Consider the following 57,671-nt stretch of genomic DNA (forward strand, 5'->3'; position numbering starts at 1 on the left):
CACCGTGTGGAGCGGTAGTTCAGTTGGTTAGAATACCGGCCTGTCACGCCGGGGGTCGCGGGTTCGAGTCCCGTCCGCTCCGCCACTTATACTAAGCCCGAGTCGAAAGACTCGGGCTTTTTTACGTCTATATTTTTGTTGTGGTTTGCCCTTCGCGCGAATGAGTCCCGGATGGTGCGCAAGCTCGCACTAGGCGTCCCCGCCGTCTATGGGTTCGAGATTGGTTTCTCTTGAGTATGCGCCTGAGTTCCGCCAGCGTGCCGGCCAAGCGCTCCGCTACTTGTTAAAAAGCCCAGCCTAAAGGCTGGGCTTTTTAACGTCTGAAGGTCGAATGGAACTGAGATGGACGCATTCCTCGTGGTGCTAGCGAGGTATGAGGCTTTTTGCTATTTGTGGTTTTGGTAAAGTGGCTCTCATGACTGGAATAAGACTCTATGACTTCTGGAGAATGGACGGGGGCAATAAGGGAAGAGATAAAGAAAACCCAGCTGTTGGCTGGGTTTGAAGCGTATTATGACGATTGCATGTTAGAGGCTATGAGAGTTGCGCTTTAACGGCTTTACTGTCGTTGCAGACGATGATGCCTGCCAGCCTCATCTCTGTACAGGCTTGGGCAACGGTTTCAGGCGCAATACCGCGACAGGCCGCAAGGTTGACGAGCACCTTAAATTGACCAGTAGCTTGAAGCTGCAAGGCTGTTGTCTTCACACAATAGTCAGTAGCTAAGCCTCCAACCAAGATGGTATCGACCTTTTTGGTTTCCAGCCACTCAATAAGACCTGTACTCAGTTTTTCCTCAAGATCATGATAACAGGCGCCATAAGGATGAAGATCCGGCTCGATCCCTTTCCAAACCACATGATCATATTCAGTGACCGGAGGAAGACCCGGTATAGTCTCAAAACCAGTTGTCCCGGGAACTGCATGGCTGACCCAAGTTAGATCGGCATTGGGGTGATCTAAGGGTGAAAGCATCTTGTCATGCGTTTCTACCACCCACACTGCATTACTTGGGTGCGCGTCCTTGGTCAGAACGCGTAAATCAGCGAAACCTGCCTGGTGGTTTAGCTCCTGACCTATAGTGTCACCTTCAGCAACGGGCAATTCGTTCGGGCACAGAGGAGTGAACGTTTTTTGTGGATCAACATCAATAGCTGCAATCGTCATGAAGGTCTCTTCTACAGGATCTGATTAAGGATGTGATCAGCCTTAACTCGTCGAATACGCTTGATCAGCTTGCGCACAGGAGCTGGGTAAGCATCCACCTTGTCGATAAACTTATAACTGCCAACAAGCTGGGTGTGCTTTAGAATACGGTCGAGCTCACGCTGCTTCTGGTCTGCTAATAGCTGTTGTTTATCATGGACCAGAATGGCATTTTCCAAGTCCAGCTTCCAAGCCCTAGGATTTAGGTTGTTGCCCGTGATCAGCATATAGCTGCGGTCGACCCAGATCCCTTTAAGGTGGAAGCTATTGTCATTGTGTTTCCACAGATGGATAGCAAGCTGGCGTCTTGCGATTGCGGCCTCATTTTGCTTGGCAAAGTGGCGCAGATTAACTTCATAGAGGTAAGGAAGCCCAGCGATGGTTTTGAACGGCTCGCTAGGCGGGATATAGAAATCATTCGCCGTTTTGTCGCCAACGATGATGGTCACTTTCACACCGCGACGCAGTGCCCTTTTCACTTCTCTACTAATACTGCGTGGAAAGTTGAAATAAGGGGTACAAATGGTCAGTTCTTGTTGCGCGCTCGCAATCAGGGTGCAGATATGCTGGTTAAGCCGGTTCTTCCGTTTACCTAGCCCAACAAGTGGGGTAAGGCCGACTTCGTTATCAGATATCTGCTCTGGGGTGAATTGGTAACTGGCTTTTTGTAGTTGATGGCGCAGTTCTTTTATTGCCCCTTTTAGGTTGCGGGTTTCTGGACGCTTGACCTGGCTGAGGCAATTAACAGCATCGCTGTTCACTAGCGTGTCTACAATGAAATTTGCCATGCTATCGGCAAGCTGGCTATTTTTGATTACGTGGTAGCGGTCGTAGCGGTACCGTTGGTGTTGAGCCAGATACACATCGTTCAGGCTAGCACCGCTATAGATGATCTTGTCATCGACGACAAAGCCTTTGAGATGGAGTACACCAAAAACTTCGCGGTTTCGGACCGGTACACCGAGAATTTCAATCTGGTGTTCGTATTTCTCTGAAAATTCGCGGTACAGGGCTGCATTGCCATCTGATTTATCAGCTCCTATTAGCCCACGCTGAGCTCGGTGCCAGTCAACCAGTACCTTTATATCCAGTTCAGGATTGGCCTGCTTGGCTTCGTAAAGCGCAGTGAGGATCCCACGTCCGCCATCGTCATCTTGGAGGTAGAGCGCGACTAGATAAATACGCGCGTTGGCATTGGAGATTTCTTGGTGGAGACGTTCACGGAACGATCCTGCATCGAGAAGGGTCTCTAAATCATCTGGCTTGTGTGCAATACACGGCAGTTGCTCAATGCGTTGCTTGTTAGCAATAGCTGAATCCATTATCGCCTCGTTTACGCGACCTTAATAAGGATGAATCGGTTAGTTAAGGGCGCAATTATATCAGAAAAACATCATAGTCAACGTATTGCTAAGTTGGCTTATATCACGCTTAGCTCAATTCAAGCTTACTCCTTTGAGCATAGATCATAGGAGTGAGTGTTTTACCGCTTTGCCTGTAGCGGTTTATCCTTGATTGGAGTGGTTCGGGCAATTCATTATCCTTGATGATGACAAACCCAGAACCTTGGTAAAATGTTTCCAAGTGGCTGAAGGCAAAACAGTAACATTGGGTTGTTGTCAGTTGGTCGTTACAGGCTTCAAGCAGGGCAATGCCATGGCCTTGAGAGCGATGATCTGGGTGAACAAGCATACCGGTGAGCAGCTGGTATTCGTCAAATTGCTTGAATCTGACACAGGCCTGTATGCCTTTGCTATCCTCGCCTATCCAGATAACTTCATCTTTTTTTGCCTTCCCTGCGGGGTAATAAGACTTATAGAAGCGGTTAATTAACGGGAATCGAAGAGGCTCAAGAAGGTGGAATCTAAGCTTGATCATAGTGAAAACACTGCCAAGAGTGGATGAATCAGTTAAAATACAGGCCCTAGTATAAAGGTATGGATCAGAAGTCGCATGAAAGTTTTGCAAGATAGGTCGCTAGCACCATTTCATACATTTGGTCTGGATGTGAAGGCCAAAGACATTGTCGTTGCCGAGACAACACAAGACCTGGTGTCTATCTGGCAAGATGAACAGTATCGGGACCTGCCTAAGTTGATCCTGGGCCAAGGGAGCAATATTCTATTTTGTGGTGATTTCTCCGGTGTCGTTATTCTCAACCGTATCGCTGGTGTTGATGTTGAAGAAACAGCTCAGGCTTTTATGCTCCATGTTGGGGCTGGTGAAGACTGGCATCGACTGGTGACCCAAACCGTTGAGCAGGGTATGCCTGGATTGGAAAACTTAGCTTTGATACCTGGCTGCGCTGGGTCATCACCAATCCAGAATATTGGCGCTTACGGTGTTGAACTTAAAGATATCTGCGCCTATGTCGACATCGTTGAGTTAGAAACTGGAAAGCAAAGTCGCTTGACTGCCACAGAATGTCAGTTTGGTTATCGAGATTCTATTTTTAAGCATGGTTTAAAAGATAGCCATGCCATTACCGCTGTAGGCCTAAGCTTGCCAAAAGCATGGAAGCCAGTGGTTTCTTATGGCCCGTTAGCACAGTTTAATCCCGAGACCGTGACAGCGAGAGAGATTCTTTTAGCTGTGTGTGATATTCGACAAGCTAAGCTGCCGGATCCGAAGGTGCTTGGCAATGCTGGAAGCTTTTTCAAAAACCCCCTGGTTGACCCGAGTGTTGTTAAGCATCTACTTGCACAACATCCTGCAATGCCGCATTATCCTCAGCCTGATAACTTGGAAAAGCTAGCTGCCGGATGGCTTATTGATCAATGCCAGCTCAAAGGCCATCAAATAGGTGGAGCTCGGGTACATGATGAACAAGCGTTAGTATTGGTCAATTACCACCATGCAGACGTTCAGGATGTTATACAGCTAGCTCAATATGTTGTGGACTGCGTGAAAGCGAAATTTGGTATCCAGCTAGAGCATGAAGTTCGCTTTATGGCGGCGGCAAAGGAGACGACATTGGCAGAGGTACACCGATGAAAGAGCATTCCACACGTCTTGCTCTCATTGCTCAGCTGGCAGATGGACAGTTCCATTCTGGCGAAGCTTTGGGGGAGACTTTGGGAATTTCCCGCGCTGCGGTGAGTAAGCATATAAAAGTATTAAGGACGTGGGGAATTGATATTTTCCGCCTGCAGGGTAAGGGCTACAGCTTAGCTGAAAAACTGGAACTCCTTGATTGCGATAAGATCTTGGCTCAGGTAAAGTGCCCGAGCTTACAGCTTATTCCAGTGATTGACTCTACCAACCAATACTTGCTTGATCGTGTTGGTGCCATGCCAAAAGGTGCATGTTGCCTCGCCGAATATCAGCAAGCGGGGCGGGGCCGACGGGGCCGTCAATGGTTATCCCCATTTGGCAGCAACCTATACCTTTCAATGTACTGGCGCCTTGATGCCGGTATCGCTGCAGCAATGGGGCTGAGCTTGGTCGTCGGTGTTGCTATTGCTGAAGCGCTTGAGTCCCTTGGAGCAGATGGGATCAGGGTTAAATGGCCCAATGATCTTTATTACCAAGACCGCAAGTTGGCTGGCATTCTTGTGGAAATGTCAGGACAGACTGGCGAAGCGGCACATTTAGTGATTGGTATGGGTATAAACATTGCAATGCCGGAGTCAGAAGGCGAGGCGATTGAACAATCTTGGACCAACCTTACCGAGGCTTGCGACACTCTGCCTGACCGCAATACACTTGCCGCAACGTTGATCAATCGCCTTTATGATGCTTTGAGTGATTATGAAGAAAGCGGGATGGATGGTTTTGCAACGCGCTGGAATAGACTGGATAACTTTTTGGATCGCCCTGTGAAGTTATTGATGGGTAACCGTGTAGTGGAAGGGATTGCTCGCGGGATCAATAGCCAGGGAGCGTTATTACTGGAAACCGAGGAGGGTGTCACACCTTATCTCGGTGGTGAAATCAGCCTTAGAGGTTGCTGATGCAAATTTTGATTGAAGCGGGTAACAGCTATGTAAAAGTTGCCCAACTATATGAAGATGGCCATTTTACGCTATTGGGTCGCTACCCAAGCCGTAAACTGGAGATGGTCTTGGAGCCCTTGCTGGAGAATGGAGTCACCAGAATTGTGTTCGCTAGTGTTGGCCCGGTAGAAGTTGATAATTCGATTCAACGTATCTCGCAGTTGGCCAATATCCCGGTGATGCAGGTGAAGACACTAAAGAAAGACTTTGGTGTCAAGAACGCTTACAGCGAATACCAATACTTGGGGGTAGATCGCTGGTTGACTCTGGTAGCGATTCGCCAGGAATTCAAAGCGCCGACCGTTATTGTTGATATCGGCACCGCGCTCACCTTTGATGTCATGTCCGAAGAAGGGAAGCACCTTGGCGGCTGGATAGCGCCAGGTTACCAGCTGATGATGAAGTCGGTGCTCGAGAATACCACCAAGGTCTTCTCCGACAGGGAGCATAGCGATACCCTGACCTTTGCCGATAATACGGCTGATGGGCTGAAAAACGGATGCCGTGCCGCCTTGGTCGGACTGATTGAATATGGTCTTGCACAAGCCAAAGAGCGCTTAAAAACTGAACCTAAAGTGATCCTATGTGGCGGAGGTGTTCGACATTTGCCTCAGTTGTGGGGGAAGGACTACTATCACCGTTCAGATTTGGTATTGGAAGGTCTTGCTTTGTATGCGAAATGTCGCTAGCGGCTAAATTTTGTCCGGTAAGGTTCAAAATCTAAAAAAATCGCTAAAAAGGTATTGCAAGGCTAGAAAGAGTTCTCTAGAATGCGCAGCACTTACGCCGACTTAGCTCAGTAGGTAGAGCAACTGACTTGTAATCAGTAGGTCACCAGTTCGATTCCGGTAGTCGGCACCACTTTCTCCTAGATGAGTGAAAGTGCTTGAAAAATTTGGAGGGGTTCCCGAGTGGCCAAAGGGATCAGACTGTAAATCTGACGGCTCTGCCTTCGATGGTTCGAATCCATCTCCCTCCACCAGTTTCAATAGAAAGAATAGCTTATCGAGTGACGATTTTTGCGGGCATCGTATAATGGCTATTACCTCAGCCTTCCAAGCTGATGATGCGGGTTCGATTCCCGCTGCCCGCTCCACATTTCTTGTGTGCTGATATAGCTCAGTTGGTAGAGCGCACCCTTGGTAAGGGTGAGGTCGGCGGTTCGACTCCGCCTATTAGCACCACTCTCTCCTTAAGTCAGTTCAATTCTTTTGATATATACTCTACAAACCCATGATTGGTTGTGTGGTCGTAATGCCACCAAATACCGTGCCTAGAGGGACTATCCATGTCTAAAGAAAAATTTGAACGCGTCAAACCGCACGTTAACGTTGGTACTATCGGCCACGTTGACCACGGTAAAACTACTCTAACTGCTGCTATCTGTACTACGCTTGCAAAAGTGTACGGTGGTCAAGCTAAAGACTTCGCATCTATCGATAACGCTCCAGAAGAGCGCGAGCGTGGTATCACAATCTCTACTTCTCACGTAGAGTACGATACTCCATCTCGTCACTACGCACACGTAGACTGCCCAGGACACGCCGATTACGTTAAAAACATGATCACTGGTGCTGCTCAGATGGACGGTGGTATCCTAGTTGTTGCTGCAACTGATGGCCCTATGCCTCAGACTCGTGAGCACATCCTACTAGGCCGTCAGGTTGGTATCCCTTACATCATCGTGTTCATGAACAAGTGTGACATGGTTGATGACGAAGAGCTTCTAGAGCTAGTTGAGATGGAAGTTCGTGAACTTCTTTCTGAGTACGAATTCCCAGGTGATGACTGCCCAGTAATCATGGGTTCTGCTCTTGGCGCTCTAAACGGCGAGAAAGAGTGGGAAGACAAGATTGTTGAACTAGCTGAAGCTCTAGATAACTACATCCCAGAGCCAGAGCGTGCAATCGATCTACCATTCATCCTTCCTATCGAAGATGTATTCTCAATCCAGGGCCGTGGTACTGTTGTAACTGGTCGTGTTGAGCAAGGTATCATCACTGTAGGTGACGAAGTAGAAATCATCGGCATCAAAGAAACTACCACTACTACGTGTACTGGTGTTGAGATGTTCCGTAAGCTTCTTGACGAAGGCCGTGCTGGTGAGAACGTTGGTGTTCTTCTACGTGGTACTAAGCGTGACGAAGTTGAGCGTGGTCAGGTTCTTGCTAAGCCAGGTTCAATCACTCCACACACTACTTTCACTTCAGAAATCTATGTTCTTTCTAAAGATGAAGGCGGTCGTCACACTCCTTTCTTCAAAGGTTACCGTCCACAGTTCTACTTCCGTACAACTGACGTAACAGGTACTATCGAACTACCTGAAGGCGTAGAAATGGTAATGCCTGGTGATAACATCTCTATGACTGTTACTCTAATCGCACCTATCGCGATGGACGAAGGTCTACGTTTTGCTATCCGTGAAGGTGGCCGTACAGTTGGTGCTGGTGTTGTTGCAACTATCGTTGAATAATATTTGACGAAACGGTACTAAAAAGGGCATCATTTGATGCCCTTTTTCTGCACTGTTGCTTGGTTTTGCATATTTTTTGCTCAAGCATGCAGGAAAAAATTTTACTATGATGAAGTTTTTGTTTGTAATTAAGGCTTTAGAGCTTTCCTTCATTACGGCCTCGCTTATGCGGGGTTATTTTCGTCTATATTGAGACTAGTTACAGGTTGGTTGTATGAAAGCGAATGCCGAAAACCAAAGCAGCTCTGGTGGTATGGATGGCCTTAAATGGGTCGCTGTATTTGCCTTGCTAGCTGCCGCTGTGGTTGGTAATTACCTGTACAGTGATGTTTCTGTAGTGCTACGTGCTGCTGCTGTTGTTGTCCTTGTGGCCGCAGCTGGTGGTATTGCCGCACTTACAGCAAAAGGTAAAACCGCGATCTCGTTTGCCCGCGAATCGCGCATGGAAGTCCGCAAGGTAGTATGGCCTACTCGTCAGGAAGCTACGCAGACAACCTTTATCGTTTTAGCTGTCACTGTCATTATGGCGTTAGCCTTGTGGGGCATCGACGGCATCATGGTCCGTCTAGTCCGCCTAGTTACCGGTGTGTGAGGTAAGAGTTCATGAGCGAAGCTCCAAAAAAACGATGGTATGTAGTACAGGCCTTCTCTGGTTTTGAAGGTCGTGTAGCACAGTCACTACGTGAGCATATCAAAATGCACGGCATGGAAGAGCACTTCGAAGAAGTACTTGTCCCAACTGAAGAAGTTGTGGAAGTCCGTGCGGGTCAGCGCCGTAAGAGCGAACGAAAGTTCTTCCCTGGCTATGTGCTTGTACAGATGGTGATGAACGATGAGACATGGCATCTGGTACGTAGTATCCCTCGTGTAATGGGGTTCATCGGCGGTACATCTGACCGTCCGGCTCCGATCTCTGATAAAGAGGCAGATGCTATTCTTAACCGTCTTGAGAAAGCGAGTGAATCGCCTGTTCACAAGACTGTCTTTGAGCCGGGTGAAGTTGTCCGTGTTACGGATGGCCCGTTCGCAGACTTTAACGGCGTTGTAGAAGAAGTTGACTACGACAAGAGCCGCGTGAAGGTATCTGTATCCATCTTCGGCCGTGCGACTCCTGTAGAACTGGAGTTTGGTCAGGTGGAAAAAAGCTGATCATTAAGTAATCAGTTTTAGTTGTCAGGGGCGTGAAATTGGACTATAATTTCGCGCCCTTTCGTTAGACGGGGAGTCTGTTTGTCGAAAATAGACGTTCGAACCCAAATTAAGGTAAATAGCAATGGCTAAAAAAGTAGAAGCTTACATCAAGCTGCAAGTTGCAGCTGGTGCAGCAAACCCAAGTCCACCGGTTGGTCCAGCTCTTGGTCAACATGGTGTAAACATCATGGAATTCTGTAAAGCGTTTAACGCTAAGACTGACTCAATTGAGAAAGGTCTACCGACTCCAGTTGTTATCACAGTATACAACGACCGTTCGTTCACGTTCATCACTAAGACTCCACCTGCTGCTGTTCTTCTTAAGAAAGCTGCTGGCGTTAAGTCTGGTTCTGGCCGCCCGAACACTGAGAAAGTTGGTACTGTAACTGACGCTCAGATCCAAGAGATCGCAGAAACTAAAGCTGCGGACATGACTGGTGCTGACATCGAAGCTATGAAGCGTTCGATTGCTGGTACTGCTCGTTCAATGGGTCTAGTGGTAGAGGGTTAAGACAATGGCAAAACTAACTAAGCGTATGCGCGTAATCCGCGAAAAAGTTGACGTTGCACGTGAGTACGACATCAACGAAGCTGTTGCTCTTCTTAAAGAACTAGCTACTGCTAAATTTACTGAAAGCGTTGACGTTGCTGTTAACCTTGGCATCGATGCACGTAAATCTGACCAGAACGTTCGTGGCGCAACTGTGCTTCCACACGGTACTGGCCGTGAAATCCGCGTTGCGGTATTCACTCAGGGTGCAAACGCTGAAGCTGCTAAAGAAGCTGGTGCTGACCTAGTTGGTATGGAAGAACTTGCTGCTCAGGTTAAGAAAGGCGAGATGAACTTTGACGTAGTTATCGCATCTCCAGATGCAATGCGCGTTGTAGGTCAGCTTGGTACTATTCTTGGTCCACGCGGTCTAATGCCAAACCCTAAGGTTGGTACTGTAACTCCTAACGTTGCTCAAGCGGTTAAGAACGCTAAAGCAGGTCAGGTTCGTTACCGTAACGACAAGAACGGCATCATCCACACTACTATCGGTAAAGTGGACTTCGATGCTGCACAACTAAAAGAGAACCTAGAGTCTCTTCTAGTTGCCCTGAAGAAAGCGAAGCCTTCTTCTGCTAAAGGTACTTTCATTAAGAAAGTAAGCATCTCCACCACTATGGGTGCAGGTGTAGCGCTAGACCAGAATACTCTGGAAACTAACGCACAGTAATTTGCAGTAATGCTGAATTAGTGTATAATTCAGCGTTCACAAATTCATGGCTGAGGTCGATTGCTTTGCAATTGACCTTCGTCAAAGACCGTAGGCGTTTCGCTCTTCAGGGCAAACTTAATATTACCTACGTAGACGGTGCCAGAACATGATTGATGTAAATCTATCTTGGATCTGCGCCGTAAGACTCTCCTGTCATAGTGGCAGTGAGTGGTGTAATGACTGGGGTAACCCAGCAAAATCCAGGAGCTATATCCAATGGCATTAAATCTTCAAGACAAAAAAGCAATTGTTGCTGAAGTCAACGAAGCTGCCAATGGTGCCCTGTCTGCAGTTGTTGCTGACTCACGTGGCGTTGCAGTTGATGCGATGACTTCTCTACGTAAACAAGCTCGTGAAAACGGCGTTTACCTGAAAGTTGTTCGTAACACACTAGCACGTCGTGCAGTTGAAGGTACTGATTTCGAATGTCTAAAAGACGTTTTCGTTGGTCCTTCACTGATCGGTTTCTCTAATGAGCACCCAGGTGCTGCAGCGCGTCTTTTCAAAGACTTCGCTAAAGAGAATAAAGATTTCGAGATCAAAGCAGCCGCATTCGAAGGCGCTGTTGCTGACGCAGAAATTCTTGCGACACTACCAACTTACGACGAAGCGATTGCACGCCTAATGATGTGCATGAAAGAAGCTTCAGCTGGCAAGCTGGTACGTACTATCGCAGCTGTACGCGATCAGAAAGAAGAAGCCGCGGCGTAATCGCCTTTGCTTTATCTGAACGCTATATTAAACTAATTGTTGATTTCAAAGAGAATTGTTATGTCTATCACTAACGAGCAAATCCTAGACGCAGTTGCAGAAATGTCTGTAATGCAAGTTGTTGAGCTAATCGAAGCTATGGAAGAAAAATTCGGCGTTACAGCTGCAGCAGCAGTAGTAGCGGGCGGCGCAGCTGCAGAAGCAGCTGAAGAGCAAACTGAATTTGACGTAATCCTAACTGCTGCTGGCGCACAGAAAGTACAGGTTATCAAAGCTGTACGTGGCGCAACTGGCCTAGGTCTTAAAGAAGCTAAAGCTCTAGTTGACGGCGCTCCTTCTGCACTTAAAGAAGGCGTTGACAAAGCAGAAGCTGACGCTCTTAAAGCTCAGCTAGAAGAAGCTGGTGCTTCTGTTGAAATTAAGTAATAATTACTTAGCTTCATAGCCTTAATTGGCTAATGGCTGGTGGCTACAATGCCACCGGCCTTTTTGCGCTGTAGGGTAGTGGTGTTTTCACATTGTTTTGCAATCACTATTCATGCAAAAAGCAGTTCTGTTATCCAGATCTGTTCCAACAATAAACAGTGTCATTAGTCACTGCTCCTCGTTTTGAGCAGTTTGGATCACTTATCAGCGATCTGAGGAACCTATGGTTTACTCTTATACCGAGAAAAAGCGTATCCGTAAGGATTTTGGTAAGCGTCCACAAGTTTTGGATGTTCCATACTTGCTGTCGATCCAGCTTGAGTCTTTTAAAAAGTTCATCGAGCAGGATCCAGAAGGGCATTACGGTCTAGAAGCTGCCTTTCGTTCTGTTTTTCCAATTCAGAGCTATAACGGCAATTCCGAGCTGCAATACGTTAGCTATCGTCTCGGTGAGCCGGTCTTCGATGTTAAAGAATGTCAGATTCGTGGCGTAACATACTCTGCACCACTCCGTGTGAAGCTTCGTCTTGTCATGTACGATAAAGACGCGCCAGCTGGCACAGTCAAAGACATTAAAGAACAAGAAGTTTACATGGGCGAAATTCCGCTCATGACAGATAACGGTACTTTCGTTATTAACGGTACCGAGAGGGTTATCGTATCCCAGCTACACCGTAGCCCGGGTGTTTTCTTCGACAGCGATAAGGGTAAGACCCACTCCTCAGGTAAAGTGCTTTATAACGCACGCGTAATCCCATACCGTGGTTCATGGTTGGATTTCGAATTTGATCCTAAGGATAACGTATTCGTACGTATCGACCGTCGTCGTAAGCTACCAGCTTCAATCATCCTGCGCGCACTAGGCTACACGACCGAGCAGATCCTTGACATGTTCTTCGAGAAAGTAAACTTCGAAGTTCAGGGCAAGTCTCTGGTTATGGAATTGGTGCCTGAGCGTCTGCGTGGTGAAACCGCCAGCTTTGATATCGAAGCAAATGGCAAGGTTTACGTTGAACAAGGCCGTCGCATTACAGCTCGCCATATCCGCCAGCTGGGTAAAGACGGTGTTGACCACATCGAAGTACCTGTTGAATACATCGTGGGTAAAATCGCGTCACGTGATTACGTGAACGAGGAAACCGGCGAATTGATTGCTGCAGCTAACCAGGAACTTAGCCTGGAAACGCTAGCACTGCTATCTCAATCTGGCTACAAGTCTCTAGAAGTTCTATTTACGAACGATCTGGACTTCGGTCCGTACATGTCTGACACCATCCGTGTTGACAGCACGACCGACCGCCTAAGCGCACTGGTAGAAATCTACCGCATGATGCGCCCTGGTGAGCCGCCAACGCGTGAAGCCGCAGAACAGCTATTCGAAAGCTTGTTCTTCAGCGAAGAGCGTTACGATCTATCTGCTGTTGGTCGTATGAAGTTCAACAGCTCGCTAGTTCGTGAAGAAACTACAGGTCCGGGTACCCTAGATCACGCTGACATCATCGATGTAATGCGTCGTCTAATCGATATCCGTAACGGTAAAGGTGAAGTGGATGATATCGACCACCTTGGCAACCGCCGTATCCGTTCTGTAGGTGAGATGGCTGAAAACCAATTCCGTGTTGGTTTAGTACGTGTTGAACGTGCAGTTAAAGAGCGCCTAAGCCTTGGTGACCTTGATGCAGTAATGCCTCAAGACCTTATCAATGCCAAGCCTATTTCTGCGGCAGTTAAAGAGTTCTTCGGCTCTTCTCAGCTGTCTCAGTTTATGGATCAGAACAACCCGCTGTCAGAAGTTACTCACAAACGTCGTATCTCGGCGCTTGGCCCAGGTGGTCTGACTCGTGAGCGTGCTGGCTTTGAGGTTCGAGATGTTCACGCGACCCACTACGGTCGTCTATGTCCGATCGAAACGCCGGAAGGTCCAAACATCGGTCTGATCAACTCACTGTCTGCTTTTGCGCAGTGTAACCCTTACGGTTTCCTGGAGACTCCATACCGTAAAGTTATCGACGGCAAGGTAACCGAAGAAATCGACTACCTATCTGCCATCGAAGAAGGTCATTACGTTATCGCTCAGGCGAATGCCGCGCTTAATGAAGACGGCTCATTCGCTGACGAACTGATCACAGCTCGCCAGAAAGGTGAATCAGGTCTGCACCCACGTGACCATGTTCAGTACATGGACGTTGCAACCAACCAGGTTGTATCGGTGGCGGCATCTCTGATCCCGTTCCTAGAGCACGATGATGCTAACCGTGCCCTTATGGGTGCGAACATGCAGCGTCAGGCTGTTCCTACTCTACGTGCTGATAAGCCGCTAGTAGGTACAGGTATCGAACGTAACGTAGCCGTTGACTCCGGTGTTACAGCCGTTGCCAAACGTGGCGGTATGGTTCAGTCAGTAGATGCTTCTCGTATCGTTATCAAAGTTAACGAAGACGAGTTGGTACCAGGCGAAGCCGGTATCGATATCTACAACCTGACCAAATACACCCGTTCTAACCAGAACACATGTATCAACCAGCGTCCAACTGTGATGCCGGGTGAGCCTGTTGCTCGTGGTGACGTACTTGCCGATGGTCCATCTACCGACCTTGGTGAACTAGCCCTTGGCCAGAACATGCGTATCGCGTTCATGCCTTGGAACGGTTATAACTTCGAGGATTCCATCCTTGTATCTGAGCGTGTTGTACAGGAAGATCGCCTGACAACTATCCACATCCAAGAGCTATCTTGTGTGGCGCGTGATACCAAGCTAGGTGCGGAAGAAATTACTGCCGATATCCCGAATGTGGGTGAAGCAGCGCTATCTAAGCTGGATGAGTCAGGTATCGTTTACATCGGTGCTGAAGTTAAGGGTGGCGACATCCTAGTTGGTAAGGTGACACCTAAGGGTGAAACTCAGCTGACTCCTGAAGAGAAGCTACTACGTGCTATCTTCGGCGAGAAAGCGTCTGACGTGAAAGACTCTTCTCTACGCGTACCTAACTCTGTGTCTGGTACTATCATCGACGTTCAGGTATTTACCCGTGACGGCGTTGAGAAAGACAAGCGTGCGCTAGAAATCGAAGAGATGCAGCTGAAAGAAGCGAAGAAAGACATCACTGAAGAATTCCAGATCCTTGAGGGTGGTCTTCTTGCACGTGTTCGTACTCTTCTTCTTGCAGCCGGTTACAGCGAAGACAAACTGTCTACAATGGACCGCGAGAAGCTGTTTGGTCAGACTCTTGATGATGAATCACAGCAGAACCAACTTGAGCAGCTTGCCGAGCAGTACGACGAGCTGAAATCAGAGTTCGATAAGAAATTTGAAACCAAGCGCCGTAAGATCACACAGGGTGATGACCTAGCGCCGGGTGTCCTTAAGATTGTTAAGGTATACCTAGCTGTTAAGCGTCGTATCCAGCCTGGTGATAAGATGGCGGGTCGTCACGGTAACAAGGGTGTAATCTCTAAGATTTGTCCTGTGGAAGACATGCCGTACGATGAAAAAGGTCAGACAGTTGATATCGTACTGAACCCGTTGGGTGTACCGTCTCGTATGAACATCGGTCAGATCCTGGAGACTCACTTGGGTCTTGCAGCGAAAGGTATCGGTGACAAGCTAAACGAGATGCTTAAGCAGCAGCAGGAACTACACCAGTTCCGTAACTTCCTGCAGAAAGTGTACGATCTGGGCGACACGCGCCAGAATGTAGACATTGCCGCTCTAAGCGACGACGAAGTACATACTCTGATCAAGAACCTGCGTAATGGTCTACCTATCGCGACACCTGTCTTTGACGGTGCGCCAGAAAGTTCTATCAAAGAGCTTCTGAAGCTGGGTGATCTGCCAGAGTCTGGTCAGCTGACTCTGTTTGATGGCCGTACTGGTGATAAGTTTGAGCGTCCTGTAACTGTTGGTTACATGTACATGCTGAAACTGAACCACTTGGTTGATGACAAGATGCATGCCCGTTCTACCGGTTCTTACAGCCTAGTTACTCAGCAGCCGCTGGGTGGTAAAGCGCAGTTCGGTGGTCAGCGTTTCGGTGAGATGGAAGTGTGGGCGCTAGAAGCATATGGCGCAGCATACACCCTACAGGAAATGCTAACTGTTAAGTCGGATGACGTTAACGGCCGTACGAAGATGTATAAGAACATCGTCGATGGCGACCATCGTATGGAACCTGGTATGCCGGAATCGTTCAACGTATTGTTGAAAGAAATCCGCTCGTTGGGTATCAACATCGAGCTGGAAGACGAATAAGCGCGGCATTGCCAACCTTATTAGTTACTCCGGTATAAATATGAAGGCGCCAGCAGACTGGCGCCTTTATGGGTCAACTCCTCACAGGAGCCGAATGTGAAAGACTTACTTAAGTTTCTGAAAGCACAACACAAGACTGAAGAATTTGACGCGATCAAAATCGGTCTTGCTTCACCAGACATGATCCGTTCATGGTCTTTCGGTGAAGTGAAAAAACCAGAAACCATCAACTACCGTACTTTTAAGCCTGAGCGTGACGGTCTTTTCTGTGCACGTATCTTTGGCCCGGTAAAAGACTACGAGTGTCTTTGTGGCAAGTACAAGCGCCTGAAGCACCGTGGTGTTATCTGTGAAAAATGTGGCGTAGAAGTAACTCAGACTAAAGTGCGTCGTGAGCGCATGGGTCACATTGAGCTAGCTTCTCCAGTTGCCCACATCTGGTTCCTTAAGTCACTGCCATCTCGTATCGGTCTGTTAATGGACATGCCGCTACGTGATATCGAGCGTGTACTTTACTTTGAATCTTACGTGGTAATCGAACCTGGTATGACCAACCTTGAGCGTAGCCAGCTGCTGTCTGAAGAACAGTACCTGGATGCACTTGAAGAGTGGGGCGATGAGTTCGACGCGAAGATGGGTGCTGAAGCCGTTCAGGCACTTCTGGCCAATATGGACCTGAATGCTGAAATCGAGCTGATGCGCGAAGAGCTAGAAGAAACTAACTCTGAAACCAAGCGTAAGAAGCTAACCAAGCGTCTTAAGCTGGTAGAAGCATTCCTACAGTCAGGTAACAACCCAGAGTGGATGATCCTGTCTGTACTGCCAGTACTACCGCCGGATCTTCGTCCGCTGGTACCGCTAGATGGTGGCCGTTTCGCAACGTCGGATCTGAACGATCTGTACCGTCGCGTAATCAACCGTAACAACCGTCTTAAGCGTCTACTGGACCTAGCAGCTCCTGACATTATCGTACGTAATGAAAAACGTATGCTTCAGGAGTCTGTTGATGCATTGCTAGATAACGGTCGCCGTGGCCGCGCTATCACTGGTTCGAACAAGCGTCCTCTGAAATCTTTGGCTGATATGATCAAAGGTAAGCAGGGTCGTTTCCGTCAGAACCTACTTGGTAAGCGTGTTGACTACTCTGGTCGTTCTGTTATCACCGTAGGTCCATACCTACGCCTGCACCAGTGTGGTCTTCCTAAGAAGATGGCACTTGAGCTATTCAAGCCATTTATCTACGGCAAGCTAGAGACTCGTGGTCTTGCGACAACGATCAAAGCGGCTAAGAAGATGGTAGAGCGCGAAGAAGCTGTTGTTTGGGATATCCTAGACGAAGTGATCCGCGAACACCCAGTAATGCTTAACCGTGCACCAACACTGCACCGTCTAGGTATTCAGGCATTTGAACCAGTACTAATCGAAGGTAAAGCGATTCAGCTTCACCCACTAGTGTGTGCGGCATATAACGCCGACTTCGATGGTGACCAGATGGCGGTACACGTACCTCTAACACTGGAAGCACAGCTTGAAGCACGTGCACTGATGATGTCGACGAACAACATCCTATCACCAGCATCTGGTGATCCAATCATCGTACCTTCTCAGGACGTTGTATTGGGTCTTTACTACATGACTCGTGAGAAGATTAACGCTAAAGGCGAAGGCATGTACCTTGCTGGTCCTGCTGAAGCTGAAAAAGCATACCGTACAGGTAATGCTGAGCTGCACGCTCGCGTTAAAGTTCGTATTACTGAGCACAAAGCCGATGAGCAAGGTAACCTTGTTCCTGTAACTGAGCTGGTTGATACGACTGTTGGTCGTGCAATGCTATGGACTATCGTACCGAAAGGTCTGCCATACAGCCTAGTTAACACTGAAGCTTTGGGTAAGAAGCAGATCTCTAAACTGCTTAACACGTGTTACCGTGAACTGGGCATGAAAGACACTGTTGTCTTCGCTGACCAGATCATGTACACAGGTTTTGCTTATGCAGCACTATCTGGTGTGTCTGTTGGTATCGACGATATGGTTGTACCAGAAGCGAAATACACCAAGATCGCTGAAGCTGAAGCAGAAGTTGCTGAAATTCAAGAACAGTTCCAGTCAGGTCTTGTTACTGCTGGCGAACGTTACAACAAAGTTATCGATATCTGGGCAACGGCGAACGAGCAAGTTGCTAAAGCGATGATGGATAACCTGTCTTTCGATACTGTTATTAACCGTGACGGTGAAGAAGAGCAGCAGAAATCGTTCAACAGCGTATACATGATGGCCGACTCAGGTGCTCGTGGTTCCGCCGCACAGATTCGTCAGTTGGCGGGTATGCGTGGTCTGATGGCTAAGCCGGATGGCTCAATCATCGAAACACCGATCACCGCGAACTTCCGTGAAGGTCTGAACGTACTCCAGTACTTCATCTCTACTCACGGTGCTCGTAAGGGTCTTGCCGATACCGCACTTAAGACAGCGAACTCCGGTTACCTAACGCGTCGTCTAGTAGACGTTGCGCAGGATGTTGTTATCACAGCAGATGACTGTGGTACGCATGCAGGTATCACTATGATGCCTCTAGTCGAAGGTGGTGATGTTAAAGAGCAGCTGGGTGATCGTGTTCTTGGTCGTGTTGTTGCAGAAGACGTTATCAAGCCGGGTACTGAAGAAGTTCTTGCTCCGCGTAACACCCTTCTTGATGAGAAGTGGTGTGACATCCTGGAAGAGAACTCTGTTGATCAGGTAAAAGTTCGTTCTGTTGTAACCTGTGAGAATGACTTCGGTTGCTGTAAGTTCTGTTACGGTCGTGACCTAGCACGTGGCCACTTGGTGAACACGGGTGAAGCAGTCGGTGTTGTTGCCGCTCAGTCAATCGGTGAGCCGGGTACACAGCTTACGATGCGTACGTTCCACATCGGTGGTGCCGCATCTGCAGCCGCAGCTGAAAACAGCATCCAGGTTAAGAACAACGGTTCGATGAAACTGCATAATGCCAAGTTTGTTACTAACAACGAAGGCAAGCTAGTTATCACTTCTCGTGCCTCAGAAATGAGCGTTATCGATGAGTTTGGTCGTACCAAAGAGAACTACAAACTGCCATACGGTTCGCACCTAACTAAAGGTGATGCTGCGGAAGTTAAAGCTGGCGAAGTTATCGCTAACTGGGACCCGCACACAATGCCAATCATCACTGAAGTGGCAGGTCGTATCCAGTTTGTTGACTTGATTGATGGCGTAACAGTTTCTCGTCAGACTGATGAGCTAACGGGTCTGTCTATGATCACTGTACTTGACGCTGCAGAGCGTACCGGTGCAGGTAAAGACATGCGTCCAACGGTTAAGCTAGTTGATGAAAACGGCCACGATGTAATGATCGCCGGTACTGAAGTACCAGCTCAATACTTCCTGCCGGGTAAAGCCATCATCCAGCTAGAAGACGGCGCAATGGTTGGTATCGGTGATACGCTAGCACGTATCCCGCAGGCATCTGGCGGTACGAAAGATATCACCGGTGGTCTACCACGAGTTGCTGACCTTTTCGAAGCACGTAAGCCGAAAGAGCCTGCAATTCTTGCTGAAATCACGGGTCTGGTTTCGTTCGGTAAAGAAACTAAAGGCAAACGTCGCCTAATCATCACACCTGCTGAAGGCAACGCATACGAAGAAATGGTACCTAAGTGGCGCCAGTTGAACGTATTCGAAGGTGAGAAGGTTGAGAAAGGTGATGTTATCGCCGATGGTCCAGAGGCTCCGCACGATATTCTACGTCTACGTGGTGTACACGCAGTTGCAGAATACATCGTTAACGAGGTTCAGGAAGTTTACCGTCTACAGGGCGTTAAGATTAACGATAAGCACATCGAGACAATCATTCGTCAGATGCTGCGTAAAGTTACTATCGTGTCTTCAGGTGACTCTGAGTTCCTACCTGGTGAGCAGGTTGAATTCTCTCGTGTAACGATTACTAACCGTAAGCTTGAAGCTGAAGGCAAGTTGGCAGCAACGTTTGAGCGTGACCTACTGGGTATCACCAAGGCATCGTTGGCAACTGAGTCGTTCATCTCAGCGGCATCGTTCCAGGAAACGACTCGCGTACTAACAGAAGCTGCGGTTTCTGGTAAGCGTGATGAACTACGTGGCCTGAAAGAGAACGTAATCGTTGGTCGTCTGATCCCTGCTGGTACCGGTTTCGCGTACCACCAGAACCGTCAGCGTCAGCGTGATGCAGAGCTAGAGCCAGTTGCACCTCAGGTAGATGCAGAGCAGGCATCGCAAGATCTTGCAGCACTACTGAATGCCGGCCTAAGCGACGACTAATCGTTAGCTAACGCATTGATTAAAAGGGTACCTTCGGGTGCCCTTTTTTATTGCTTTTTTTCAGGCTCAATACCTAACAATGGCGGACGACCCATCGCGTCGTAGGCATGATGATAAGCGGGGAGAACAGGGGGAGGACCGTATCGTCTTTGCAGGATGTGAGAATAAGGCGTATAAAAGTATAACCAGCCTAATAAAAGCATCAGGCTGGTGGCAGGTGAGGACTGGTGTGACGTCGCTAGGCCCCTGGTGGGCAGGCTAAGCTGTCACTGATCAATTCGATCAACTTATCTTCAAGGGCAAAGCGGATTTCTATCAGCTCGCCAGTGGTCGAAAGATCGGTATCGAAATCAGGCAGCTCGTCACCTTCATCCATATCGGTATATTTATCGCTGAAGTTCAGCAATGGATCCGTAGTCTGGGTGATTTGTGCGTAAAGCAGAGAAATTTCTTCTGTGGGTGAATACCCCGTCGCATTCCAACGCTCCATGACCATATCATAGATTTTGAAATGACCTTCGGAGATATAGTCGACCAGTTGCTGGCTGAAAAGTTGGAGTTGGGAAGCGGTAGGGAGCTGGCGGTTGTTACTCTCGAACGGGGGAAGTCCGGCTAGTTTACAGTAATCAATTAGCAGCTGTTGCCGAGACATCAGCCAGTGGTCGATGACGTCACTGGTGCCACCCCATTGTTTTTGTACGTGCTCGAATTTACTCAACATGACCATGCCCTCATGATCTACAGTACCGAGACAGGGTACTGGAAACAATACCTGTTAATCTCTTAAAAAAGAGAACCTTGAATTACGGATCCGTTTCCGTATTAACTTTAGATTGCCAGTAAAAACGATACCCTGCAAGGATGGATGTGACGTTGATGTTAAAAAAACGAGAAAAAGGCTATTGGTGCATAGTCAAAAACCGCCAGCTCTACCTTGAAGATCAACAACTTCCCTTCAAGGAGCCGGCTGAGGTCGGGTTTGATCTCGAACGCGTGGTGGAAGTGGGCCGATACCAAGGTGTTCCTGTCTATTGGCTGGAAGCGCCTGAGCAGACAGATGAATCAGAATTTGAAAGTTTGCGGGCCCTGTTGGCTATCGGGGAGGAGCTATTTAACCTGGCCAGCCGTGCTATACAATTATCGTATATGCTGCATTCTCAGCGTTTTTGTCCTCAGTGCGGTACAGAGTGTCAATTTATTAAGGCAGAGCTTGCGATGGTCTGTCAGGGCTGTCACAGCCACCATTACCCGAGGTTATCGCCTTGTGTCATTGTTGCTGTGCGTAAACAAGATAAGATCTTGCTGGCGCAGCACCCGCGCCATAAAACCGGGATGTATACGGTGATCGCAGGCTTTGTCGAGGCCGGTGAGACGCTGGAGCAGTGTGTCGCAAGAGAAGTGCTGGAAGAAACAGGAATTGATGTGACCAACATCCGCTACTTTGGCAGCCAGCCATGGGCGTTCCCGTCTAACCTGATGATGGGGTTCTTGGCTGATCACCATAGCGGGGAGCTCAAGCCTGACTACGCCGAGCTGAGCGATGCGGTCTGGGCATCTGCCGACGATTTGCCGGAATTAGCGCCACCGGGCACGATTGCCAGAGCGTTGATTGACCAAACGTTGGTATTGATGGCGGGGAGCCACTCCGAATAGCATAAAAAAACCCTCCGTGAGGAGGGGTAAGGTGCAGTTATTTTGCCTCTATGAGCAAAGTCATTGTTATTATTGCTAGCGCGCAGGTTTTGTACCACGAGAGCCTACAGCGTCGCAAATCTGGTGACCAAATTGTTACTATAAACTTGATCCGGTTAACAAATGGCCTCTTTTGTTGACCGCCGGGAGTGATACAATACCCGCATATTAAATCCTTGGAGTCCCAAATGAGCGAACTAAAGAATGACCGCTACCTTCGCGCTTTATTGAAGCAGCCAGTCGATTGCACCCCAGTATGGATGATGCGTCAGGCTGGACGCTACCTACCGGAATATCGTGCAACTCGAAGCGTAGCCGGTGACTTCATGTCGCTATGTAAAAATGCTGAGCTTGCCAGTGAGGTGACACTACAGCCTCTGCGCCGTTTCCCATTGGATGCGGCGATTTTGTTCTCAGATATCCTGACTATCCCTGATGCGATGGGATTGGGACTGTACTTTGAAGCGGGCGAAGGGCCGAAATTCGAACGCCCAATTACCTGTAAAGCTGATGTCGACAAGATCGGCCTGCCGGATCCGGAAGGTGAACTGCAGTATGTTATGAATGCTGTGCGCCAGATCCGCAAAGATCTGCAAGGTGAAGTGCCGCTGATCGGTTTTTCGGGCAGCCCATGGACATTGGCTACCTACATGGTTGAAGGTGGTAGCTCAAAAGCGTTCACCAAAATCAAAAAGATGATGTACGCCGAGCCGCAAACACTGCACCTGTTGCTAGATAAGCTGGCAGACAGCGTGATTGAGTACCTGAACGCGCAAATCAAGGCGGGTGCCCAGTCGGTTATGGTATTCGACACATGGGGTGGTGTATTGACACCGCGTGACTACAACGAGTTCTCGCTGCGCTACATGCACAAGATTGTCGATGGCCTGATCCGTGAAAACGAAGGCCGTCGTGTACCGGTTACCTTGTTCACCAAAAACGGTGGTATGTGGCTTGAGCAAATCGCAGCAACGGGCTGCGATGCCGTTGGCCTAGACTGGACCATCAACATTGCCGATGCCAAGAAGCGTATTGGCGATAAAGTGGCACTGCAGGGCAACATGGATCCATCCATGCTATACGCCCAACCAGAGCGCATCCGTCAGGAAGTGGCGACCATCCTGGAAGGCTTCGGCGATGGCGGTACCGGCCACGTGTTCAACCTTGGCCACGGGATCCACCTGGATGTGCCGCCAGAAAACGCGGGTGTGTTTGTTGAAGCGGTGCATGAGCTATCAAAGCCGTACCATAAGTAATGCAGGTACGAGATCCTAGGTAACTTGTTCCTAGGAAGTGCAATAAGAGCCCATACAGCTTGCTGTGTGGGCTTTTTTACATCCTGTATTTCATAGCTCATAGCTCATAGCTCATAGCTCATAGCTCTTCCAAGAGCTCGCCTCTAGGTACTCGGATCTCGCTTTGCGAGATGCTGGTGGACGTAGTCGCGGATATACGGTACCACCTCTTCTTCAAACCATGGGTTCTTCTTCAGCCACAGGGTGTTCCTCGCTGAGGGGTGCGGCATCGGGATGAATTCAGGTGCCCAGTTACGCCACGCTTTTACCGTTTCAGTGAGCGTCTTTGGTTTGTCTTTTAAGTAGCGTTGCTGGGCATACTGACCGACCAGCAGGGTCATCCCGATATTGGGCAGCAATGGCCACACCTGCGGGTGCCATTGCGGTGCGCATTCTGGGCGGGGCGGCAGATCACCGGATTTTCCGCGGCCGGGGTAGCACAGCCCCATCGGCATGATGGCGATGCGCTCTGGGTTGTAAAAGGTATCACGATCAAGTTCTAACCAACGCCGGAGGCGATCACCACTCGGATCGTTCCACGGGATCCCGGTTTCATGCACCTTGGTACCCGGCGCTTGGCCGATAATCATCAAGCGGGCACTGCTGGCAGCCTGAATCACAGGTCGTGGCCCAAGAGGGAGATGATCCTGGCAGATCTTGCACTGGCTGATCTGATCGAGCAGGTTGCCAAGATGTTGCTGGTCGGCTTTTGGGCTCATATTGTCTCCCAGACTTCCTTAATTGAATTAATAGCCACGTTGAAAGTTGATGGCATAGCGCAGTGGTTGGCGTTTGAGCCAGCGCTGGACATTATCGCGAAAGATAGCCATGACCTGATGGGGAAAACTTTCAGCGGCAATATGCGGGGTGACGGTGATCTTCGGGTGCGGCCAGAATGGATGGCCATTCGGCAGTGGTTCTTGTTTGAATACATCAAGGAAGGCGTGTTCGATAGCCCCCGACTCAAGTGCATGGAGTAAACCGGTCTCGCAAATCGCATTACCGCGCCCGACATTAAAAAGTAGGGCATGACGGCAAGAGCTCAAGCTGCTGGCATTAAGCAAATCATCGGTGGCGGAGGTGGCTGGCAAGGTCGAGACCAGCACGTCAGCCTGTGCCAGTGCCTCGTGTAGCTTGGCTAAGGGGACGATAGCAGAGAAGGCCGGCTCTTGTGCCTGGCCGGAGCGATTAACCCCGATGATATTGAGTCCCAGCGCTTTCGCTGATCGGGCGAGGTGACTGCCGATACTGCCAGTGCCCAGTATTACCATCGTTTGGCTGGCAATGGTGTGATAGGGGTAGGGCTGCCAGTGGTTGGTGTGCTGCTGGGTTTGGTACGTTGTGAAATGGCGCTGGTGGGCGATAGTCAGTCCAAGTACGTACTCACTGATCAGCTGGCCGAAGCAATCACGAATATTGGTGAGGGTGTAATCTTGGCGCAAATGCGGCGGTGTCAGGGCATCGATACCGGCAAAAGTGGATTGGATCCACTCAAGGGCCGGAAACTGCTCTAGCCGTGGGGCCACCTTGGGAGGATCGGCTAGCAAGATCGTTGCCTCATCCGGTTGTTGGGTAAGCGTTATACCCGGCAGCGGCTGGTCGGCCAGCATGGCTTCATAGGCTTGCTGTTGGCGGGAAACAATCATCAGTTTATGCATGTCAGCTCCTTTGTGGTAGCACAGTGTTATCCACCGTCCATGTATTGCAGTAGCAGGGGGATACAAGTAAGATCCGGGGCAAATCACAATTGCGGATTATCCCATGCTAAAGAATCCAGTTCAGCTCCGTTTAGAAAAATTAGAACCATGGCAACACATTACCTTTATGGTGTCACTGTGTGAACGAATGTATCCCAACTATGCGTTCTTCTGTCAGCAAACGGAGTTCGCGGATGAGCAGAAGTACCGTTCGATTCTGGACAGCATCTGGGAAATTTTGACGGTAAAAACGGCCAAGATTAACTTTGAAAAGCAGCTAGAGAAGCTTGAAGAGTTGGTACCAAATGCTGAAGACTTTGATCTCTATGCCGTCAATCCCGCGATTGATGCCTGTGCCGCGCTGGCTGATCTGCTTCATGCTATGCTCGATCGTGATTTGATGCTGGAAACACTGGCCAAGCTGAGTTCGCTGTCAGCTGAAACCGTTGCCGATCTTGAGTTTGCTCAGACGGGTATCGAAGTCACAGACGAGAACCAGAAAGAAAACGAAGCGGTGTGTGCCGAGTGGGATATGCAGTGGGCGATTTTCCGCGCGTTGAAAGAAGCTGAGCGTCGTGACATCGAATTGATCAAAGACTTACGCCAAGAGTTGCGTGACGAGCCGGTTAGCAATATTGGTATCGAGCTGTAAGTGACTCAACCTTGATTTTCAAAAGGGCCCATCAGGGCCCTTTTTTGTCTCTGATGTTTAGGGTGAATGGGGCTTTGTCAGTCAGTAAAGGGAAGGGCTGTTGGTAGATGTAACCGGACTGTGAAGTTTTAAGTTCCACCCGGTAGGCTTGATTTTGGTTTTTTATTCTGGGTTTCGGTTTTACTGTAATCTATCTTACTTATTTTGTTTTTCTGCTTGTGCTGTCTGACTCCTGCCGTTTATAACAAAGGTATCGCGGAAAACACCTTGGTTTTCCATCTTTTTACCTGTCATTAGGACGAGTTATGCCTGTATCAGCTATCAATACTGCTGTTTACTGCAATGGTATTAAAGCCATTACGGCTAGCCTGCTCCTCCTGCTCTCTCTGGGTCTTATCCAGGGCTGACAGGCCGTACCTAATTTTTCTGTCAGCTTGAAGCGAAGCTGACAGGTCAATATTCCCTCCCGAATTATCCTTCGTTTCCTTCAAAGCCGATGCTGAAGAGGACAACTATGCTAAGTGTACGCAATATCGCCGCCTTGGGTTTTATGACTTTCGCCATGTATCTTGGCGCCGGCAATCTGATCTTTCCCCCGTATCTTGGCCAGCAGGCTGGTGAATACTTCGCGGCCGGCATGACCGGGTTCTTGTTGACCGGTGTTGGTCTGCCTGCGTTGGCATTGGTCATGGTGGCTTTGGTCAACGGGTCCGACAACCTGACTGCAGCACTGCCCAAGCCCCTAGCCACAAGCTTTTGGATCATGGTGTTTATCGTGATCGGTCCGGCTTTCGTGATCCCGCGGGCTATCACCGTGGCCTACCAGTTCAGTTTCGCCCCGTTTGCCGGCAACGCCGCGCTGATGCCGTTCACCGCAATATTCTGCCTTGCCGCTATCTTGTTTGCCCTGTATCCCGGCAAATTGGTTGATACCTTGGGTAAGTGGCTGACCCCTATGCTGATGGTGATCTTGTCGGTGATGGCTGTGACGGCTTTCATCTCGCCAGGTGGTGAGGTACTGGCCGCTTCTGGCCCTTATCAGGACAAAGCCTTTGCCGAGGGCTTGACCCAGGGTTACATGACCATGGACGCCCTGGGCTCGATTGGCTTCGGCTGGATCATTTTCCGTGCTATTCGTGAAATGGGGGTGGAATGCCCAAAGGCCACGGCGAAATACACCTTGATGGCTGCATTGATGTACGCCGTGGCCATGGCTTTGGTGTATTTGTCCTTAGCCTATATTGGCTCGACCAGTGCCAGCCTTGGCTCCTCGTTCAGCAATGGCGGCGAGATCTTGACTGCTTTCACCTTGGCTCATTTTGGTACCCTGGGCAGCATGCTGCTTGGCACCGTGATGATACTGGCCTGCCTGACAACCGCCATTGGGGTGACGACCGCTGGCAGTGAGTTTTATAGCCGAACGTTCCAGCCTGTCACCTACAAACGCAGTGTCTGGGTAACGATGCTGGTCGCCGGGCTGGTGGCCAGTCTTGGCTTGGATCAGCTATTGGCAATCACCTTGCCGGTTGTGGTCGCACTTCACCCGGTAGCCATTGCCTTGTTGCTGGTTGCGCCTGTACGCCGCCAATTGACGACCGGCCCCGTGATGGCTGCTGTAGCCACGGCATTAGGCTTTGGTGGTGTGGATGCTGTGCATATTCTTGGCAAAATGCCTGAAGGCGTTGATGCTTGGTTGGCGCAGTATTTACCGCTGTATAGCGACTATGCCGGGTGGGTGATACCCTGTGTGGTTGTTATTGCCTTAGGCTTGGTGGGGAACCGATTGACCCGAGCCGGCGCAGACGTTGCGCTACAGCCATAACCTAGCGGGTGTGCTTTCTGGCGAGGCCATAAAATAAAAAAGGGGCCAGCTGGCCCCTCTTGTCGACAAATGTGATTACTCGTCGTCTTTGCTTTCGATCACCCCGTGGGTTTTCTTCCACTTTTCCCAGCGCTGGTAAGCCAGTTGCTGCATGTCGGTATTCTTGTCAGCTTCATCGACAATCTCTTCACCGACCAGGTGTTCGAAGATATCTTCCATGGTCACCAGGCCTTGGACGGTACCGTATTCATCGACGACCAACACCAGCTGGGAGCGCTCTTTCATTAGCTGCTCGAAGGCTTTTGGCACGCTGGAGTTGTTCATGATCACCGGCAGCGGACGCATCAGGGTGCCGAGCTCTTTCTGGCCTCGGCCAGCTTGGCTTTCGGCAAACAGCTCAAGGCGGTGAACAAAGCCTAGGATGTTGTCTTTCTGCTCGCTATACACCAGAGGGCGTGAAAACGGGCTGTCTTTGTGCTGCGACAGGAACTCGTTGATCGGCTGTTCGGCATCGATGCGGAACAGTACCGGACGTGGGGTCATGATCTTGGTCACGTTGACATCACGGAACTGAAGCAGGTTGGTCATGATCTTTGACTCACCTTCTGCCAGCTCACCAGATTCTTTGGCCAACATGGCCATTGCTGAAAGCTCGTCACGCATTTTAGGCGCTTCATGGCCGCGGGACAGGCGTCGGGTGATTTGCTCCGAGACCCATACGAACGGTGTTAGGGCCCAGACCATCCAGCGTAGGGTAGATGCTGATGCTGGCGCTAGCTGGCGCCAGTAGGTTGCACCGATAGTCTTAGGAATGATTTCGGAGAATAGCAAAATACCTATTGTCAGCACGCCGGAGAACAGGCCCAGCCATTGGCTACCGAATACCACGGCGGCCTGAGCACCGGCCGTTGCCGCACCGATGGTGTGGGCAATGGTATTAAGGGTCAGGATCGAAGCCAGTGGGCGGTCGATATTGTCTTTGAGGGCCGCGAGGCGATCGGCCGCAGGATGACCTTGCTGGCGCAGGGTACCAATATAACTTGGGGAGATGCTGAGGAGAACAGCTTCCAGTACTGAACAAATAAACGAAACACCAATCGCAACAGCGATGTAAATCGTAAGGAGTATCATGCTTACCTTAGTAACAATTAACGGGATAACGCCTATATTAATCGGTGTTGAAGCGAATAAATACAACTATTTCAGCCAGCATATTGGTAACATTTTGTGAACTTGCGCTCAGTTTGTGGTTAAAGAGTCCGCACCTAACCACATGAAGGCTGACAAACCTTTGCCACACGGGCTTCTTTTGAATTAGAGTTGATGCGTCTTAAGAAAAAACCTTAGAAGGGAAACCTAATGAACAAGACCCAACTGATTGACCTGATCGCTGAAAAAGCAGATCTTTCTAAAGCTCAAGCTAAAGTTGCTCTAGAATCAACGCTAGACGGCATTACTGACGCGCTTAAAGAAGGTGACCAGGTTCAACTAATCGGCTTTGGTACTTTCAAAGTGAACCACCGTGCCGCGCGTACTGGCCGTAACCCACAAACGGGTCAGGAAATCCAGATCGCTGCAGCAAACGTACCTGCTTTCGTTGCAGGTAAAGCACTGAAAGACTCAGTGAAATAATCTATACTCCGCCAGGTATCTATCTGGCGGAGTTTTTCCATGAAGCGACTACTGACTTTTCTTACCCTCTCGCTATTAGCGGGATGCGCCTCCAATCCAACAGTCCCTGAAAACAATATTACGCCGGTATTGACCCATGCTGGAGGCCAGAGCCTCGGTGATAGCACGTCAATTTATTGGTTTACCTCGCAGCAAAATCGCCCTGTCAGCCTGGCTGATCGCGTGATGGCCGGTGACGATGGTGATTTCCGGACCGATTACCGCTGGCGAGATGGCAAACTTCGCGAAATCAAACGTGAAGGGACCCAGTTCGACGAGCAGCAAATCAAGCCTTTTTCCCTGCATGTCCGCTACGATACCTTGGGCAACGCTGTTTTCCAGCGCTACACCCTGGGGGATGAACTGATCCCGCTGAGCGAAGCGCAATTGCAGCAATTGGTCCAGGAAGCTAAACATGGCACCGATGTGGTCAAGCAACAGCGCAAGGATGATCAGTCCTTGGTGCAAGGTTTCTGGCGGCAGGGGCAGTTCTACCGCTGTGTAGATGAGCGCCAGCTGAAGGTGAACTTCTCCCCCGAGCTGCCCGACTATGTCCAGCAGCAGCTTCTTGAGCGCCAGCAAGCCGGATATATGGCGGTTATTGGTCAAGTTCGCCGTGGTACCCTGACCGCCAATACGTTGCTGATGCTCACTGAAAACCAGTCAGCCTGCCTGACTGCGCCGGTGCTGTTGACTAACTAGTACCGTCAGCTAGGCGGTATAGCCCTGGCATGGTGTATAGGCTGAAATAAAAAACGCGCCCAAGGGCGCGTTTTTTTGATGGTGTGCCGGCTGGCAGCATCGCTGCGATTAGGCGTCTTGCTGCTCACGCTCAACGGCGCGATAACCGATATCGTTGCGGTGGAACATACCATTCCAGCTCACTTGCTTGGTGAGCTCATAAGCCCGTTGCTGGGCTTCTGATACGCTCTGACCAAGGGCTGTGGCGCAAAGTACGCGGCCGCCATTGGTAACGACTTCGCCTTCAGCGTTGTTTGCTGTACCGGCATGGAAGATCTTCTGACCTTCAATTTCGCCCGCAGGCAGGCTGATCACATCGCCCTTGCCATAGCTTGCAGGGTAGCCGCCAGCAGCCAGTACCACACCGATAGAGGCGCGTGGGTCCCATTTTGATTCCGCTTGATCAAGCTTTTCGTCAATGGCCATCAGGCAAAGCTCGACCAGGTCAGACTCCATACGCATCATGATTGGCTGGGTTTCAGGGTCACCAAAGCGGCAGTTATACTCGATAACCTTCGGTGTGCCGTCGGCATCAATCATTAGGCCAGCATACAGGAAGCCAGTGTAAGGGTGCCCTTCTGCCGCCATGCCGCGTACGGTTGGATAGATGACTTCATCCATGATGCGGTTGTGGATTTCCGGGGTTACCACAGGAGCTGGCGAGTAAGCGCCCATCCCACCGGTATTCGGGCCGGTGTCCTTGTCGCCAACACGCTTGTGATCTTGGCTGGTGGCCATTGGCAAGACATTCTCGCCGTCTACCATTACGATAAAGCTGGCTTCTTCGCCTTCTAGAAACTCTTCGATAACCACACGGCTACCGGCTTCACCGAAGGCATTACCAGCCAGCATGTCCTTGATGGCATTTTCGGCTTCTTCAAGGGTCATTGCTACGATAACCCCTTTACCTGCCGCCAAACCGTCAGCCTTAACCACGATAGGTGCACCTTGTTCGCGCACATAAGCCAATGCCGGCTCTATCTCGGTGAAGTTGGCGTAAGACCCCGTTGGGATCTGATGGCGGGCCAGGAAGTCTTTGGTGAATGCTTTAGAGCCTTCAAGCTGGGCTGCCGCTTCAGTCGGGCCGAAAATTGGCAGGCCGGCAGCACGGAAGGCATCGACCACTCCGATAACCAAAGGCGCTTCAGGGCCAACAATGGTCAGCTCAATTTTTTTCTCTTGAGCAAAAGCGACTAGGCCGGCGATGTCTTCAACGCCGATGTTAATGTTTTCCAGCTTAGGCTCAAGTGCGGTACCCGCATTGCCCGGGGCAACGAAGACGGTGTCAACACTTGGGTTTTGTGCGGCTTTCCAGCCCAGAGCGTGTTCACGGCCGCCGGCACCAATAATCAATACATTCATCTTCAAAATCCTTATAGCGGCGTCAGTGACTTTATTCCTGTGTCAAAAGTGCTCATTTATACTTATAAACTCCGCTCTTTTTCCTTGAACTAAAGCCACTGACTTGCTCTAACGCATTTCAAATACTCTCATATCTGAAATGAAAATCCGTAAATATTGTTTACTCAAAATAGTTGGTGCTGTGGGCGAAAGCAGTTAACGACGCCACAGTGCCAAATCTGAAGAGTAAGATTAGTGGCGGAAGTGGCGCATACCGGTAAAGATCATCGCCATGCCGTGCTCGTCGGCAGCATCAATGACTTCTTGGTCGCGCATCGAACCACCTGGCTGGATAACACATTTAATGCCGGCTTCAGCGGCTGCATCGATACCGTCACGGAACGGGAAGAAGGCATCTGATGCCATGGCACAACCTTCAACCTGAAGGCCTTCGTCAGCGGCTTTAATACCGGCGATTTTCGCCGAGTAAACGCGGCTCATTTGGCCGGCACCCACACCGATAGTCATGTCACCTTTCGAGTAAACAATCGCATTTGATTTTACGTACTTAGCGACTTTCCAGCAGAACAGTGCATCTTTCAGCTCTTCTTCTGTTGGTTGACGCTTGGAAACAACTTTCAGGTCGTCTGCAGATACCATACCTTGGTCGCGGTCTTGAACCAGCAGGCCGCCGTTTACGCGTTTCACGTCAAAGCCTGTTGTCTTCGTCGTCCACTCGCCACATTCAAGCAGGCGAAGGTTTTTCTTCGCTGCGACAATTTCTACCGCTTCTGCAGAAACAGAAGGTGCAATGATAACTTCAACGAATTGACGCTCAGTAATCGCCGTAGCTGTTGCTGCATCTAGTTCACGGTTGAATGCGATGATGCCGCCAAATGCAGACGTTGGGTCTGTTTTGAAAGCGCGGTCGTAGGCTTCTAGGATATCGTCGCCCAGTGCAACACCGCATGGGTTAGCATGCTTAACGATCACACAGGCTGGCTGGTCGAACTCTTTGACACACTCAAGTGCTGCATCGGTATCGGCGATATTGTTGTAAGACAGCGCCTTGCCTTGGATTTGGCGTGCTGTTGAAACAGACGCTTCTTCCGGGTTGCTTTCAACGTAGAAGGCCGCGGCTTGGTGGCTGTTCTCACCGTAGCGCATGTCCTGCTTCTTCTCGAACTGCTGGTTGAAGGTACGCGGGAATGTAGACTCCTCGTCGCCTTCTTTGTTGTCGCCGTAAGATGGCACCATGGTACCGAAGTAGTTGGCGATCATGCCGTCGTAGGCCGCAGTGTGCTCGAAGGCCGCAATAGCCAGGTCAAAGCGGGTTGCATGGCTTAGTGAACCGTCATTAGTGGCCATTTCGGTCAGCACGCGGTCGTAGTCGTGGGCATTAACGATAATGGTCACGTCTTTGTGGTTCTTCGCCGCAGAGCGAACCATTGTCGGGCCACCGATATCGATATTCTCAACAGCATCTTCCAGTGTGCAGTCTGGGTTAGCAACCGTTGCCGCGAAAGGGTAAAGGTTTACCACCACCATATCGATAGGCGCAATGCCATGTTCGTTCATTACTGCATCGTCAGTGCCGCGACGGCCCAGTACACCACCATGGATTTTCGGGTGTAGGGTCTTAACACGACCATCCATCATTTCAGGGAAGCCTGTGTGATCGGATACTTCGGTGACCTTGATACCCTGCTCGGCAAGAAGGCGGGCTGTGCCACCTGTGGAGAGGATGTCGACGCCACGATCGGCAAGCGCCTGGGCGAACTCAACAATACCAGTTTTGTCTGACACGCTAATTAGCGCACGGCGGATAGGACGAGCGTTTTCCATTGCTACCATCTCTTTATAAACACGGAGGACTATTTGCCAAAAGCCAGCAGGCTGGATTTTGGTAAATACCCTCGGCTAGAATCGAAGATACAAACTGTGCTGTCGTTGGGGTGCTGTGATCAACGTGGCATATTTTACATTAATTCCACCACTACGCAAACGTTTGCTTTTGTTGTTTGTGGATCACTGAAGGGTAAGGCGGTATGTACTTGATTGGCCAGCTGGCTAAGCATTGTGGTGTCAGTAGCGACACGTTGCGGTTTTACGAGAAAAACGGCTTGCTGGTACCGGCTGGGCGTAGCGAGAGTGGTTATCGGCTTTATAGCGAAGGTGACCTGTCGCGGATCCATTTTATTCTCCGTGCCAAGGCCATCGGCCTCAGCCTGGATGAAATCAGGGAGCTGTTGGATATCCGGCTGGAAGCCAGCCAGCATAGCTGCGCGGAAGTGAAGGCGATCACTCTGGCCAAGCTGGATGAAGTGGATCGTAAGATGGCTGAGCTGGCGCGGATCCGCAACGCCCTGAAGAAAATCAATGATGCTTGCTGTGGCCATGTGGATGACGATGCCAGCCACTGTTCGATCCTTGAAGCGCTGGGGGATGAGGATGCCGAGGATGCGAAATAAAGCGAAGGTCGCTGTTGCAGTGGGCGTACAGCGTGAAGCCTAAATGAGGTGAGCGCGATGAATTATATTGGGCCGCAGGGAAAGTTGTGGTAGCGTCGAAGCATTGCCTTGTTATTGATAGGGAAAGTCATGTTGAAAGTAAATGAGTATTTTGACGGCCAGGTTAAGTCTCTGGGATTTGAGACCTCTGGCGAGCGTGCCAGCGTGGGAGTCATGGCTCCGGGAGAATATACCTTCGGTACGGCGGCGCCAGAAAAGATGAGCGTGGTCAAGGGCGCCCTGACCGTGAAACTGCCGGGCCATATCGAGTGGGAAACCTATTATGCCGGTGACGACTTTGAAGTTCCTGGTGACTCCTCGTTTGAGGTGAAGGTTGCTGAGCCGACCGCCTACCTGTGTGATTACCTTTAATAGAAAAGCGCTTCACCGAGAGTGAAGCGCTGCTCTTTCTGCCTGGCCCTGCTGGCCGTCAGTTTATTCCTTCTCTTCTGGGATCAGCACCGTGTCGATGATATGGATCACCCCGTTGCTGGCTGGCACATCCGCCAAAATAACGCTTGCCCCGTTGATGGTTACCTTGCCATCGTCATCGGTTTCAATGGCAACCGTGCCGCCCTGTACCGTTTCTGGCAGCTTAAGCTTGGCGACGTCCTCTGAAGATATGGCGCCCGGTAAGACGTGGTAAGTCAGTACCGCTTGTAGCTTTTCTTTGTTTTCCGGCTTGAGCAATTCGGCAAGTGTCCCTTCGGGTAGCTTGGCAAAAGCGTCATCCGTGGGTGCCAGTAAAGTGAATGGCCCTTTTCCCTCCAGCGTACCGATCAAATCAGCAGCCTTGATAGCCATCACCAGTGTTTGGAAATCATTATTGTTGGCAGCGACCTGGACGAGATTTTTTTCTGCTTCGCTTTGTTCATGGTGGCTTGCCAGGGCAAGACCCGAAAAGAACAATGCAATTACGACCAAAGAGCGATTAAGTGTACGGAGTATGTGATTCATTGCTGCAGCCTCGTTGTGGTTATATCCAAGCATCTAACGTATGAACAAGCAGTATGGTTCACCCTACATAGTGGTAGGTCTTATTTTTGAGAAGGCAAATAATGGTAAGCGTGAGTGGATGCTTTTTCCATGTGATTTGATAAAGAAAAAGCCCAAACCAGTTGCCTGGTTTGGGCTTTTAACAATCAGAGATAACTGAAAGTGGCTTAGTTCATGCCGTATTTTTTCAGTTTCTTGCGAAGAGTACCGCGGTTGATACCCATCATGGTTGCCGCGCGGGTTTGGTTACCACGGGTGTACTGCATGATGGTGTCCAGTAGTGGCTGCTCAACTTCAGCAAGCACTAGCTCGTACAGATCATCGACTTCCTGACCGTTTAGTTGAGCCAGGTAGTTTTTCAGTGACGCCTTAACAGAGTCACGAAGTGGCTTCTGTGTGATTTGGTCCTGTGAAGTAACAGTAGTTACTGTCAATGCTTCGGAAGTCAGATTTTGTTCGAACATATTCTGTAAGCTCTTCTCGTATTTATGCAACGTTGTCGAAGTAGCCTTGCAGCGCATCGAGTTGCTGTTGGGCATCCTCGAGTGCGTTGAAGGTCCGGCGGAAATCACCTGCTGGGGCATGCTCTTTCAGATACCAGCCCACGTGCTTGCGTGCGATACGCAAGCCCAGGTACTCGCCGTAAAAACGGTGAAGCTCCTGAACATGGCCTAGCATGATGCTACCAACTTCATCCAATGATGGAGCCGGCAGGTGTTCGCCAGTTGTTAAGTAATGGTGGATTTCCTGGAAAATCCACGGCCGACCCTGTGCAGGGCGGCCAATCATCAAGCCATCGGCACCGGTGTAATCCAGTACAAAGCGTGCCTTTTCCGGTGAGTCGATATCACCGTTCGCAATCACCGGAATCGAGATCGCTTCTTTCACTGTCTTGATGTATTCGTATTCTGCCTCGCCTTTGTACATACAGGTTTTAGTCCGGCCGTGTAGGGCCAGAGCCTGAATGCCACATTGTTCGGCACGTTTGGCAATATCGACACAGTTTCGGTTATCAAGATCCCAACCGGTACGCGTTTTCAGCGTAACCGGGACATCCACCGCATCGACAACTGTCCGAAGGATATCTTCGATCAGTTCGGGGTACTGCAGCAGGGCTGAGCCTGCCAGGCGCTTGTTGACCTTTTTGGCTGGACAGCCCATGTTGATATCGATGATTTGCGCACCGTTTTCAACGCTGAACTGAGCCGCCTCGGCCATCAATTTAGGATCAGCGCCGGCGATTTGCACCGAACGGATCCCTGATTCGCCTTCATGTACCATGCGGTTTTGGGACTTGGCTGTTTTCCACAGGTCTGGGTTAGACGACATCATTTCGCTCACAGCCATTCCTGCCCCGTAGCGCAGGCACAATTCGCGAAAAGGCCGATCGGTCACACCTGCCATTGGCGCGACTATCAGCTGGTTGTTTAGTTGATAAGGACCGATCTTCAAACGTCTATTCCTGACTATGCCAGTAAGGGCGCGCATTTTACGCATTTTTTCCTCTCCTGAAAAGGCCAATAATTGAGCATTTAGGTTTTGATTTCCAAAACTGTACTTTTTTCAATCAATTGACACTATATTGAAGAGGAAAAAGTCGATTACGCTTTGTGACCAGAGATGCGACACCACTCTTCTCGGGCCGCAATTGGGTCAAGTGTCAGCTCGTCACCGTAGTAGGTCGCGACGTCTTCCGCCTGGCTTTCCAGTACACCTGAAATGGCCAGCAGGCCACCTTCTTTGACCAGGCTCTTGATCACTGGCGATAGTTCGCGCAGTGGACCGGCCAAGATGTTGGCAACCACAACATCAGCCAAGAGACCTTCCGGCTGATCCTGTGGTAGGAACAACTCAAGATTGTCTGACACGCCATTGCGCTCGGCATTGTCACGGGAAGCTTGGATTGCCTGCGGGTCGATGTCGATACCGATCACCTTCGCGGCACCTAACTTCAGGGCGGCAATTGCTAAAATACCCGAGCCACAACCGAAGTCGATGATGGTTTTGCCCACCAGATCCTGACCGTCTAGCCACTCAAGGCAAAGCGAGGTGGTTGGGTGGGTACCAGTACCAAACGCCAGACCCGGATCCAGCATTACGTTGACCGCATCTGGCTCTGGTACTTCACGCCAGCTTGGGCAAATCCACAGGCGGCGGCCAAAGCGCATCGGGTGGAAGTTATCCATCCATTCACGTTCCCAGTCCTTGTCTTCTAACTGCTCGATTTTATGGGCAAAATCATCGGCAATCAGCGGGCTGTTTTTCAGCATTTCCAGGACAAATTTCATGTCCGTCTCTGCATCGTACAGGCCGATCACGTCCGTATCACCCCACAGGCGGGTTTCACCCGGCAAGGGTTCGAATACCGGCGTGTCCTGGGCATCAAGGAAGGTAACCGAGACTGCGCCCGTCTCTTCCATCAGCATATCGCCGATAGCTTCAGCATTCTCAGCCGTCGCGTTCAGTTTGATTTGAATCCAAGGCATGGTTAATTCGCTTTTTGGTTAGCTAAATTCAAGGATGCGGAGTCTAGCATGATTTTTAGGCAGTTTAAAAAAAGATAGCACCCGAAGGTGCTATCTGAAGGGGTTTTAAACCTGTTGGAGGGTCTGTTGCGGAACCGGCCGCGCAAGGCTCCCCAAGACGAAGGTAACAAGGCCAATCACTAAGGTGGGGACGATAGCATGGACACCGCCTAAATCGGGCTTGAGCAGCGACAGGGCGATATAACAGGCCAGTCCGCTGACCATCGAGACGAAGGCGCCAGTGGCCGAGGCTTTTTTCCAGTAAAGGCCAAGCACCAGTGGCCACAGGAACACGGCCTGCATGCCGCCAAAAGCCAGCAGGTTGAGCCAGATAATCATATCCGGTGGGTTGGTGGCAGCGACAAAGACCAACAGTGAAAAGATACCCGTAACCCAAAGCGACAGCTTCGGCAGGCGGCTTTCGGCCTCCGGCCCCTGGGCGGCTTTGGGGTTGATGTAGTTGAGGTACAAGTCCTTGAGCAGGGTGGCAGAGGCTTGGATCAGCTGGGAGTCGATGGTCGACATAATGGCCGCCATCGGCCCGGCAAGGAACACGCCCGCGACCACGGGAGGCAGTACGGTCATCATCAGGGTCGGCATGATCTGATCCGGGCTGGCAATATCCGGCACGATGGCACGGCCTAGCGCGCCGGCCAAGTGCATACCGAGCATCAGGAAGGCCACCATCGCGGTGCTGATCACCATACCTCGGTGCAATGAACCCGTCGATTTATAGGACATGCAGCGTACTGCGGCATGGGGTAGGCCAATGACACCGAAACACACCAGCACCCAGAAACTGAGCATGAAAGGTTGGCTGAGGAAGTTATCCGGGCCGAATGGGGTGATCAGTGCTGGGTCGATGCGGTGCAGTTCACCCATCATCTCGCCGATGCTGCCGCCGGCGTGGACGATACCGACCAGCAGGGCAATGGTACCGATGATCATCATGATCCCCTGGACCGTATCGGTCATGACCACGGCGCGGAAGCCACCGATCGTGGTGTAAAGGCCGACCGTGGTGGCAAAGAGGATCAATCCGTGCTGGTAAGACAGCCCGGTCACGGTTTGCAGCAGGCGCGCGCCGCCGACAAACTGCACCACCATAGTACCGAAAAAGGCCAGAAGCAGTGCTAATGAGGCAAAGATCACCACGCCGCGGTTTTTATAACGGGCGTAGAGAATATCGTTTAGCGTCAGGGCGTTGTGGCGACGTGCTTCGATGGCAAACTTTTTGCCCAGCACCCCAAGGGTCAGCCATGCTGCCGGTAGCTGGATCATTGCCAACAAGACCCAGCCAAGGCCCATTTTATAGGCGGCGCCCGGTCCGCCGATGAACGAACTGGCGCTGGCATAGGTGGCGGCGAGGGTCATGGCCAGCACAAAACCGCCCATGCTGCGGTTGCCGACCAGATACTCATTGAGGAAGCCGTTGCGATTGCTGCGGTGGCGGCGGGTGTAGAGCGCCAGACCGAATACGGCCATCAGGTACAGCACGAGCGGGATCAGCAATTGACTATTCATCACTGGCCTCCGGTTCGATTTCGAGCGACATGTCACGGTAGATATATTTCACCATCAGGCCACAGAGCACGGTGAACAGAATGGGGCCAATAATGCAGGCCAGTAAAAACCACAGGGGAAATCCCCAGTACAGGGTCGGCAGGGCTTCGTCTATGCCAGCCGGGGCGAAGGCATAGGCCGAGAAATACCACCAGGCGAAGTAGGCCAAGGCCAGGCCGACGGCCCATTTGGCTTCTTTGTGGGCCTGGCGATAGCGCGCAGACAGCGTTTTCATGGTGTTGTTTCCGGTTGAGGAGCGGGAAAGGAGCGGTTGACGGCAGGCGTCACGCTCATTCTTCATACAAATTTAAGGGGGGTATTGTGGCAAAAGTTAGCAGGGAGCGCTAGGAAGGGAGTGAAATTGCATAATATAGAGATAAAAAAAGCTGCCGAAGCAGCTTTTTACTTGAAGATGTCAACCTTACTGGAGACCGAGTTTCTTCTCGAGGTAGTGGATATTGGCACCACCATGCTGGAAGTTCTCGTCAGCCATGATTTCCTGCTGCAGCGGAACATTGGTTTTGATACCGTCGATGATCATCTCGCCCAGTGCATTCTTCATGCGGGCAATGGCCACGTCGCGGTTCTCACCAAAGGTGATCAGCTTACCGATCATTGAATCGTAGTAAGGTGGTACGCTGTAGCCGCTGTAGATGTGCGACTCCCAACGTACACCCATGCCACCTGGCGCATGGAAGCGGTCAATCTTGCCCGGGCAAGGAAGGAAACGGACAGGATCTTCGGCGTTGATACGGCATTCAACCGCATGACCTTTGATCTTGATGTCATCCTGGGTGAAGGACAATGGCTGACCTGCGGCAATGCGTAGCTGCTCTTTGATCAGGTCGATACCGGTTACCATCTCTGTCACTGGGTGCTCAACCTGGATGCGGGTGTTCATTTCGATGAAGTAGAACTCGCCGTTTTCGTACAGGAACTCGAATGTACCGGCACCGCGGTAGCCGATTTCGATACAGGCACGGGTACAGCGCTCACCAATGTACTTACGCATTTCCTCGGTGATACCCGGTGCTGGCGCTTCTTCCACCACTTTTTGGTGGCGGCGCTGCATTGAACAGTCACGTTCGCCCAGGTGGATAGCACCGCCCTGACCGTCGGCCAGAACCTGTACTTCGATATGGCGTGGGTTTTCCAGGAATTTCTCCATGTAAACCATATCGTTGTTGAAGGCTGCTTTCGCTTCGGCACGGGTCATCGCGATCGCTTCGATCAGATCGCCTTCGCTGCGAACCACACGCATACCGCGGCCACCGCCGCCGCCCGATGCCTTGATGATCACCGGGTAGCCGATGCGTTTGGCAAAGGCTTTGTTTTTGGTCGCGTCGTCATCGAGTGGACCGTCAGAGCCCGGAACACAAGGAACGCCGGCTTTTTTCATCGAGGTGATTGCTGATACTTTGTCGCCCATCAGGCGGATAGTCTCTGCTTTTGGACCAACGAAAATGAAGCCTGAACGTTCTACTTGCTCAGCAAAATCTGCATTTTCAGACAGGAAACCATAGCCCGGGTGAATCGCCACCGAACCGGTAATTTCTGCGGCACTGATAATGCGAGGGATGTTGAGGTAGCTTTCTGTACTCTTGGCTGGGCCAATACAGATTGCTTCGTCAGCCAGCAAGACGTGCTTGAGATCGCGGTCAGCAGTGGAGTGTACTGCAACCGTCTTGATACCGAGTTCTTTACATGCACGTAGGATGCGCAGTGCAATTTCGCCTCGGTTAGCAATAACAATTTTATCTAGCATAAAAGGCCCCGGTTACTCGATGATAACTAGCGGCTGATCGAACTCAACGGCATCGCCGTCTTCTGCCAAGATAGCAACGACAGTACCGGCCTTATCAGCTTCGATCTGGTTCATCATCTTCATTGCTTCGACGATACACAGGGTATCACCGGCATTGACAGTCTGGCCGATTTCAACAAATGGCTTCGCTTCAGGGCTAGGTGCGCGGTAGAAGCTACCTACCATTGGCGACAGAACCTGATGGCCAGCAGGAGTGGCAGGTGCCACAGGTGCTTCGGCTGCCGGAGCGACTGGTGCCGCAACCGGTGCTGCAACAGGAGCTGGAGCGGCAAGAACTTGTGCTGGAACGGTTGCACGGCTGATGCGTACTGACTCTTCACCTTCAGAGATCTCCAGCTCAGCAATACCTGACTCTTCAACTAGCTCAATCAGTTTTTTGATTTTACGAATATCCATTTATCTTTCTCTTGTTTGTTCAGTTGGCGTCTGCTTGCAGACGGCGTACCGCAGCTTGCAGGGCGAATTCATAACCATCTGGGCCCAGTCCGCAGATCACCCCGACAGCTTTGTCTGATAAGTAGGAGTGATGGCGGAATGGTTCCCGAGCATGAACATTAGACAGGTGTATTTCAATGAACGGGATGCTGACCCCCAAAAGTGCATCACGGATAGCGACACTGGTGTGGGTAAAAGCAGCAGGATTGATCAAGATGAAATCAACCGTGCCATGGGCTTGGTGGATAGCATCGATAATCTCGTATTCCGCGTTCGATTGGATATGGTCTAGCGTCACGCCTAATTCGGTCGCTTTGGCAGTTAAGTGCGTCACAATCTGGGCCAGAGACTGCTGGCCATAATGTCCCGGCTCGCGTAAACCCAGTAGGTTCAGGTTCGGGCCATTGATCAGTAAAATTCGTTGAACGGTCGACATCTTGACGTTATATCACTTGTATTTGAGGTTTTACTCTAGCAACGTGAAAAAAGCTAAAAAGTTGCTTCCCTGTGTTCCGTTGTTATCTGCCAAAACATGCTTGATGTGCAATTATAGAGAATTCGCAGCAAATCGCAGCAAAATACTGGTCTAATCACCACAGTTTCTTAGTACACATGTACGCTGATTGACGTTCGAGGGTAAGGACGGTGAATCTGGTCGTTAGCACTATGCGTGACCTGTAAGCAGGAGACAATAGCCTGTGGCGATGGAATTGTAACTTTTAGCACTGGATCAAAAAAGCCGCCACAAGCAGGACTTGGGCGGCTCTTTTACAACCTAGGGCTGTTAAAGCACTTGTTGTTTTTCTGCAATGAGCTTATCAACTACGCTTGGATCTGCCAAGGTTGAGGTATCACCCAGCGTCGCGGTATCGCCGGTGGCAATCTTACGCAGGATGCGGCGCATAATTTTGCCTGAACGGGTTTTCGGTAGCGCATCGGTCCAGTGCAAGAAGTCTGGGGTGGCAATCGGACCGATCTCCTTGCGAACCCAGTCTTTGACTTCTTTGTGTAGTTCGGCCGATGGGATCTCGCCGTCGTTGAGGGTGATATAGGCATAGATCGCCTGCCCCTTAATGTCATGCGGAACACCGACAATCGCCGCTTCGGCAATTTTATCGAAAGCGACCAGCGCCGATTCGATTTCGGCGGTCCCCATCCGGTGGCCGGAAATGTTCAGCACGTCATCGACACGACCGGTGATCCAGTAGTAGCCATCTTCGTCGCGGCGGGCACCGTCACCGGTAAAGTACATACCCTTGAAGGTGGAAAAGTAGGTTTGCTCGAAGCGCTCGTGATCGCCCCACAGGGTACGCATTTGCCCCGGCCAGGAATCGATCATCACTAAGTTGCCTTCGGTGGCGCCATCAAGGATGTTACCCATGTTATCAACCAGTGCTGGCTGGACCCCGAAGAACGGACGGGTTGCCGAGCCTGGCTTGAGAGCCGTCGCGCCCGGTAGCGGTGTGATCAAGATCCCGCCGGTTTCGGTTTGCCACCAGGTATCGACAATCGGGCAGCGGCTGTCGCCGATGGTACGGTGGTACCACTCCCAAGCCTCAGGGTTGATAGGCTCACCGACCGAACCCATGATACGCAGCGATGACCGCTGGGTACCGGCAATCGCCTCGTCGCCTTTGGCCATCAGAGCGCGAATGGCGGTAGGTGCAGTATAGAGGATATTGACGCTGTGCTTGTCGACGACTTCGCTCATGCGGCTGGTCGACGGGTAATTTGGCACGCCTTCAAACAGCAAGGTGGTCGCACCGTTGGCCAGCGGACCGTAAACCAGATAGCTGTGACCGGTGATCCAGCCCACATCCGCGGTACACCAGTAGATATCGCCTTCCTGGTAGTCGAAGACATATTTGAAGGTCATGGTGGCATACACCAAGTATCCGCCTGTGGTGTGCAGCACGCCTTTCGGCTTGCCGGTTGAGCCTGAGGTATACAGGATAAACAGCGGATCCTCGGCGTTCATTTCCTCCGGCTCGCAATGGGAAGAGGCAATGGCAGTGGCCTCATGCCACCAAACATCGCGGCTGCTATCCCACTCAACGTTGCCCCCGGTGCGCTTGAAGACAATCACTTTCTCGACGCTAGTCACGTCGTCATTGGCCAGTGCATCGTCGACATTTTTCTTCAGCGGCACGGCACGGCCGCCACGGACGCCCTCATCGGCAGTGACCACGACCTTGGCATTGGAATCGGTGATACGACCAGCCAGTGCCTCCGGAGAGAAGCCACCGAAGACAATGGTGTGAATGGCCCCGATCCGAGTACAGGCCAGCATGGCAACGGCGGCTTCTGCCACCATTGGCATGTAGAGGCAGACCACATCCCCCTTGCGCACGCCTTGGCTCTTCAGGGCGTTGGCAAACTGGCAGACTTGTTCATGCAGCTGGTGATAAGTGAGGGTCGCATCATCGGTCGGATCATCGCCCTCCCAGATAATTGCCGGCTGATCGCCGCGGGTAGCGAGGTGGCGGTCAATGCAGTTAGCAGATACGTTCAGAGTGCCATCTGCAAACCAGTTGACACTGACATGGCCAGTATCGAAAGAGGTGTTTTTGACCTGGCTGAATGGCTTGATCCAATCGACAACCTGGCCGTGCTCCCGCCAGAAGCCTTCCGGATTGATCACCGACTGCTGGTACATTTCACGGTACTGCTCATCGGTAATATGGGCGTTGGCTGCAATGTCCTGGTTTACTGGATACACATGAACCTCACTCATTCTTTTCTCCTTGTGTTCCGTTAATGTCCTTGCTGGACCGGATTATTCTGTCTGCAGATATTTCTTGCTTGCGTGGTTATTAACTTCCGATAGATCGCTGCAGGTCTCAATTAGACTTTAGGATGAGAGTGAGCAAAATACGGAGGGATGGCCGGTTTTGCAGTGCTGTTACAGTCAAAAATTTGCGCTTTATCGTTAATAAAGCGCACTAATGAAAAGCTGTAAGATATTGAATGGTATGTTTTCTTATGTCGGCTTGGCCCCTAGCGAGCAACTGGGTGGGGCAGATCGCCATGTTTTAGCCGAACATAGATCATAGCGGCGGCAATGGCATCTTGCAGGGCATCGTGGCGCGGCGGCACCGGAAGATCGAGGTGGCGGCTGATCGCCTCGAGACTGAGGTCGAAATAGGCATTGGGCAACTGGCGTTCAAGTTGCTCGTGGTAGAGGTGGCTGACCTCGACGGTTTGGTTCGGCAACGGAAAGCCGTAGTGGTGGCGAAAATAACGATCGAGGATCGTTTTGTCATAGCGGATGTGGTAGCCGACCAATGGCCGGTTACCGATAAAGGACAGCAGTTTTTCCAGCGCCTGGATTTCCTCCAACCCTTGGTTGAGATCTTGGTGGCGGATACGGTGAATAGCCACCGATCCGGCATCAAGACTGGCTGGTGCGCGCAATGTCAGGTGGATCGATTGGCTGGTCAGGATGCGGTTGTCCTGGATACGGGTAGCGGCAATGGTGACCAGTTCGGCACTGTGCGGATCCAGACTGGTGGTCTCGCAGTCGAGCGATACCAACTCCGTCCCCCGGTAGCGGGAGAACAAGTCGTGAAACTCGCTGTCCTTAAATTTATGGCGGTACCACCAGCGTTTTAGGGTATTGATCATCGGGTTGCTCCTTGGCTGGTCTTAATCGCGGATCTGGTAGTGATACCCGAGCCATTCCTTGAACTTTTTTACCACGTGCAAACTGTGGCGCAGCAGATCGCGGTCGGTGCGGGTGAGCCGTTCGACATTGAGGTGCTGCTGCAAACCACCGGCCGGGATATCCAGCTGTTGGCGCAGTCGCAGCTTAATGAACAGCTTTAGCGCTTCGCTGAGGTTGGACGCGGTATCGGTTTCCAGTACCTTGCGCTGGGCCAATTGTTCGAGGCGGGTAAAAGTGTTGTTGTCCTCGATCCCGTGCTCCAGAGCCAGTGCCCTTACGCCGTGGACGATGGGGAATATCCCTCCGCGCTTGATATCGAGTCCGTCCTTGCCGGCTTTTAATTTGCCGAACAACGAAAGCGGGACGCTAAAGCGCAGGGCTGGCCGGGTAAAGGTGGTTAATAGTAATTCCTGCTCGGTCATTTGCTGGTGGAGCTGTTGCTTGATAGGGGCGAGCAGTTCGGGGTTTCCTGCTACCGCATGGCTGTCGGCGAGGATCGCCAAATCCATCATTTCATGTTCGGTACCCTTTATAGCAAAACCTTTCAGGGTCTGTAACCACTCACTTTGGTGTTTGACCCACTTGGGGTTGTTCACCATGACTTTACCCGGGCACAGTGGATAACCCAGCTGATGCAGGGTGTGTGTCAGGGCTTTCATGGTATCGCTCAGTCCCGGCCAGTCGACACCGTCTTCAATGATCAGGGCGTTGTCCTGATCGGTCTTGAGAATTTGTTCGCCGCGCCCCTCCGATCCCATCACCACGAAGCAGCAGTGGTTTTGCATCGCTTGGGGGACAATCAGCCGGAAGGCTTTCTCGATAATTTGCTCATTGACCGCCGCGATCAGCTCCATCACAAAGCGGGTGTGAATCCCGTTGTTGAATAGCGTTGCCACTAGCCGTGACTGGCTGCTGGCGGCCAGCGATAGTTCCTCGACTGTGGTGGCACGGGCGATACGCAGGGTCAGTACATGGGAATGGGTCGAGAATAGGCTGAGCACCTGGGTCAGATCCAGCATCCCAACCAGTTGTGTACCGTCGGTGACCGATACTCGTTTGACCTTGTGGCGGGTCATCGACAGCATGGCATTGAACAGGTAGTCCCCCTTGTTGATGCTGATCACTGGGCTTGTGGCGACCTCGCCGACTGACGTTGAAGCAGGCAGGTTATCAAGCATCACCGCATGGAGTAGGTTGGTGCGGGTAATAATGCCATACGGCTGGTTGTCTCCGGCCTCGACTAAGGCGGCATCCATGCCTTGCTGCTGCAATTTCACGGTGGCGGCGTGCAGATCACAGCTGCGGGGCAGGATCAGGCAAGGCTGGATATTGCTGCTGTCGACCCGGGTGAGGATGAATTCGGCGAGGTTCTGCTGTTGCTGGGCCTCTTCCAGCAATTGCTGGCGACGGGCCAAGCTGGAGTCAAAGTAGGCCGCAAACTGGCTGTTGCCATGGTAGAGATCAAGAAACAGCGGCTTGGGTACCAGATAACACAAGGTGTCCTCAAGTGCGGTGTAACGGTGGCGGCTGGAGGACTCAAGCTGCGATCGAACATCGAACAGATCGTCACTGGTGTAATGAGCATAGATCTCACTGCCGTCGGCGGCACTCTCCTCGACACTGCCTTTGATGATAATGTGCAGTTGCTCGCTGGGTTTTCCTGCTTCGATCAGGGTATCCCCGTGGCGGTAATAGGCGACATCCAGGGAGTCGACCAAACGCCGCTGCTGCTCGCCGCTCAGGCGATCAAAAGGGGGGAGGGAGGTATCAAAGCTGTCGGACATGGCGGCTCTCCGGATCGATAGGCACTGTATGCAGTGTCTGCCTGATGGCGCAAAAGCTCCAGACGACTTTAGTCTACTATTGCCAATCCGTGGCTCTGCTTTAGGGGGGGAGGGAGTACAAGTCGCACGGAAAGAGAAATGGGGAAGGAAAAAGGGCGGATAATTTCATTGGGGCTATGTTCTATTGGGGGCATAATAGCGCCTGATTTTTTCAGTACGATAGGACAAGGCATGTTTCGTAGTAGCCCTTACGGTTGGACCTCGCAGTACCTGCTGGGGTTTTTCTTTAATTATGGTGTTTATCTTCCGTTCTGGGCGTTGTGGTTAGCGCATCTGGGTGTCAGTGCTTCCAATATCGGGTTGTTGCTGGGGTTGGGCTTTGGTGTCCGCTGTCTGGCCAACTTGGTGATCACCCCCCGTATTCACAAAGTTGAACATCTGATCCCAGCCCTGCGCGGTTTCGCTTTGGCGGCGTTGATCAGTTGTATCGCCTATATCTACTGCGGTGGAAGTTTGTGGGCACTAACTATCATGACGGTTATTTACAACATGATGGTTGGGCCGATTGTGCCGCTATCCGATGCGTTGGCGAACCACTATGCCAAGGAAGGGCACCTTGACTATGGGCGAACCCGCCTGTGGGGCTCGATTGCTTTTATTGCCGGTTCTACCGTAGTGGGTCTGTTGGCGGCCAAATATAGCCCAGATGTGATCCCCTGGGTGGCGGCGGCAGGTTTGGTGGGGGCGCTGTTGTTGGCGATGCGCCAGCCAACAATTTTGCCGGTATCCGAGCCGGGCAGTCATGAACAGCCGCGTCCGGCCTTGTTGGAACTATTGCGTGCTCCTGAAGTACTCCGCTTTTTGACCATTATCGCCTTGCTGCAAGGCAGCCATGCGGCCTACTACAGCTTCAGTGCGATTTACTGGAAAGAGGTTGGTTACAGCGAGGATGTGATCGGTTATCTGTGGAGTTTCTCGGTGGTGGCGGAAGTTGCAGTGTTTGCCTTGAGTAAGCGGCTGTTTGCTGGCTGGTCGATCATGGCGATGTTCCGTCTGGCTGCGGTCGGTGTCATGATCCGCTGGGGGATCACCGCCAGCATGACCGAGCTACCTTTGCTGGTCGCTTCCCAAGCCTTGCATGGTGTGACGTTCGCGGCCTGCCACTTAGCGACCATCCGTTACATCCAAAAGGCCCAGAGCAACCAGATGGTAGCCTTGCAGGCACTTTATAATGCGCTGCCGATGGGGGCTTTCATGGCGCTGATGACCGCCTTGAGCGGTTGGTTATATGGCCTGTGGGGCGCCAATATATTCTGGTTGATGGCGGCGATGGGGATCCCGGCGCTGCTGATGAAGGTTGAGCCAAAGGCCCCCCGCCAGTTTGCTCAACAGGATGAGGCAGCCGCGAACAAATAATATGGCTACAGTCTTGGTTGTAGCACGCTGCAGCCAAGAACTGTGATCCTGCTGATTGGTGAGTGCCAGTGGTTTGGTTACACTGGTGCTCATAATATACCCAAGTGACTTCAAGCACCTTGAAGTCACTTGGGTATATTTAATCACTTGGGGATGATGCATGGCACAGGGATGGATTGTAGTGCCGGTCACATTGGCCTACCTAGGGCTGTTGTTCTGGATAGCCTGGTACGGAGACCGAAAAAAACAGTGGATGGCACGCTGGCGGCCATGGATATATTGCCTGTCGATTGCCGTGTACTGCACCTCTTGGACCTTCTACGGTACAGTGGGTCAAGCCAGTCAAAATATCTGGTCCTTTCTACCTATCTATATCGCCCCGATCTTGGTGTTTACGTTTTGCTGGCGGGTGTTGGCCAGACTGATTTTGATCGCCAAGCGCGAACACATCACTTCCATTGCCGACTTTATTGCTGCCCGCTATGGCAAATCACAGGGACTGGCGGTACTGGTTACCTTGATTGCCGTGGTCGGGATCCTACCGTATATCGCCCTTCAGCTTCGTGGGATCACTATGGGGTTGGGGCTGGTTGCACCGGGGCTGGGTCAAGATATGGCGGGGATCGGCGGGGAGAGCACCACCGACACCGCTTGGGTGGTGACGCTGGCGCTGGCGATATTTACCGTGTTATTCGGTACCCGCCATATTGACAGTACTGAGCATCACCGCGGAATGATGATGGCGGTGGCATTTGAGTCAATCATCAAGCTGGTGGCGTTTTTGGTGGTTGGCATATTCGCGGTGGTATTGTTGTTCGATACGCCTGACTTGCAAGCAGCCAGTCGCGAATTGCTCCAGCCCTCCGCCCCTCATATTGGCAGCCTGTTAATCCATACTTTGTTTACCATGGCGGCGATCATCTGCCTGCCGCGCCAGTTCCATACCACAGTGGTTGAGAATGAACGGGCGCAAGATCTGCACCGGGCCCGTTGGGTATTCCCGGCTTACCTGCTGTTGATGGGGATTTTTGTCATTCCGCTGGCGCTGGCCGGCCAAGCGTGGCTCCCCCATATTGCGGCTGATACCTATGTGATTAATTTGCCCTTGATGCATGGTGCGGAAGGTATAGCTTTGCTGGCTTTCCTTGGTGGCACCTCCGCTGCCAGCGGGATGGTGATTGTGTCAACCATTGCGCTCGCCATCATGGTATCCAATGATCTGGTGCTGCCGATGCTACTGCGGCGTGTACGCATTTCCGGCCGCAATTACCATGCCTTTTCGGGGCTGTTGCTCAATATCCGCCGTGGTTTGATTCTGCTTCTGTTGCTGGCGTCGTGGGGCTTTTATCAACTCCTCGGTGAGATACCATCGCTTTCAGCGATCGGTTTATTGTCGTTTGCCGCCATTGCCCAATTTGCCCCTGCCTTGCTGGGGGGGATCTATTGGCGGGAGGGCAACCGCAATGGCGTTTATGCCGGTCTGCTGGGAGGGGTCGCGGTGTGGGGCATCACCATGATGGGCCAGACCAATATGCTGGCCGGTACGGCACAGACCAACGTGTTGCTGTGGTTGCTTTCCCCGCCAAATTGGCCATTGCTCGGCAAACTATCCAGTGTCGATTGGGGGATGTTACTGAGCTTATTGGTCAACATTGGCCTTTATGTCAGTGTGTCCTTACTGACGCGTTCTACCCTGACAGAGCGGCTGCAGGCTGCGTCATTTGTCGGTGCCCCGCTACCTGAAAGTGGTGATAGCAGTTTGTATCAGACCCGGGTAACCGTGGCTGAGCTGGAAATGCTGGCGGCGCGGTTTGTTGGTCGCAAGCGGATCCGTTATGCCTTCCGCCAGTTTGGTGAGCAGCGGCATGAAGCCCTGTTGCCGCAGCAGCAGGCTCCCTCGACATTGATCCGCCATACCGAGCGGGTGTTGGCCGGGGTCTTCGGCGCGTCTTCAGCTCGCTTAGTGCTGACGTCGGCCTTGCAGGGACGCAAGATGCAACTCGAAGAAGTGGCGACGATTGTCGATGAGGCGTCGGAGCTGTTTGATTTCAGCCGAGGCTTGCTGCAGGGGGCGATTGAACATATCAGTCAGGGGATTGCAGTGGTCGACAAACAGCTGCGGCTGGTAGCCTGGAATCAGCGCTACACCGAACTCTTTACCTTCCCGCCCGGATTGATCCAGGTGGGCAGGCCGATTGCCGATGTGATCCGCCATAATGCCGAGCTGGGATTATGCGGTCCGGGCGATCCGGAGAGTCATGTTGCCAAGCGGGTCGAGCACCTCCAGCGAGGCACGGCACACACCTCGTCGCGGATCCGTCCTGATGGTTTGGTCATTGAAGTGCAGGGCAATCCGATGCCCGGTGGCGGGTTTGTGATGAGCTTTACCGATATCACTGAGTTCCGCGATGCCGAACAGGCACTGAAAGAAGCAAATGAAACCTTGGAAGAGCGGGTGCGACAGCGAACTAGTGAACTGGAACGCCTCAACCGCCAGCTGGTCAGTGCCACCCAGCAAGCTGAATTGCAGGCTCATTCCAAAGGCCGGTTCTTGGCGGCGGTCAGCCATGACTTGATGCAGCCGCTCAATGCCGCGCGGTTGTTCTCATCCTCATTGGTGGAAGTAGCCAAGGATGCCGAAGCGGCCAAGCTGGCCCGCCATATCGAAAGTGCGTTGGGTGCCGCGGAAGATTTGATCGGTGATTTGCTGGATGTGTCGCGGCTTGAGTCGGGCAAACTGCAGATCAATGTCCATGCGTTCCGGATCAGCGAGGTGCTAGATACCCTCGCTGCCGAATTCGGTGCCTTGGCCCGGCAGCAGGGGATAACCTTTGAAGTGGTTTCTTGCCATGCAGTGATAACGTCTGATCCCAAATTGTTACGCCGGGCGCTGCAAAATTTCCTGACCAATGCCTTTCGCTACAACCCGCAGGGTAAGGTGGTACTGGGCGTGCGTCGCCGTGGTAGCCAACTTCAGATTGAGGTGTGGGATAACGGCCCTGGGATCCCCGAGGAAAAGCAGGCCCATATTTTCGATGAGTTCACCCGCATTGAACGCAGCGGAGTCGATCATGGTCTCGGTTTGGGACTGGCGATTGCCCGCGGGATCAGCCGGGTACTGGATCACTCCCTGTCATTGCGATCCTGGCTGGGCAAAGGCACGGTATTCTCCCTGGGGGTGCGGCGGGGCATTTTGGTGGAGTCGGTTGATAAACCGGTATCTGCTGACAAGCCGCCAGCCCCACTGGCTGATCTGAAAGTGCTGTGTGTCGATAATGAGCCCGATATCTTGTTGGGCATGGAGACCTTGCTGACTCGCTGGGGGTGTGAAATTCGCTTGGCTGAAACGGTTACTGCGGCGATTAAGCAGCTCGACGATGGCTGGCAGCCTGATTTTATCTTGAGTGATTATCACCTGGCCAATGGGGAAACTGGGCTGCAGGTATTGCAGCTATGTACCCTGAAGCTCGGTCAGTGTTTCCGCGGTGCGGTGATCAGTGCCGATAGAACGGAGGAGACCAAGAAGATGATTGAAGGCCATGGCTTTAGCTTTATCAGCAAGCCGGTCAAGCCACTTAAGCTCAGGGCGTTACTCAACCAGCACCAAAAGGTGAGCGTGAGCAGTTAAACAAAAGAGACAGTAAAGGGCTGCTAAGCCTAAAAAGAAACGGAGCCTATCAAGGCTCCGTTTTTGATTTACTTTGCAGAGGAGTATCTGTTAGTGGTCGTGGGCTTCACCCGCACCTTTCGGGTAACGGATTGACTCAACCATGTCCTGTACATCTTTTGGTACTTCAGCCGTGAATTTGTTGACCACAATGGAGACAACAAAGTTCAGACACATACCCAGTGTGCCGATACCTTCCGGGCTGATACCAAACCACCAGTTTTCAGGTGTACTTGCGGCTGGGTTGATGAACTTGAAGTAGATGATGTAGCTTGCTGTGAAGGCAATACCTGTCAACATACCGGCAATTGCGCCTTCCTTGTTCATCTTCTTGTAGAAGATGCCCAGAATTATGGCGGGGAAGAAGGATGCTGCGGCTAAGCCGAAGGCAAATGCGACAACCTGCGCCACGAAGCCTGGAGGGTTGATACCCAGGTAACCGGCCCCGACAATGGCAACGACAGCGGCCAAACGAGCGGCTAATAGCTCCTGTTTGTCGGTCATGTTTGGCCTGAAGCCTTTCTTCAGTAGGTCATGTGAAATCGACGTTGAGATTACCAACAGCAGACCTGCGGCTGTTGATAGAGCGGCAGCCAGGCCACCGGCGGCAAGGAGTGCGACCACCCAGTTTGGTAGTTTTGCAAGCTCAGGAGACGCCAGTACGATGATGTCACGGTTAATCTTCATCTCGTTGCGCTCATCGCCCGAGTAGAACATTTTGCCGTCGCCGTTCTTATCTTCCCAGCCGACTAGACCGGTACTTTCCCAGTTTTTGTACCAGCTTGGTGCATCCGCTGCCGCGACACCTTGCATGTCCGGGCCATTAATGGTCTCAATCATATTGACACGCGCAAACGCTGCAACACCGGGTGCTGTTGTGTAAAGCAATGAGATGAACAGTAGTGCCCAACCTGCCGAGATACGCGCATCACGTACTTTGGGTACGGTGAAGAAGCGAATGATGACGTGTGGCAGACCGGCTGTACCGACCATTAGAGCGGCACAGATGAAGAACACATCGACCATGCTCTTGTTACCTTCGGTATAGGCAGTAAACCCGAGCTCTTCGGTTAGACCGTCCAATTTATCCAAGAGGTAAACATCAGTGCCTGAAATTGTTGAGCCCATGCCAATTTGCGGAAATGGGTTACCTGTCATCATGATTGATGTGAAGATGGCTGGCACAAGGAAAGCGAAAATGAGCACACAGAATTGAGCAACCTGCGTATAAGTGATGCCTTTCATGCCACCCAGTACGGCGTAGAAGAACACAATACCCATACCAATGATGATACCGAGATTGATATCCACTTCCAGGAAGCGTGAGAATACGACACCGACCCCACGCATCTGACCGGCAACATAGGTAAATGAGACGAAGATGGCACAGAATACCGCGACCATACGTGCGGTTTTGGAGTAGTAACGCTCACCGATAAAATCAGGCACGGTAAACTGACCGAACTTACGTAGGTAAGGGGCTAAACACAGTGCCAGTAGGACATAGCCCCCGGTCCAACCCATCAGGTAAACCGCACCGTCATAACCCACGAACGAGATGATACCTGCCATAGAGATAAATGATGCTGCCGACATCCAGTCAGCGGCTGTCGCCATACCATTGGCGACCGGATGAACACCGCCCCCGGCGACATAGAACTCACTGGTTGACCCAGCACGAGCCCAGATAGCAATACCGATATACAGGGCGAATGTGATACCGACGAGAATAAACGTCCACGTTTGAATTTCCATGCTCTAAACCTCTAGTCTTCCTGTACGTTATATTTTTTGTCGAGCGCGTTCATACGCACAACGTAAATAAAGATTAAGGCGACAAAGGTGTATATAGACCCTTGTTGGGCGAACCAAAACCCGAGCTTGAAGCCTCCGAACTGAACCGCATTAAGTGTGTCGACAAATAGAATGCCTGCGCCATAAGACACCGCAAACCAGATGGCCAATAAGGAGCCCATCGTTGCGAGGTTCTCTTTCCAGTAGGCTTGCGCCATTTCCTTGGATTCAAACGCCATTGTTATCTCCTTTCACGTCGTCATAAATCACGTTAATAAAATGTTACGTAATGACAATAGCAATGAATGGATAAGGAAACAGTGCAACTTTAGTCGAGGGGAAAACGGCAAAATCGCTGGCTGAGCAGCGATTTTGTGACGTCAGGCGGAAATTGAGGATATTGTAAAAATGTTGCGTTAGCCAAAAGTCTAACGGGAAACGAAAAAATTATGGGTTGATATCCATTTGCTGGAGCAGGATGACTGCCTGGGTACGGTTCTTGACACCTAACTTGCGGAAGATCGCTGTCATATGGGCCTTGATCGTGGCCTCTGACACATTGAGTTCGTAGGCGATCTGCTTGTTGAGCAGGCCGTCGGACAACATCCCCAATACCTTGTATTGTTGGGGGGTGAGTGCGGCGATCCTATCAGTCAGTTCAGTGAGTTCATCATTGCCTTCCCCAAGGCCTTCTGGGTATACCGGCTCACCGTCAAGGACCTGGTTAAGCGAGCTGATCAGCGCCCGCATATCGCTGGACTTGGGAATAAACCCAAACGCCCCGTGGTTGCGCACCTGACGGATCACGCTGGTTTCTTCGCTGGCGGAAATGACAACAATCGGTAAATCGGGGTATTGCCTGCGGAGCTGGATCAAGCCAGACATTCCGTTGGCTCCGGGCATTTTGAGATCAAGCAGGAGTAGGTCGACATCGTCCTCTTTGTCGAGCAGGGTGAGCAAGCTATCGAGCGAATCGGCTTCAAGCAGGTTGGCCCCGCTGATCGCCATATGCACGGATTGGAACAGTGCATTACGAAACAGCGGGTGGTCATCGGCAATCACTATTGTGTACTGGGCGTCCATGGCAATCACATTTTGTTGTTTTTAATAACGCTATCACTGCCTTGGTAGTAGATCAATTTGTTAACACTCAAGATCTGAACTGGATCAGACCCGCGTGTTTCTATTGTGTAATCTGTTGTGTAACCGCGTGAGCACAGAGCGTGAGAGCGGTGGAGGTTGGCCATGACAGTGACCAGAAAATAACGGGGGAAAGGCGCGCGTTCGTGTTGGGAATTGACGCGCCGATTTGCCGTGAGTGGGGGTTAACGGATCAGGTGATGGTTGGCCAGATGGACCAGGAACGGCTTGGCTTTCATAAAGCCGGTCAGCCGTGCCCCTTCCATCCGATTGCCACTGCTGTCCCAGAAATCCAATGTGGGTAGGCCGAGTACATCCATGGCTTGCAGCAGTGCGATATCAGCCGGTGTGCTCTGGGTGACATCGGCCTGAAGCAGAACGAAGTTGCCAAGCTGTTTGGCGACGGCCGGATCGTGGAAGGTGTATTTCTCGAACTCCTTGCAGGCCACGCACCAGTCGGCATAGAAATCCAGCAATACCGGCAGTTGCTGGGCTCTGGCTTCCTCAAGCGCCAGGGTGAGATCATCGATATTGCTGATGCGCTTGAAGTCCACCTTGACCGCTTGTTCGGTCGTGGGGGGGGCAGAGGTACCGGTTAACAACGGATAGAGGGGCTGGACTGAGATAAATAGCCCGACAATCGCCACCACTGCCAAAGTACTGCTGCGCCATGATACCGCAAGGGTGTGTTTGACATGGTAAAGCCAGCCGAAGGCGGTAATACCCAGCAGGGACCAGAGATAAGGCATCAGGTATGCCGGCAAGATACGTTCAAGCAAGAGCAGCGGCACTGCCAATAGGACAAAGCCGAACAAGGCTTTGACGTGGTTCATCCAGTTGCCGGCTTTGGGCAGCAGTTTATTGCCGAACATGGCGGCCAAAATCAGCGGGATCCCCATGCCTATCGCCAAGGCATAGAGTGCCACTGCACCGGTCAGTAAGTCACCGCTCTGGGCGACATAGATCAGCGCTCCGGATAAGGGGGCCGTGGTGCACGGTGAGCACACCAGTCCGGAGATCGCGCCCATGGCAAATACCCCACCAGTGCTGCCGCCTTGTTGTTTGTTGCTCAGGCCATTGAGCCAGGTCTGGGCGCCACTAGGCAATTGCAAGGTGTAGACTCCGAACATCGACAGTGCCAGTGCAACGAACAGGATACTCAGCCCGATGAGAATATAAGGGTGCTGAAGGGCGGCCTGAAATTGCATGCCGGCGGAAGCGACCACCAAGCCGAGCAGGGTATAGGTCAGTGCCATTCCCTGCACATAGATAAAGGCCAGGCGGAAAGTCCGTCCATGGCTGAGCTGGCCGTTGCCCAGCACAATGCCGCTTAAGATGGGGTACATCGGCAGCACGCAAGGAGTGAATGCCAAACCGATCCCCAGCGCGAGGAATACCAGAGGGGTCCACCATTGCTCGGCCAGATCGCTCGCTAGTTTGTCTTGCTCAGAGGCCGGTACACCGGTTGCGGATGTCAGTTGTGAGTACGTACTTACAGAGTTTTCATTATCGGTTGGTTGAACCGATTGAGTGCCTGGCGTTAGGGGGGCGGCATTGGCGGCAGCCATGAACATGCTGAGTGGAACTTGGCGGACCTCTGGTGGATAGCAGAAACCGGCCTCGGCACAGCCCTGATAGCGTACCGTCAGCATATCGCTGTCGGTGGCCTCAACGATGGGCACGGTCAAGGTCAGTGGTTCAGTGTAGATATTGACCTCACCGAAAAACGCATCTTGGTAAGGTTTGCCTGCAGGAATGTTGACTTTTCCCAGGGTGGCAGACTCTGAGTTGACCGAGAGCTGGTGCTGGTAGAGGTAATAGCCGGGCTTGATTTGCCAATCGAGGTAGACCTGATCGTCTTGCTGAGTGAAGTTGAAACTGAAAGCTTCATCAACGGCCACGAAGGTATTGGAAGAGCTGTTGAACCCCGGCAGCGTCAAGGCGGAGGCGGGGAGGCTGATCACCAGCAGGCAGAGTATGGCCAGCAAGGAAAATGGTCGCTCTGCTGCACACTGAATGCGTTGTAATAATGTCATTGAGTCTGGCTCGTCTATGAGTTGCCCTACCAAAACCGGTTGGCAGGGAAAGGACTGCAAGTATGGCGCAGCCAAATCGTGCGCCATGAACTAACTATACTCTGTCAGACCGAGTTAATCAGTGTTTGGTTTCATTTGACTGTTTTTGCCTGGCCGCCATTGTCGAGCGCATCACGCATGAAATCGGTGAAGATTTGGATGTGGGCTGGCACATATCCCAAGCGTTGGTAGAGCATATATATCGGCCGAGGCGGTGAGTACCAGTCGCTCATCATGGCCGAGAGTTGGCCGGCGGCAAGGGCATCGGCAACCACATAGTTCGGCAGGCAGGCGATCCCCAAGCCTTCGATGGTGGCTTGCTTGATGCTGTTGAGATCAGCGATAGCCATTTTGACCGGTGAGTTGATCCAGATAGTCTCTTGGTTATCCTTCTGGTTAGTTAGTGCCCACTCAAATTCAGGGACACTGGCCAGACGGGCATGCCCGTTGAGGTCGTCGGGGTGGGCGGGTACGCCATGGCCTGCGAGGTAATCGGGGCTGGCGACCAGTACCCGCTGCGATTCACCAATATTGGCGGCGGCAAAACTGGAGTCCGGTTGCTGGCCAACCCGAAAGACCACATCATATTGCTCGGGGCTGTAGTCGTGGTGCTGGTTGGACAGGTGGGTCAACGACAGGCTGATTTCAGGGTACAGTGCCAGAAACCGGTTAAACAGCGGCATCAACCGGTAGGTCAGCAAGCCAACCGGCGCAGAAACGCGCAGCGCCCCCCGTGGCTCGCTGTGGCTGCGGTCGTGCAGTTCAGCGGTTGCGATCTCGAGTTGTGCCAGCAGCGGCTGACAACGCTCGAAGTAATTTCTACCGAGCGGGGTTAGGGAGACATTGCGGCTGTCCCTGATCACCAACTGGCTACCAAGGGTATCTTCCAGCCGCTGGAGCCGCCGGCTCAGGGTGGTGGGTGGAATATCTAACGCACTGGCGGCTGCTCTGAAACTTCCGTGTTGGGCAATCGCAATCAGGGTGCGCAGGTCATCTAACTTCATACCATTTTTGCATCGCTGCATAACGCTTTTACCTCTGTTACCAAGTCGCCTCAATGACTACTATTAAGGGGCAGGCTTTCCTGTCTTGGCCTGCTCTGTAGCAAATAGAGACATGAATCCGGTTGGGATGTTGGGATTGACGTCACCACCGGAATGAGCAAATACGTCGGGAATCCGTATTTGTTCTCTGTCTTCGCCCTAGGATGGGGCGGAGACATTACATACCAATTGTAACCTTTCATTTCGGTTCAAATCCTGAACCAAGCTTCGCATTTCATCTTTTCAATGGCTTCTCCTGACTATGTCGGCCGGGATCATTCTGTGTGCCAAAAAGTTGCTTACGCGAATCAATGTAGGGCTTGTGATCCGTTAGTGCTCACTTACTCTCTTGCTCAAGCCTCAAGCCTCAAGCCTCAAGCCTCAAGCCTCAAGCCTCAAGCCTCAAGCCTCAAGCCTCAAGCCTCAAGCCTCAAGCCTCAAACTTATCCGCTCCCATAAAAAAGGCTGCCCGAAGGCAGCCTTTCTAAGGGGGAGTGTT

At 51.5% G+C, this 57,671-nt stretch carries 48 protein-coding genes and 5 tRNA genes; 27 read left to right on the forward strand and 26 right to left on the reverse strand.

Annotated features, from left to right (window positions below):
* Window positions 1-8: 8 nt before the first annotated feature.
* Window positions 9-85, forward strand: a tRNA-Asp gene (locus tag C9I99_RS21825).
* Between the two features lie 449 nt (window positions 86-534).
* Here C9I99_RS21825 and C9I99_RS21830 read toward each other — a convergent pair.
* The 3 genes from C9I99_RS21830 to C9I99_RS21840 all read right to left on the reverse strand — a co-directional run bounded on the left by C9I99_RS21830 (window position 535) and on the right by C9I99_RS21840 (window position 3,084).
* Window positions 535-1,167 (reverse strand): nicotinamidase, encoded by a 633-nt coding sequence (locus tag C9I99_RS21830; protein ID WP_107350956.1) that lies wholly within the window; start codon window positions 1,165-1,167, stop codon window positions 535-537.
* An 11-nt stretch (window positions 1,168-1,178) separates the two neighbouring features.
* Window positions 1,179-2,528: a CDP-diacylglycerol--serine O-phosphatidyltransferase gene (pssA, locus tag C9I99_RS21835; RefSeq protein ID WP_107350957.1), complete on the reverse strand. Its 1,350-nt coding sequence runs from the start codon at window positions 2,526-2,528 to the stop codon at window positions 1,179-1,181.
* A gap of 109 nt (window positions 2,529-2,637) precedes the next feature.
* Window positions 2,638-3,084 carry a GNAT family N-acetyltransferase gene (locus C9I99_RS21840; protein ID WP_107350958.1) on the reverse strand — a complete coding sequence of 149 codons (447 nt, stop codon included), beginning with the start codon at window positions 3,082-3,084 and terminating at the stop codon, window positions 2,638-2,640.
* Window positions 3,085-3,159: 75 nt separating this feature from the next.
* Here C9I99_RS21840 and murB point away from each other — a divergent pair, with 75 nt between their 5' ends.
* From murB to rpoC, 16 genes are all read left to right on the forward strand, one after another.
* Window positions 3,160-4,200: a UDP-N-acetylmuramate dehydrogenase gene (gene murB, locus C9I99_RS21845; protein ID WP_107350959.1), complete on the forward strand. Its 1,041-nt coding sequence runs from the start codon at window positions 3,160-3,162 to the stop codon at window positions 4,198-4,200.
* Window positions 4,197-5,159: a bifunctional biotin--[acetyl-CoA-carboxylase] ligase/biotin operon repressor BirA gene (gene birA, locus C9I99_RS21850; protein WP_107350960.1), complete on the forward strand. Its 963-nt coding sequence runs from the start codon at window positions 4,197-4,199 to the stop codon at window positions 5,157-5,159. The genes murB and birA overlap by 4 nt, the downstream gene beginning before the upstream one ends.
* Window positions 5,159-5,890, forward strand: coding sequence for a type III pantothenate kinase (locus C9I99_RS21855; RefSeq protein ID WP_107350961.1), 732 nt, complete (start codon window positions 5,159-5,161; stop codon window positions 5,888-5,890). Before birA ends, C9I99_RS21855 begins: the two co-directional genes overlap by 1 nt.
* Before the next feature lie 96 nt (window positions 5,891-5,986).
* A tRNA-Thr gene (locus C9I99_RS21860) sits at window positions 5,987-6,062 on the forward strand.
* Window positions 6,063-6,098: 36 nt separating this feature from the next.
* Window positions 6,099-6,183: transfer RNA gene (locus C9I99_RS21865), tRNA-Tyr, on the forward strand.
* A gap of 39 nt (window positions 6,184-6,222) precedes the next feature.
* Window positions 6,223-6,297: transfer RNA gene (locus C9I99_RS21870), tRNA-Gly, on the forward strand.
* 12 nt (window positions 6,298-6,309) lie between these two features.
* A tRNA-Thr gene (locus tag C9I99_RS21875) sits at window positions 6,310-6,385 on the forward strand.
* A 104-nt stretch (window positions 6,386-6,489) separates the two neighbouring features.
* Entirely contained in the window at window positions 6,490-7,674 is a 1,185-nt protein-coding gene (gene tuf / locus C9I99_RS21880; RefSeq protein WP_107350962.1) for an elongation factor Tu, read from the forward strand.
* 214 nt (window positions 7,675-7,888) lie between these two features.
* Window positions 7,889-8,266, forward strand: coding sequence for a preprotein translocase subunit SecE (gene secE / locus C9I99_RS21885; protein ID WP_107350963.1), 378 nt, complete (start codon window positions 7,889-7,891; stop codon window positions 8,264-8,266).
* An 11-nt stretch (window positions 8,267-8,277) separates the two neighbouring features.
* Window positions 8,278-8,823 (forward strand): transcription termination/antitermination protein NusG, encoded by a 546-nt coding sequence (gene nusG, locus C9I99_RS21890; protein WP_047874630.1) that lies wholly within the window; start codon window positions 8,278-8,280, stop codon window positions 8,821-8,823.
* 124 nt (window positions 8,824-8,947) lie between these two features.
* Complete coding sequence (gene rplK / locus C9I99_RS21895; RefSeq protein ID WP_107350964.1) at window positions 8,948-9,376, forward strand: 50S ribosomal protein L11; 429 nt, start codon at window positions 8,948-8,950, stop codon at window positions 9,374-9,376.
* Between the two features lie 4 nt (window positions 9,377-9,380).
* The gene (gene rplA / locus C9I99_RS21900; protein ID WP_107350965.1) at window positions 9,381-10,085 is read left to right on the forward strand and encodes a 50S ribosomal protein L1; all 705 of its coding nucleotides are present in this window, start codon (window positions 9,381-9,383) and stop codon (window positions 10,083-10,085) included.
* Window positions 10,086-10,343: 258 nt separating this feature from the next.
* Window positions 10,344-10,838 carry a 50S ribosomal protein L10 gene (gene rplJ, locus C9I99_RS21905; RefSeq protein ID WP_107350966.1) on the forward strand — a complete coding sequence of 165 codons (495 nt, stop codon included), beginning with the start codon at window positions 10,344-10,346 and terminating at the stop codon, window positions 10,836-10,838.
* Window positions 10,839-10,898: 60 nt separating this feature from the next.
* Window positions 10,899-11,264 (forward strand): 50S ribosomal protein L7/L12, encoded by a 366-nt coding sequence (gene rplL, locus C9I99_RS21910; RefSeq protein ID WP_107350967.1) that lies wholly within the window; start codon window positions 10,899-10,901, stop codon window positions 11,262-11,264.
* Window positions 11,265-11,487: 223 nt separating this feature from the next.
* A complete protein-coding gene (rpoB, locus tag C9I99_RS21915; protein ID WP_107350968.1) occupies window positions 11,488-15,513 on the forward strand; it encodes a DNA-directed RNA polymerase subunit beta in 4,026 nt (1,341 codons plus the stop codon).
* Window positions 15,514-15,609: 96 nt separating this feature from the next.
* Window positions 15,610-19,824, forward strand: coding sequence for a DNA-directed RNA polymerase subunit beta' (rpoC, locus tag C9I99_RS21920; RefSeq protein ID WP_107350969.1), 4,215 nt, complete (start codon window positions 15,610-15,612; stop codon window positions 19,822-19,824).
* A gap of 238 nt (window positions 19,825-20,062) precedes the next feature.
* Here rpoC and rsd read toward each other — a convergent pair whose 3' ends face one another.
* Entirely contained in the window at window positions 20,063-20,551 is a 489-nt protein-coding gene (gene rsd, locus C9I99_RS21925; protein ID WP_208113454.1) for a sigma D regulator, read from the reverse strand.
* 149 nt (window positions 20,552-20,700) lie between these two features.
* Between rsd and nudC the strand changes: the two genes are divergently transcribed.
* A complete protein-coding gene (gene nudC / locus C9I99_RS21930) occupies window positions 20,701-21,477 on the forward strand; it encodes an NAD(+) diphosphatase (RefSeq protein WP_107350971.1) in 777 nt (258 codons plus the stop codon).
* 227 nt (window positions 21,478-21,704) lie between these two features.
* Window positions 21,705-22,772 carry a uroporphyrinogen decarboxylase gene (gene hemE, locus C9I99_RS21935; RefSeq protein WP_107350972.1) on the forward strand — a complete coding sequence of 356 codons (1,068 nt, stop codon included), beginning with the start codon at window positions 21,705-21,707 and terminating at the stop codon, window positions 22,770-22,772.
* 143 nt (window positions 22,773-22,915) lie between these two features.
* Here the strand turns inward: hemE and C9I99_RS21940 are convergent, their stop codons facing one another.
* Both C9I99_RS21940 and C9I99_RS21945 read right to left on the reverse strand, forming a co-directional pair.
* Window positions 22,916-23,530: a uracil-DNA glycosylase family protein gene (locus C9I99_RS21940; RefSeq protein WP_107350973.1), complete on the reverse strand. Its 615-nt coding sequence runs from the start codon at window positions 23,528-23,530 to the stop codon at window positions 22,916-22,918.
* A gap of 27 nt (window positions 23,531-23,557) precedes the next feature.
* Entirely contained in the window at window positions 23,558-24,469 is a 912-nt protein-coding gene (locus C9I99_RS21945) for a D-2-hydroxyacid dehydrogenase (protein WP_107350974.1), read from the reverse strand.
* Between the two features lie 103 nt (window positions 24,470-24,572).
* Between C9I99_RS21945 and C9I99_RS21950 the strand changes: the two genes are divergently transcribed.
* Window positions 24,573-25,160, forward strand: coding sequence for a YjaG family protein (locus C9I99_RS21950; RefSeq protein WP_107350975.1), 588 nt, complete (start codon window positions 24,573-24,575; stop codon window positions 25,158-25,160).
* A gap of 514 nt (window positions 25,161-25,674) precedes the next feature.
* Window positions 25,675-26,982, forward strand: coding sequence for a branched-chain amino acid transport system II carrier protein (brnQ, locus tag C9I99_RS21960; RefSeq protein WP_107350977.1), 1,308 nt, complete (start codon window positions 25,675-25,677; stop codon window positions 26,980-26,982).
* Between the two features lie 75 nt (window positions 26,983-27,057).
* Here the strand turns inward: brnQ and C9I99_RS21965 are convergent, their stop codons facing one another.
* Window positions 27,058-28,113, reverse strand: a complete 1,056-nt coding sequence (locus C9I99_RS21965) for a CNNM domain-containing protein (protein WP_107350978.1) — start codon at window positions 28,111-28,113, stop codon at window positions 27,058-27,060.
* Between the two features lie 228 nt (window positions 28,114-28,341).
* Here C9I99_RS21965 and hupA point away from each other — a divergent pair, with 228 nt between their 5' ends.
* Together hupA and C9I99_RS21975 are read left to right on the forward strand one after the other, a co-directional pair.
* Window positions 28,342-28,614 (forward strand): nucleoid-associated protein HU-alpha, encoded by a 273-nt coding sequence (hupA, locus tag C9I99_RS21970; RefSeq protein ID WP_039458747.1) that lies wholly within the window; start codon window positions 28,342-28,344, stop codon window positions 28,612-28,614.
* A gap of 39 nt (window positions 28,615-28,653) precedes the next feature.
* The gene (locus C9I99_RS21975) at window positions 28,654-29,355 is read left to right on the forward strand and encodes a DUF1481 domain-containing protein (RefSeq protein ID WP_107350979.1); all 702 of its coding nucleotides are present in this window, start codon (window positions 28,654-28,656) and stop codon (window positions 29,353-29,355) included.
* Between the two features lie 108 nt (window positions 29,356-29,463).
* Here C9I99_RS21975 and purD read toward each other — a convergent pair whose 3' ends face one another.
* Both purD and purH read right to left on the reverse strand, forming a co-directional pair.
* Entirely contained in the window at window positions 29,464-30,756 is a 1,293-nt protein-coding gene (gene purD, locus C9I99_RS21980) for a phosphoribosylamine--glycine ligase (RefSeq protein ID WP_107350980.1), read from the reverse strand.
* 231 nt (window positions 30,757-30,987) lie between these two features.
* Window positions 30,988-32,580, reverse strand: a complete 1,593-nt coding sequence (purH, locus tag C9I99_RS21985; RefSeq protein ID WP_107350981.1) for a bifunctional phosphoribosylaminoimidazolecarboxamide formyltransferase/IMP cyclohydrolase — start codon at window positions 32,578-32,580, stop codon at window positions 30,988-30,990.
* 203 nt (window positions 32,581-32,783) lie between these two features.
* Between purH and zntR the strand changes: the two genes are divergently transcribed.
* Window positions 32,784-33,206, forward strand: coding sequence for a Zn(2+)-responsive transcriptional regulator (zntR, locus tag C9I99_RS21990; protein ID WP_107350982.1), 423 nt, complete (start codon window positions 32,784-32,786; stop codon window positions 33,204-33,206).
* Window positions 33,207-33,335: 129 nt separating this feature from the next.
* The gene (gene ppnP / locus C9I99_RS21995; protein WP_107350983.1) at window positions 33,336-33,617 is read left to right on the forward strand and encodes a pyrimidine/purine nucleoside phosphorylase; all 282 of its coding nucleotides are present in this window, start codon (window positions 33,336-33,338) and stop codon (window positions 33,615-33,617) included.
* 63 nt (window positions 33,618-33,680) lie between these two features.
* On the opposite strand, the gene C9I99_RS22000 is transcribed toward ppnP, so the two are convergent.
* The 12 genes from C9I99_RS22000 to C9I99_RS22055 all read right to left on the reverse strand — a co-directional run bounded on the left by C9I99_RS22000 (window position 33,681) and on the right by C9I99_RS22055 (window position 46,037).
* Complete coding sequence (locus tag C9I99_RS22000) at window positions 33,681-34,202, reverse strand: fasciclin domain-containing protein (protein ID WP_208113453.1); 522 nt, start codon at window positions 34,200-34,202, stop codon at window positions 33,681-33,683.
* Window positions 34,203-34,408: 206 nt separating this feature from the next.
* Window positions 34,409-34,705: a DNA-binding transcriptional regulator Fis gene (gene fis, locus C9I99_RS22005; RefSeq protein WP_005372656.1), complete on the reverse strand. Its 297-nt coding sequence runs from the start codon at window positions 34,703-34,705 to the stop codon at window positions 34,409-34,411.
* Window positions 34,706-34,727: 22 nt separating this feature from the next.
* Window positions 34,728-35,693 carry a tRNA dihydrouridine synthase DusB gene (dusB, locus tag C9I99_RS22010; RefSeq protein ID WP_166645506.1) on the reverse strand — a complete coding sequence of 322 codons (966 nt, stop codon included), beginning with the start codon at window positions 35,691-35,693 and terminating at the stop codon, window positions 34,728-34,730.
* Window positions 35,694-35,842: 149 nt separating this feature from the next.
* On the reverse strand, window positions 35,843-36,727 hold the full coding sequence (gene prmA, locus C9I99_RS22015) for a 50S ribosomal protein L11 methyltransferase (protein WP_107350985.1): 885 nt from the start codon (window positions 36,725-36,727) through the stop codon (window positions 35,843-35,845).
* 105 nt (window positions 36,728-36,832) lie between these two features.
* Window positions 36,833-38,290, reverse strand: a complete 1,458-nt coding sequence (panF, locus tag C9I99_RS22020) for a sodium/pantothenate symporter (protein WP_107350986.1) — start codon at window positions 38,288-38,290, stop codon at window positions 36,833-36,835.
* Complete coding sequence (locus C9I99_RS22025; RefSeq protein ID WP_107350987.1) at window positions 38,283-38,564, reverse strand: YhdT family protein; 282 nt, start codon at window positions 38,562-38,564, stop codon at window positions 38,283-38,285. Before C9I99_RS22025 ends, panF begins: the two co-directional genes overlap by 8 nt.
* 186 nt (window positions 38,565-38,750) lie before the next feature.
* Entirely contained in the window at window positions 38,751-40,094 is a 1,344-nt protein-coding gene (gene accC, locus C9I99_RS22030; RefSeq protein WP_107350988.1) for an acetyl-CoA carboxylase biotin carboxylase subunit, read from the reverse strand.
* A 12-nt stretch (window positions 40,095-40,106) separates the two neighbouring features.
* Window positions 40,107-40,550 (reverse strand): acetyl-CoA carboxylase biotin carboxyl carrier protein, encoded by a 444-nt coding sequence (accB, locus tag C9I99_RS22035; RefSeq protein WP_107350989.1) that lies wholly within the window; start codon window positions 40,548-40,550, stop codon window positions 40,107-40,109.
* 19 nt (window positions 40,551-40,569) lie between these two features.
* Window positions 40,570-41,025: a type II 3-dehydroquinate dehydratase gene (aroQ, locus tag C9I99_RS22040; protein ID WP_107350990.1), complete on the reverse strand. Its 456-nt coding sequence runs from the start codon at window positions 41,023-41,025 to the stop codon at window positions 40,570-40,572.
* Window positions 41,026-41,373: 348 nt separating this feature from the next.
* On the reverse strand, window positions 41,374-43,323 hold the full coding sequence (acs, locus tag C9I99_RS22045; protein ID WP_107350991.1) for an acetate--CoA ligase: 1,950 nt from the start codon (window positions 43,321-43,323) through the stop codon (window positions 41,374-41,376).
* Between the two features lie 263 nt (window positions 43,324-43,586).
* Window positions 43,587-44,210 (reverse strand): 3'-5' exonuclease, encoded by a 624-nt coding sequence (locus tag C9I99_RS22050; RefSeq protein WP_107351079.1) that lies wholly within the window; start codon window positions 44,208-44,210, stop codon window positions 43,587-43,589.
* Between the two features lie 24 nt (window positions 44,211-44,234).
* Window positions 44,235-46,037: a putative nucleotidyltransferase substrate binding domain-containing protein gene (locus C9I99_RS22055; RefSeq protein ID WP_107350992.1), complete on the reverse strand. Its 1,803-nt coding sequence runs from the start codon at window positions 46,035-46,037 to the stop codon at window positions 44,235-44,237.
* Between the two features lie 231 nt (window positions 46,038-46,268).
* On the opposite strand from C9I99_RS22055, the gene C9I99_RS22060 reads away from it, so the two are divergent.
* On the forward strand, window positions 46,269-47,453 hold the full coding sequence (locus C9I99_RS22060; RefSeq protein WP_107350993.1) for a 3-phenylpropionate MFS transporter: 1,185 nt from the start codon (window positions 46,269-46,271) through the stop codon (window positions 47,451-47,453).
* 160 nt (window positions 47,454-47,613) lie between these two features.
* Window positions 47,614-51,081 carry a PAS domain-containing hybrid sensor histidine kinase/response regulator gene (locus C9I99_RS22065; RefSeq protein WP_107350994.1) on the forward strand — a complete coding sequence of 1,156 codons (3,468 nt, stop codon included), beginning with the start codon at window positions 47,614-47,616 and terminating at the stop codon, window positions 51,079-51,081.
* A 90-nt stretch (window positions 51,082-51,171) separates the two neighbouring features.
* On the opposite strand, the gene C9I99_RS22070 is transcribed toward C9I99_RS22065, so the two are convergent.
* The 5 genes from C9I99_RS22070 to C9I99_RS22090 all read right to left on the reverse strand — a co-directional run bounded on the left by C9I99_RS22070 (window position 51,172) and on the right by C9I99_RS22090 (window position 57,133).
* The gene (locus C9I99_RS22070) at window positions 51,172-52,875 is read right to left on the reverse strand and encodes a sodium:solute symporter family protein (protein WP_107350995.1); all 1,704 of its coding nucleotides are present in this window, start codon (window positions 52,873-52,875) and stop codon (window positions 51,172-51,174) included.
* Window positions 52,876-52,886: 11 nt separating this feature from the next.
* Window positions 52,887-53,153 carry a DUF4212 domain-containing protein gene (locus C9I99_RS22075; RefSeq protein ID WP_107350996.1) on the reverse strand — a complete coding sequence of 89 codons (267 nt, stop codon included), beginning with the start codon at window positions 53,151-53,153 and terminating at the stop codon, window positions 52,887-52,889.
* A gap of 208 nt (window positions 53,154-53,361) precedes the next feature.
* Window positions 53,362-53,997, reverse strand: a complete 636-nt coding sequence (locus C9I99_RS22080) for a response regulator transcription factor (RefSeq protein WP_107350997.1) — start codon at window positions 53,995-53,997, stop codon at window positions 53,362-53,364.
* A gap of 242 nt (window positions 53,998-54,239) precedes the next feature.
* Window positions 54,240-56,090, reverse strand: coding sequence for a protein-disulfide reductase DsbD (locus C9I99_RS22085; protein ID WP_107351080.1), 1,851 nt, complete (start codon window positions 56,088-56,090; stop codon window positions 54,240-54,242).
* A 131-nt stretch (window positions 56,091-56,221) separates the two neighbouring features.
* On the reverse strand, window positions 56,222-57,133 hold the full coding sequence (locus C9I99_RS22090) for a LysR family transcriptional regulator (protein ID WP_243734684.1): 912 nt from the start codon (window positions 57,131-57,133) through the stop codon (window positions 56,222-56,224).
* Window positions 57,134-57,671: the final 538 nt, after the last annotated feature.

Origin of the sequence: Photobacterium lutimaris (genome assembly GCF_003025555.1) — a bacterium.
Classification (GTDB): domain Bacteria; phylum Pseudomonadota; class Gammaproteobacteria; order Enterobacterales; family Vibrionaceae; genus Photobacterium; species Photobacterium lutimaris.

Coding starts and splice junctions, on each gene's coding strand:
- C9I99_RS22090 (WP_243734684.1), bottom strand. CDS start 57,133: ATGAAGTTAGATGACCTGCGCACCCTGATTGCGATTGCCCAACACGGA.
- C9I99_RS21975 (WP_107350979.1), top strand. CDS start 28,654: ATGAAGCGACTACTGACTTTTCTTACCCTCTCGCTATTAGCGGGATGC.
- C9I99_RS22080 (WP_107350997.1), bottom strand. CDS start 53,997: ATGGACGCCCAGTACACAATAGTGATTGCCGATGACCACCCGCTGTTT.
- secE (WP_107350963.1), top strand. CDS start 7,889: ATGAAAGCGAATGCCGAAAACCAAAGCAGCTCTGGTGGTATGGATGGC.
- rplJ (WP_107350966.1), top strand. CDS start 10,344: ATGGCATTAAATCTTCAAGACAAAAAAGCAATTGTTGCTGAAGTCAAC.
- murB (WP_107350959.1), top strand. CDS start 3,160: ATGAAAGTTTTGCAAGATAGGTCGCTAGCACCATTTCATACATTTGGT.
- nusG (WP_047874630.1), top strand. CDS start 8,278: ATGAGCGAAGCTCCAAAAAAACGATGGTATGTAGTACAGGCCTTCTCT.
- C9I99_RS22055 (WP_107350992.1), bottom strand. CDS start 46,037: ATGTCCGACAGCTTTGATACCTCCCTCCCCCCTTTTGATCGCCTGAGC.
- rplL (WP_107350967.1), top strand. CDS start 10,899: ATGTCTATCACTAACGAGCAAATCCTAGACGCAGTTGCAGAAATGTCT.
- C9I99_RS21950 (WP_107350975.1), top strand. CDS start 24,573: ATGCTAAAGAATCCAGTTCAGCTCCGTTTAGAAAAATTAGAACCATGG.
- C9I99_RS22070 (WP_107350995.1), bottom strand. CDS start 52,875: ATGGAAATTCAAACGTGGACGTTTATTCTCGTCGGTATCACATTCGCC.
- C9I99_RS21945 (WP_107350974.1), bottom strand. CDS start 24,469: ATGCATAAACTGATGATTGTTTCCCGCCAACAGCAAGCCTATGAAGCC.
- C9I99_RS21940 (WP_107350973.1), bottom strand. CDS start 23,530: ATGAGCCCAAAAGCCGACCAGCAACATCTTGGCAACCTGCTCGATCAG.
- C9I99_RS21840 (WP_107350958.1), bottom strand. CDS start 3,084: ATGATCAAGCTTAGATTCCACCTTCTTGAGCCTCTTCGATTCCCGTTA.
- C9I99_RS22000 (WP_208113453.1), bottom strand. CDS start 34,202: ATGAATCACATACTCCGTACACTTAATCGCTCTTTGGTCGTAATTGCA.
- C9I99_RS22085 (WP_107351080.1), bottom strand. CDS start 56,090: ATGACATTATTACAACGCATTCAGTGTGCAGCAGAGCGACCATTTTCC.
- nudC (WP_107350971.1), top strand. CDS start 20,701: ATGTTAAAAAAACGAGAAAAAGGCTATTGGTGCATAGTCAAAAACCGC.
- prmA (WP_107350985.1), bottom strand. CDS start 36,727: ATGCCTTGGATTCAAATCAAACTGAACGCGACGGCTGAGAATGCTGAA.
- C9I99_RS22065 (WP_107350994.1), top strand. CDS start 47,614: ATGGCACAGGGATGGATTGTAGTGCCGGTCACATTGGCCTACCTAGGG.
- tuf (WP_107350962.1), top strand. CDS start 6,490: ATGTCTAAAGAAAAATTTGAACGCGTCAAACCGCACGTTAACGTTGGT.
- rplA (WP_107350965.1), top strand. CDS start 9,381: ATGGCAAAACTAACTAAGCGTATGCGCGTAATCCGCGAAAAAGTTGAC.
- hupA (WP_039458747.1), top strand. CDS start 28,342: ATGAACAAGACCCAACTGATTGACCTGATCGCTGAAAAAGCAGATCTT.
- C9I99_RS21965 (WP_107350978.1), bottom strand. CDS start 28,113: ATGATACTCCTTACGATTTACATCGCTGTTGCGATTGGTGTTTCGTTT.
- C9I99_RS21855 (WP_107350961.1), top strand. CDS start 5,159: ATGCAAATTTTGATTGAAGCGGGTAACAGCTATGTAAAAGTTGCCCAA.
- rplK (WP_107350964.1), top strand. CDS start 8,948: ATGGCTAAAAAAGTAGAAGCTTACATCAAGCTGCAAGTTGCAGCTGGT.
- C9I99_RS22025 (WP_107350987.1), bottom strand. CDS start 38,564: ATGAAAACGCTGTCTGCGCGCTATCGCCAGGCCCACAAAGAAGCCAAA.
- rsd (WP_208113454.1), bottom strand. CDS start 20,551: ATGGTCATGTTGAGTAAATTCGAGCACGTACAAAAACAATGGGGTGGC.
- C9I99_RS21830 (WP_107350956.1), bottom strand. CDS start 1,167: ATGACGATTGCAGCTATTGATGTTGATCCACAAAAAACGTTCACTCCT.
- accC (WP_107350988.1), bottom strand. CDS start 40,094: ATGCTAGATAAAATTGTTATTGCTAACCGAGGCGAAATTGCACTGCGC.
- fis (WP_005372656.1), bottom strand. CDS start 34,705: ATGTTCGAACAAAATCTGACTTCCGAAGCATTGACAGTAACTACTGTT.
- aroQ (WP_107350990.1), bottom strand. CDS start 41,025: ATGTCGACCGTTCAACGAATTTTACTGATCAATGGCCCGAACCTGAAC.
- pssA (WP_107350957.1), bottom strand. CDS start 2,528: ATGGATTCAGCTATTGCTAACAAGCAACGCATTGAGCAACTGCCGTGT.
- purH (WP_107350981.1), bottom strand. CDS start 32,580: ATGGAAAACGCTCGTCCTATCCGCCGTGCGCTAATTAGCGTGTCAGAC.
- ppnP (WP_107350983.1), top strand. CDS start 33,336: ATGTTGAAAGTAAATGAGTATTTTGACGGCCAGGTTAAGTCTCTGGGA.
- C9I99_RS22075 (WP_107350996.1), bottom strand. CDS start 53,153: ATGGCGTTTGAATCCAAGGAAATGGCGCAAGCCTACTGGAAAGAGAAC.
- birA (WP_107350960.1), top strand. CDS start 4,197: ATGAAAGAGCATTCCACACGTCTTGCTCTCATTGCTCAGCTGGCAGAT.
- zntR (WP_107350982.1), top strand. CDS start 32,784: ATGTACTTGATTGGCCAGCTGGCTAAGCATTGTGGTGTCAGTAGCGAC.
- accB (WP_107350989.1), bottom strand. CDS start 40,550: ATGGATATTCGTAAAATCAAAAAACTGATTGAGCTAGTTGAAGAGTCA.
- hemE (WP_107350972.1), top strand. CDS start 21,705: ATGAGCGAACTAAAGAATGACCGCTACCTTCGCGCTTTATTGAAGCAG.
- acs (WP_107350991.1), bottom strand. CDS start 43,323: ATGAGTGAGGTTCATGTGTATCCAGTAAACCAGGACATTGCAGCCAAC.
- C9I99_RS22060 (WP_107350993.1), top strand. CDS start 46,269: ATGTTTCGTAGTAGCCCTTACGGTTGGACCTCGCAGTACCTGCTGGGG.
- rpoB (WP_107350968.1), top strand. CDS start 11,488: ATGGTTTACTCTTATACCGAGAAAAAGCGTATCCGTAAGGATTTTGGT.
- purD (WP_107350980.1), bottom strand. CDS start 30,756: ATGAATGTATTGATTATTGGTGCCGGCGGCCGTGAACACGCTCTGGGC.
- panF (WP_107350986.1), bottom strand. CDS start 38,290: ATGAATAGTCAATTGCTGATCCCGCTCGTGCTGTACCTGATGGCCGTA.
- brnQ (WP_107350977.1), top strand. CDS start 25,675: ATGCTAAGTGTACGCAATATCGCCGCCTTGGGTTTTATGACTTTCGCC.